Genomic DNA, 55,542 nt, shown 5'->3' with positions numbered 1-55,542 from the left:
CAGGCGATCTGGCCCCTCCCCAGCCGCGGGAGCAGCGCCACCAGCGCGGTGATGCCGACGACGAGCAGCGACGTCGCGACCGCCTGCGGCAGGTCCTGCCCGGCGGCGTAGACCAGCGCCGGGACGGCCAGGATCGACCCGCCGCCGCCGAGCAGGCCGACCAGCGCCCCGATGACCAGGCCGAGGACGATCGCGACGGTCACGACGTGGTGCTGCCGGACGCCCGGAGCACCTGCACCGCGTCGCGCAGGGTCACCGCGCGACCGCCGCGGTTGTAGGGCAGCCGGGACAGCGCCGCGCCCATGGCGCAGGTGTCGGTGACCGCGGCGGTGGTCAGCCCGGCGCCGACACCCCCGGCGAGGAAGCGGGCTCGGGGGAAGCGCAGGCTGGCCAGGATGCTGGTCACGACCAGACCACCGGCGACCAGGCGGACCTGGCGTTCCAGGGCCCAGCGGGCCCGGCCGCGGCCAGCGCGGTGGCGTGCTCGGTCACCAGCGGCAGCGGGATGTTGATCGAGCCGGGGATGTGCGCGGTCTCGTACTCGGCCGGGGTGCGCACGTCGACCAGGGTGGGTGCGGTGTCGCCGGTGAGCCGGTCGGTCAGCTCGGCGGGGGTGATCAGGGCGGTGGTGCGGGAGTTCACGGGGCTGTCGTCCTCTGGATCGTCGGTCAGGTGGTGGCGGGACGGGCGTGCAGGCCGGCGGCGGCCGCGCCGGTGTCCGGGTCGCCGTAGCCGCCGTCGACCAGCACCGGGCGGCGGCCGGCGCGGGCGAGCATCGAGGCGGCGATGGAGGCGCGGTAGCCGGAGCCGCAGTAGACCCACACGTCGCCGGCCGGGACCTCGTCGAGCCGGCCGGGCAGGTCGTGGATGGGGATGTGCAGCGAGCCGCGCACCCCGCCGCCGGCGCGCTCGTCGTCGCGGCGGGCGTCGAGGACCACCAGGTGGGGGTCGGTGCCGATCGCGTCGGCGAGGCCGGTGAAGTCGCTGACCGGGTAGGCGCCCAGGTCCCGGCCGGCGGCCAGGGCCTCGGGGCTGCCGATCGCGGCGCCGGCGAGCCGGTCGATGCCGATGCGGACCAGTTCGCGGCGGGCCGCGGCGACCTGCTCCCCGGTCTCCCCGAGCAGGGTGACCGGCGCGCCCCACGGGACCAGCCAGCCGACGTAGGTGACGAAGTTCGCGATGGCCAGCTCGAAGTTCAGCGCACCGGGCAGGTGTCCGGCGGCGAACGCGGTCCGGCTGCGCAGGTCGATCACCCATTCGCCGGAGGCCAGCCGGACGGCCAGCTCGTCGGGGTCGACCGGCCGCGGCATCGACAGGTCCACCGGCGCGGGGCCGGCGGCGTTCGCCGGACCCATGTGGGCGTACCAGGCCGGGATGGCGGTGAGGCCGGCGATGAGCTGGTCGACGAAGGTCCGCTCGTCCTGCGTGAGCGCCGGGTTGACCCGCGCCTGGTCGCCGACGGTGGACGAGTCGCCGCTGGTCGGGGTGGCAGCGCAGAACGAACCGAATCCGTGGCTCGGGAAGACCGGGGTGCCCGCGGGCAGCTCGTCGACCAGCCGGCGCACCGAGTGGTACTGGGCATGGGTGAGCTCGTCGGTGTGCTCGGGGCCGACCAGGTCGGTGCGGCCGGTCGAGCCGTAGAGCATCGAGCCGCCGGTGAACACCGCCTGGGTCTGCCCGTCGGCGTCGGTGAGCACGTAGCTGACGTGGTGGTGGGTGTGCCCGGGGGTGTGCATCACCCGCAGCCGCATCGGTCCCGCCTCGAGCACGTCGCCGTCGGCGGCCGGGACCCGCTCGTAGGCGACGGTGTCCCCGGCCGGGACGGCGTACCCGGCTCCGACGGTGCGGGCCAGCTCCAGCCCGCCGGTCAGGTAGTCGTTGTGGACGTGGGTCTCGGCCACGAGCGCGATGCGGACGCCCCGCTTCTCGGCGAGCGCGAGCACCCGGTCGATGTCGCGCTGCGGGTCGATGACCACGCCGACACCGTCGGCGCTGACCAGGTAGCTGCGGTCGCCGAGGCCGGTGGTCTCGATGATGTCGATCTGCATGAACGCTCCTCGGTACGGTACAGGGTACGGTACAGGGTAGGGGTATCTATCAGTGAAAATGGACGTCGGTCAGGCGGTCGGACGGCCCTCGGCGACCCACGCGGTCATGCCGCCGGCGAGGTCGGCCACCTCGTAGCCCTGGTCGGCGAGGAACCGCGCCGCCCGGGAGCTGCGCCCGCCGCTCCGGCAGACCGTGACGACCGGGCGGCCGCGGTCGAGCTCGGCGGCGCGGGCGGGCAGCTGCCCGAGCGGGATGTGGACGCTGCCGGCGATGCGGCCCTCGGTGAGCTCGGCGGCCTCGCGGACGTCGAGGACGACGGCGTCGGTGCGGTCGGCGACCTGGGCGGGGGTGAGCTGGGGTACCTCTGCGTTCACGGTGTGCTCCGAGCGTCGGTGGGAGGGTCAGGCCAGGGAGAGGAAGAGGCGCTCGAACTCGCGGAGGTCGATCTCGCGGGTCTCGGCGTCCTCGTTGGTCGAGCAGTAGCGCATCCCGGTGGAGACGACGGCGAACCCGGCCTTGCTCAGCGCCTTCGATGCCGCGGCCAGCTGGGTGACCACGGCGGAGCAGTCCCGGCCGTCCTCGATCATCTTCACGATGCCGCCGATCTGGCCCTCGACGCGCTTGAGGCGCTTGACGACGTCGGTCAGCTCGCCCTGCGGGATGTCCACGACCCGAGTATGGATACCCCAGGGGGTATCCGCAACCTGCGGGTCGGTGCCCACCCGCACACCTGCGGCGGCGGCACTCCGACCGCCGGTGGGATTCCGCGGAAAGTGCTGCTCAAGCAGTGGGTTCACCCGGTCGATGGAATGCAGGTCAGGTCGTCACCGAACGTGAGCGGAGCCACCAGCGTGTCCATCCCCAGCACGGGCGTCACCCGAGTCCTCGTCCTCGCCGACGCCCCGGTCCTGCGTCGCGGCCTCGTCGGCATGATCGACGAGACCGCCGGCATGCAGGCCGTCGGCGCCGCCGGGGAGACCCGACGCGCGGTGCCGCTGGCCGAGTCCGCCCGTCCCGACGCCGTGGTCGTCGAGCTCGGCTCCGGGCGCGGCGCCACGCTGAACGCAGTCCGCGACCTGCGCCGTCGCTTCCCGCGGACGGCGATCGTGGCGGTCGCCACCTCCGAGGACCCCGCCGTGGTCAACGAGGCGCTGGCCGCCGGCATCCGCGGCTACCTGCTGATGAACACCTCCGCCACCCTGCTGGGCTGGGCCGTCCTGGCCGCCCGCGCCGGGCGGATCGTCGTCGACCCGCAGATCCGCCGGGTCGAGGGCGGCGGCGCGCCGGTGGGCCGCGAGCTGACCCCCGAGGTCCCGCTGACCCGCCGCGAGTCCGACGTCCTCGACGAGCTGATCCTCGGCCAGTCGAACCGGAAGATCGGCGAGAACCTCTTCATCTCCGAGGACACCGTGAAGTCCCACGTCAAGGCGATCCTGCGCAAGCTGGGCGCCCGCGACCGGGCGCACGCGGTCTCGATGGTCCTGTCGGCCCGCAACGGCTGCACCTGCGGCGCGCACGCCCTGACCGCCGCTCCCGTCGAGGTCTGACCCGGAGCCCCGCCGATCGGGCCCGGCGGGGTTACCGTGCTGGGCATGGTCGGCGTCCTGGCGGCTGTGCTGCTGCTCCTGCTGCTGACCGGGATCGTCGTCTGGGCCGTCTCGGTGCCGCAGCCCGCGGGACGCGCGCTGCCCGCGCGCGAGCGGGTGTGGCGGGAGCGGGCCGTCGCCGCAGCCCGCTGGAGCGCCGCGCACGACGAGGTCGACGGCGTGACCCGGGTGCTGCTGCGCCGCAGCTGCCCCGGGCCCGACGGGCACCCGGAGGTGCTCGAGGAGCGGGTGTTCGACGAGATCCCGGCGGACGACCCGCTGTGGGAGGCGCGCTTCACCGAGGCGATGGCCGGCGCCCGGTTCCGCTGCTCCTACCTCAACAACGAGGAGGGGCAGGCGTAGCCGATCCGCCGGAGGGCAGGATGGGCGCCATGGGTCAGGTCGTCGCCACCACCGAAAGAGTCCTGCGGGCACCGGCGGACGTCGTGCGCGCCGCGCTCGCCGACTACGCCGTCACCCGGCCGCAGGTGCTCCCCGAGCAGTACAGCGAGTACCGCGTGGACGCCGGCGGGCAAGGCGCCGGCACCAAGGTGCACTGGCGGCTGCAGGCCACCTCGAAGCGGGTGCGCGAGCAGGACGTCGTCGTCACCGAGACCCCGGACGGGGCGCTCGTGGAGACCGACACCAACTCCAGCATGGTGACCACCTGGACCGTCGCGGCCGCCGACGCCGGGCTCAGCACGGTGCGGGCGCGCACCACCTGGACCGGCGCCACCGGCATCGGCGGCTTCTTCGAGCGCACCTTCGCCCCCAAGGGCCTGGCGCGCATGCAGGACGCGATGCTGACCCGGCTGGAGCAGGCGGTCACCACCGGCTGAGCAGCCGGTCCCGACCGGCGGTCAGGACGGCGGGCGGTCGTCCCCGGGCCACCCGTAGCCGGCCGCCCCGATCCGCCGGGAGAGCTCGTCGCGCACCTCGGCGTACTCCGCGGTCAGCGCGGCGAGCTCCGCCGGGTCGGCCCGCAGCCCGGCCCGGGCGATCTCCGCGGGGTCCAGCGCCGGCGCCGCCGGGGCGCGGTCGCCCCCGGTCGTGGGGGCGTGCGTGACGTACTGCTGCACGGCGGAGACGATCGATCGGCGCAGCCCGGCCGGGAGCCGCTCGGCCGAATCGGCCGACGAGGACAGCACCAGGGTCGCGTCGAGCAGCACCGCGACCGCCGGGGCGGTGCCGAGCTGCGCTGCCCGCGGGCGGTAGGCGTGCAGCAGCGGGTAGGCCCGGTGCTGCTGGGCCAGCGTCGTCAGGGTCGAGGACAGCGACGACAGGGACACGACCGCCGGGTAGGCCGTGCCGGGCACCGCCAGGCCGGCCGCCACCTCGGCGCCGGTGCTCCCGAAGCCGGTCACCTGCGAGGCGAAGCTGCGCTTGCCGACCACCGCGGAGATCACCGAGGTCAGGTAGGAGACCCCGAGGGTGATGAGCAGCATCCCGCTGAGCGCGGCGCCGACGGTGGCCAGCTGGGAGCCGGCCCCGGTCGGCTGGTAGCCGCCGTTGCCCAGCGTGACGACGCTGTACCCGGCGAAGTAGAACCGCTCCCAGGCCGTGGCCGGGGCGCCGCTCGAGGAGCCGACGACCGCCTCGTCGTCGCCGAAGAAGACCAGCGACCAGCCCAGCCAGAGCAGGGCGAACCACGCACTGACGGTCACCGCGATGACGATGACCCCCGGGCCACCCACGAAGCGCACCGGCGCCGCGTCCGCCACGGCCGGCCGCCGGGCCAGCCGCCACACGCCGTCGGTGATCAGCCGGGTGAGCGGGCCGGGCCCGCTGGCCACCGCCAGCGTCGTCCGCCCCTCGTCGACCACCGCGAAGGCCACGATCGCCAGGCCCAGGACGTCCCACCACCACCCGGTCACGCGATGCCCCGGCGGCGTGCGCGTGCGTGGCGGTGGGTGGTCCGGGCGAACGGCGTGCGGACGACGGTCGGCCTCCTCGGTCGGGGCGGCGGCGGATCCGCAGCTCGGCAGGGACGATGGCGGAGTGACCGTAGCGACCTCTCCCGTCGAGGGCCTCTCCGAGCTCGCCGGCCTGCTCGGCGACGGCGGCGCGCTCGTCCTCTCCGGCGCCGGGCTGTCCACCGATTCCGGCATCCCGGACTACCGGGGCGCCACCGGGTCGCTGCGCCGGCACACCCCGATGACCTACCAGACCTTCACCCGCGACCCCCGCGGCCGGCACCGCTACTGGGCGCGCAGCTTCGTGGGCTGGTGGCAGATCGCCGAGGCCCGGCCGAACGCCGGCCACCGGGCCGTCGCCGCCCTGCAGCAGGCCGGCGCGGTGGCGGCGGTGATCACCCAGAACGTCGACGGGCTGCACCAGGCCGGCGGAGCGCGCGACGTCCTGGAGCTGCACGGCGGGCTGGACCGCACCGTCTGCCTCGCCTGCGGCGACGTCGCCGCACGTGCCGCCCTCGACGTGCGGCTGCGGGCGGTCAACCCCGGCTTCCGGCCCGAGCCGACCGACGAGGTCAACCCCGACGGCGACGTCGAGCTGCCCGAGGAGGCGCTCGACGGGTTCGTGATGGTCGGCTGCCTGGCGTGCGGCGGCGGCCCGCTCAAGCCCGACGTCGTCTTCTTCGGGGAGACCGTGCCGCGGGACCGCGTCGACGCCTGCTTCGCGCTGGTCGACGACGCCCGGGCACTGCTGGTGCTCGGCTCGTCGTTGACCGTGATGAGCGGCTACCGGTTCGTCATCCACGCCGCCAAGCGCGGCATCCCGGTCGCCATCGTCAACTCCGGGCCGACCCGCGGCGATGGGAAGGCTTCGCTCAAGGTCGACGCCCCGCTGGGCGTCGTCCTGCCCGAGCTGACCCGCCGGCTGGCATGACCCGGGAGGTCGAGCGCACCGACGACGGCCGCTGGATCGTCGTCGACGGCCGGCGGTGGCGGACCGCCGACCCGGCCCTGCCGGACGACGTCCGCGCCCGGCTGCTGCACCACCTCGGGGTCGCCCGCTCCGCCGTCCGGACCAGCCGGGGCGACGACGACGCGGTGGCCGCTGCCCGGGCGCGCGTGCAGCTGGCCAAGACCGGCCTGGGCGAGCGCGGACCGGCCTGGTGGGACCAGGACGACGAGGCCCGGCAGGCCCGCTGGGAGGCGGCGCTGCGGGCGCTCGGCGGTTGACCCGGTCCCCGCAGGGGCAGGAACGCCCGCGATGCAGACCTTCGTGCCCGTGCCCGACTTCGAGGAGAGCGCGCGGCTGCTCGACTCCCCGCGCCTGGGCAAGCAGCGGGTGGAGACCCTCCAGATCCTCCGGGCGCTGGAGCTGCCCGACTACGGCTGGGCCAGCCACCCCGCCGTCACCATGTGGCGCGGCCGGACGGCGGCGCTGGTGAGCTACGGGCTGGCCATGGTGCGGGCCTGGCGCGAGCGCGGCTTCGCCGACAGCACCGAGACGCTGATCGGTGAGTTCGCGCCGGACGTCGTCGGGGTGCCGCAGGCCGAGCTGGCAGCCGCCGGCCTCCTTCCGTCCTGGATCGGCAACGAGGCGCTGCACCTCTCGCACCGCTCGAACCTGGTCGCCAAGGACCCCGACTTCTACCGCGGCCGGTTCACCGAGCGGTTCGGCCCCGAGCCCGACGACCTGCCCTACCTCTGGCCGGGCCCGGACGACCTGCCACCGGCCCCCGAGCCCGAGGGCGTGCGGGTGTGGGTGGTGCGGCCGCGGGCGCACGGCGAGCTGGGCGCCTGCCTGGCGGCCGGGGTCATCGGGCTCGGCACCCAGTCGGGCATCGACGTCGACGCGACCGGGCTGGATCCCGTCGAGCTCCGCGCCCTGGCCAGGGAGATCTCCGGCCGCCGCCCGGCCAAGGACCTGCGCCAGCTCTCGGCCTTCCTCGACGAGATGGCACCCGGCGACCCGGTGGGGTTGCCGATCGAGCACGGCGCCGGGCTGCTGGTCGGCGAGGTGGTGGGGGAGTACCGGTTCCAGGGCCGGGAGCTGCTGCCGCACCGGCGGACCGCCCGCTGGGACCGGGTGGTGCCGCGGGCGGCCGCCCGGCCACCCGCGACGCTCCAGGACCCGCGCGCGCTCTTCTCGGTCGTGCTCGACCCGGCGGTGCTCGGCTAACCCGGCAGCGGGACGTTCTGCAGCCGCACCTGGCCGCGCGCCACCAGCTTGCCGTCCTCGGCGCGGGTGAGCAGCACCTGCCACAGCTGCTGGGTCCGCCCCTGCTGGACCGGCTCGGCGACGACGTCGACCCGGCCGCTGGTCGTCGAGCGGATGAAGTCGGTGTTGTTGTTGACGCCGACGGAGAACTGCCCCTGCTCCCGCACCGCCGTGCTGGCGCCGATGCTGGCGGCGGACTCGACCACCGAGCAGTAGACGCCGCCGTGCACCACGCCCCACGGGGTGTGCTGGTCGGGGCCGAGGTCGACGTGCCCGGCCACGCGGGTGCCGCTGCGCTCGGTGACGGTGAACTTCATCGCCGCCACGAAGGGGCTGGCGACCGTGAGGTCCACCGGTTGCTGCTCGCTCACGCGTCCCACACCAGGCAGAAGGGGTGGCCCACCGGGTCGGCGTAGACCCGGAAGTCGCCACCGCCACCGGGCAGCTTCCGGGCGCCGATCGCGAGCGCCTTCGGCTCGGCCTCCTCGACGTCGGCGACCCGGATGTCGAGGTGGAACTGCTGGGGGCGCTCCGGGTCCGGCCAGGCGGGGGGCCGCAGGTCCGGCGCCTGCTGGAAGGCGATGCGGTACCCGGCGCCGGTGAGGACGACCCAGTCGTCGCCGGGCCCGCCCTTGCTCACCTCCATGCCCAGCAGGTCGGCGTAGAAGCCGGCGAGCGCGTACGGGTCGGGTGCGTCGATCACGACGGAGTGCAGCTGACCGATCATGGTCTCCATCCTGGCGCTCCGGGACGGCGGCGGACAGCCGGAGCCCGGACGGCGGGCGCAGCGATACCGCCACCCCGCGCTGCGCCGGTGGGCCCCGGTGGCCGAGGATCGAGCCGTGCCGTCCCTCCCCGCCGCCCGATGAACGCCCCCGTCCTCGGCTCGCTCGACTGGTTGCCGGCCGTCGAGCGGCCCGACCTGCTGGCCCCGCCGGTCGCCGCCGCACTGCCGGGGCTGCCCGGTGCCGCGTGGGTGGCCGAGATCGCCGAGGACCTCGCCGACACGGCGGCGTTCTCCGAGGCCTACGACGTGCCGCTGGCCGCCTCCGCCAACTGCGTCGTCGTCGCCTCGCGGCGCGGCGGGGAGACCACGCTGGCCGCCTGCGTGGTGCTGGCCACCACCCGCGCCGACGTCAACGGGCTGGTGCGCCGGCACCTCGGCGCGCGGAAGGCATCCTTCGCCCCCCAGGACGTCGCCGTGGCGGAGAGCGGCATGGCCTACGGCGGCATCACCCCGGTGGGCCTGCCCGCGGCCTGGCCGGTGCTGGTCGACCCCGCCGTCGCCGAGGCGGAGCTGGTGGTCGTCGGTTCGGGCACCCGGGGCGGCAAGCTCGCAGTGCCCGGGGCGCTGCTGGCCGCGCTCCCCGGCGCGGTGGTGCTGGCGGGGCTCGGCCAGCCACTGCCCGCCGCCCCGCCCCCCGCACCCGTGCTGCCGCCGCGCGAGCGGGCGCCCGACGAGAGCGACGTCGGCTGGGGTGAGCGCCCGTCCGACGTCTCCGACGACGACCGGCGCTACCTCGAGGACCGGCCGCCGCACTGGGGCAGCGACTGAGCCCGGTTCAGGGCGCCGGCGGGCGGGTCGGGGCCGCCGGTCCCAGGCCCTGCTGGGCGCGCAGCAGGTCGCGGATCTCGACGAGCATCTCGAGCTCCGTGGGGCCGACCGGGCCGGGCTCCTCGCCGCGCGCGCGGCGGTCGAACAGCCGGCGCACCGGCAGCACGACGACGAAGTAGAGGATCGCCGCGGTCAGGACGAAGGTGATCACCTGGCTGACGAAGGCGCCCCAGCTGAAGGTCTGACCGTCCACCTGCACGGTCCCGCCCAGCTCGCCCCCGCCACCGGCCAGGCCGATGAGCGGGGTGAGGAACGACTCGGCGAAGGCGTTGACCACGTCGGTGAACGCCGCGCCGATCACCACCGCGATGGCGAGATCGACGACGTTGCCGCGGAACAGGAACTCCTTGAAACCGGTGAGCACGCCGCCCATCCAAGCCGTCCGGTCCCGGATCCGCGCGACCGGTGGTCTCAGGGCGGCGGCAGGCTGACGGTGAGCGTGGCGCCGGCCGAGGCGGCGGCGAGCCGCGCCGCGGTGGCCTCGTCCACGGCCAGCACCAGCAGCCCGGCACCGGGGTCGCCCGCGTCCGCGGCGGGCGCGGCCAGGACGAGCGCGCCCCCGGCCACCCGGTCGGCGGAGCCCGGCTCGGTCCCGGTCGCGAGGACGTCGACCCGGTCGCCGGCGCGGACCAGCGCGGCGACCGTCAGGTCCGCCAGCCGCACGGGGGCCGCCACCTGCCCCGGTGGCAGCAGCGAGCTCAGCCCGGCGCCGACCAGCCGGGCGTCGCTGAGCGGCTCACCGCGGCGGACGTGCCCGGCGAGCACCCGGTGCACCAGCAGCCCGGGGGTGCCCACGACGCCGTCGGGCACCGCCCCCGGCGGCAGCCGGACCAGTGCGAGGTGATCGGGGGTCAGCGCGGTACCGGCGGCCAGGTCGGCCGCGGCGACCACGACGGGCACGGTGGCCGGTGCGGCTTCCCCGGCCGGGGCCGGCCCCGGCCGGAGGGCGAGCGCCAGCGCGAGGGCGGCGAGCAGGGCGGCCGCGGCCCGGCGGGCCACCAGCAGCGGGGAGCGGGGACGGCGCAGGCGCGGCATGCCCCGACCCTGCGCGCCGGGGACCCGCACGGGCCCCGGCCGCGGCGAACTGTGGAGAGCGGACGTCCCTGTGGACGACCCGCCGCCGTCAGTTGGCGGCCTTGGCCCCGCTGCCGGACGTCGTCGACGTGGTCGAGGAGCCGGTGGAGCTCGACGAGCCCTCCTTGCTCGACGAGCCCTCCTTGGCCGCCGCCGGCGTCGAGGTGCCGGTGGACGAGCCGTTGCCCGCGGTCTCCGACGCCGAGCTGCTCTTCCGGCTGTCGGTGCGGTAGAAGCCCGAGCCCTTGAAGACGACGCCGACCGAGCCGTAGACCTTGCGCACCGGGGCGCCGCACTCGGGGCACTCGGTCAGGGACGGGTCGCTGAAGGACTGCACGACCTCGAACTCGTGCTTGCCCTCGGCGTTGGTGCAGGCGTACTGGTACGTGGGCACGGTGGTGCTCTCCCTGGTCGTGCGGAGGTGGGCGCCGAGTTGGCACTCGCACCCGGCGACTGCCAATGATGCGCCATCCCCGCACCGCGCGTCCACGCGCGTGGCGGAGTGTCACCCCTGCGCCCGCGCGCGGCGGGCGTCCGCGCCGGGGTCGGGGCGATCAGTCGTCGTCGTGGCAGACCTCGACGTCGAGGCGGCCGCCGTCCTCGATCTCGGCCTCGAAGTCGAGCTCGATGCCGTCGCCGCGGAACTCGACCTCGATCTCGCGGTCCTCCTCCTCGACCGACTCGGTCTCCCAGCCGGCGGCCGGGGCCACCTGGCCCAGGACCAGGCGGTCACCGTTCCGGGTCACGGTGACCGTGCCGGCGTCGGCGACCGCGTAGCCGCCGTCGGCCGACTCGGGCAGGTCGGTGCAGGTGTCCGGAGCCGGCCGCGTCCCAGGGGTCTGCGGTGACCCGGAGTCCGTCGGCGGCTGCTGGGCGGCGCTGGACGACGGGGACGTGACGGTGGCCGTCGACGTGGAGGTGGACGTCGACGTGGCGGTCGAGGCACCGGCCGCGGTCTCGTCCGTCGGATCGCCTCCGCAGCCGGCGAGCGCCAGGACGGTCAGCGGTGCGAGCAGGGCGGGGGCGAGACGCATGAGGTGCCTTCCGGGTCGGGAGTCGGTGTCGTCCAGACCCTTCCCGTCGAGCATGAGGGAGCCGTGGCCTGCGCGTGAGAGTGCTCTCATGCCGGGAGGGAGGAGCACCGGGTCCGCGTCGCCGTGACGTGGCACGATCCCGGGGTGACCAGCGGATCCGCCGCAGATCAGCGGCTGCGCGACCTCGCGCGGCTGCGCCGGGTCCGGGACCGGATCGACCGGGAGTACGCCCAGCCGCTCGACGTCGAGGCGCTGGCGCGGGGCGCGCACATGTCGGCCGGGCACCTCAGCCGCGAGTTCCGGGCCGCCTTCGGCGAGTCCCCCTACGCGTACCTGATGACCCGTCGCATCGAGCGGGCGATGGCCCTGCTGCGGCGCGGCGACCTCAGCGTCACCGAGGTCTGCTTCGCGGTCGGCTGCTCGTCGCTGGGCACCTTCAGCACCCGTTTCGCCGAGCTGGTCGGCATGCCGCCCAGCGTCTACCGACGCCAGGAGGGCCGGGCGACGGCGGGGATGCCGGCGTGCGTGGCCAAGCGGGTGACCAGACCGGTCAGGAATCGAGAAGCGCCGGCTCCGGAGCCGTCCCTAGCGTGACGGCCATGGACATCACCATCCACTCGAGCTTCCTCCCGCACTCCGACCCGGAGGCCTCGCTGGCCTTCTACCGCGACGTCCTCGGCTTCGAGGTCCGCCTCGACGTCGGGTACGAGGGCCTGCGCTGGATCACGGTCGGCCCGCCCGGGCAGCCCGACACCGCGATCGTGCTGCACCCGCCGACCGCCGGCCCGGGCCTGACCGACGAGGACCAGCGCACCATCCTTGAGCTGATGGCCAAGGGCAGCTTCTTCGGCGTCAACCTGGCCACGACCGATCTCGACGGCACCTTCGCGAAGCTGGAGGGAGGCGGCGCCGAGGTCGTCCAGGAGCCGACCGACCAGCCCTACGGCCTCCGCGACTGCGCCTTCCGAGACCCGGCGGGCAACATGATCCGCATCCAGCAGCTGACCTGAGCGGCCCGGAGGCCTGATGAGCACCGACACGAGGACGGCTTCCCGGCCGACGGCGCCGCACCCCGCCGACGGCCACGACCTGATCCGCGTGCAGGGCGCGCGGGTGAACAACCTCCGGGACGTCAGCCTGGAGATCCCCAAGCGCCGGCTCACGGTGTTCACCGGGGTCTCCGGCTCGGGCAAGAGCTCGCTGGTCTTCGGCACCATCGCCGCGGAGTCGCAGCGGCTGATCAACGAGACCTACAGCACCTTCGTGCAGGGCTTCATGCCGACGCTGGCGCGACCCGAGGTCGACCTGCTCGACGGCCTGACGACGGCGATCATCGTCGACCAGGAGCGGATGGGCGCCAACCCGCGCTCCACGGTGGGCACGGCCACCGACGCCAACGCGATGCTGCGCATCCTGTTCAGCCGGCTGGGGAAGCCGCACATCGGCTCGCCCAACGCCTACTCGTTCAACATGCCCTCGGTGAGCGCCAGCGGGGCGATCACCGTCGAGCGCGGCGCGGGGAAGACGAAGGCGGAGAAGGTCACCTTCACCCGGCTCGGCGGCATGTGCCCCCGGTGCGAGGGCATGGGCTCGGTCAACGACTTCGACCTGTCGGCGCTCTACGACGAGTCGAAGTCGCTGAACGAGGGCGGCCTGATGGTCCCCGGCTACAGCATGGAGGGCTGGTACGGCCGCCTCTTCGAGGGCATCGGCCTCGATCTCGACAAGCCGATCGGCAAGTACACCAAGAAGGAGATGCGCACCCTCCTCCACGAGGAGCCGACCAAGATCAAGGTCGAGGGCGTCAACCTCACCTACGAGGGCGTGATCCCGAAGGTCCAGAAGTCGATGCTGTCCAAGGACGTCGACGCGCTGCAGCCGCACGTCCGGCGCTTCGTGGAGCGCGTGGTGACCTTCCAGACGTGCCCCGACTGCGGCGGCACCCGCCTCACGCAGGAGGCCCTCTCGTCGAAGATCGGCGGCAAGAACATCGCCGACCTCTGCGCGATGCAGATCAGCGACCTCGCGGTCTGGGTGCGGGAGCTGCGGGAGCCCTCCGTGACGCCGCTGCTTTCCGGGCTGCAGCACCTGCTCGACTCGTTCGCCGAGATCGGGCTGGGCTACCTCTCGCTGGACCGGCCGGCCGGCACCCTGTCCGGCGGCGAGGCGCAGCGCACCAAGATGATCCGCCACCTCGGGTCCTCGCTGACCGACGTCACCTACGTCTTCGACGAGCCGACGATCGGCCTGCACCCGCACGACATCGAGCGGATGAACGACCTGCTGCTGCGGCTGCGCGACAAGGGCAACACGGTGCTCGTCGTGGAGCACAAGCCGGAGACGATCGCGATCGCCGACCACGTCGTCGACCTCGGCCCCGGGGCCGGCACCGGTGGTGGCGAGGTGGTCTTCGAGGGCCCCGTCGAGGAGCTGCGGACCAGCGGCACGCTCACCGGCCGGCACCTCGACGACCGGGTCTCCGTCAAGCCGTCGGTGCGGACACCGTCGGGCGCGCTGGAGGTGCGCGGCGCCGGCACCCACAACCTGCGCGACGTCGACGTCGACATCCCGCTCGGGGTGCTCGTCGTCCTGACCGGGGTGGCCGGGTCGGGGAAGAGCTCGCTGGTGCAGGGCTCGGTCGCCGGCCGGGACGGCGTCGTGGTGGTCGACCAGGGCGCCATCCGCGGTTCGCGGCGGAGCAACCCGGCCACCTACACCGGCCTGCTCGACCCGATCCGCAAGGCGTTCGCCAAGGCCAACGGCGTGAAGCCGGCGCTGTTCAGCGCCAACTCCGAGGGCGCCTGCCCCACCTGCAACGGCGCCGGTGTCATCTACACCGACCTCGGCGTCATGGCCACGGTCGAGTCCCCCTGCGAGGAGTGCGAGGGGAAGCGGTTCCAGGCGGCCGTGCTGGAGTACCGGCTCGGCGGCCGGGACATCGCCGAGGTGCTCGCCATGCCGGTGGCCGAGGCGGCGGAGTTCTTCGGCGAGGGCGAGGCGCGCACGCCGGCCGCGCACGCGATCCTCGAGCGGCTCGCCGACGTGGGGCTGGGCTACCTCACCCTCGGGCAGCCGCTCACGACGCTGTCCGGCGGGGAGCGGCAGCGGATCAAGCTGGCCACCCAGATGGCGGAGAAGGGCGCCGTCTACGTCCTCGACGAACCCACGACCGGCCTGCACCTGGCCGACGTCGCGAACCTGCTGGGCCTGCTCGACCGGCTGGTCGACTCCGGCCGGTCGGTGATCGTCATCGAGCACCACCAGGCGGTCATGGCGCACGCCGACTGGATCATCGACCTCGGTCCCGGCGCGGGGCACGACGGCGGCCGGGTCGTCTTCGAGGGCCCGCCCGCCGACCTGGTGGCCGCCCGGTCCACGCTCACCGGCGAGCACCTCGCGGCCTACGTCGGCGCCTGACGCACGGGATCAGCGGCCGGTGCGCCCCCGGTAGCGCGCGGCCCGCCTGGCCGCCGCGGCACGCTTCCGCTCGGTCTCCCGCTGCTGGCGGCCGAGGCCGGCCCGGTCCCGGACCGCGGTGGCGGTGCCCGCCGGGTAGCCGGCCTTGACCACCCGGTTCTCGGTGGTCTCCGGCATGTAGGCCAACGAGAAGATGAGCCCCAGGAAGATCCCGCCACCGGCGACCGCCAGGCGCAGCGCCAGCGGGGCGGGCAGCAGGGTCACCACCAGCGCGATCGGCACCGCCAGCTGGACGAGCATCCGGGCGACGTGCCGCATCCACCAGGTGTCGGTGGTCGTGTCGTGCAGCACCCAGGCGCGGTGCCGCTCGGGGAGCCCGCCGCCGAGGGCGTACCAGACCCACCGGTGCGGCGCGGGCCGGACGACCGGCTCGGTGGGGCCAGGGCCTGCGGGGTGCGCCATGTCGGCTCGGTGCTCCAGCTCGGTGCGGATCGCACCTCGCGGTGCGCTGACGTCGATGGTGCCAGCCGTGGCGGCGCGGCATCGTGGGCCCTGGCTCACCACCGGTGGTCCTGGCTCACCGTCGGCGGTGAGCCAGGAGCACCGTTGATCAGGTGACCTGATCAACAGTGGGGTCAGCGGCCGAGGTTGCGGTAGCGGTGCAGCCGGGTGCGGTAGCGCTCGGTGTCGTCCCGGCCGAGCAGGCCGGCCAGCTCCTCGCCCAGCACCCGGCCGAGCCGCAGGCAGAACTCGGCCGGCTCGTCGGCGGCGTCGGGCCGCTCGGGCACCACCCGGTCGACGATCCCGGCCCGCCACAGGTCGGTGGCGCGCACCCCCTGGTCCGCCGCCATCTCGTCGGCCCGGTCGACGGTGCGGTGCACGATCGCCGAGGCGCCCTCGGGCGGGAGCGGGCCCAGCCAGCCGTTCGCGGCGGCCAGCACCCGGTCGGCCGGCACGAGCGCCAGCGCCCCGCCGCCGGTGCCCTGCCCGAGCAGCACCGCCAGCGTCGGCGCCTTGAGCACCACCAGGTCGTGCAGGCAGCGGGCGATCTCCCCGGCCAGACCGCCCTCCTCCGCCTCGCGGGACAGCGCCGCCCCCGGGGTGTCGATGAGCGTCACCAGCGGCAGCCGCAGCTGCTCGGCCAGGTGCATGCCGCGGCGGGCCTCCCGCAGCGCGGCCGGGCCCAACGGCGCCGTCATCGACTGCCCGCGCCGGTCCTGGCCCAGCACCACGCACGGGGCCCCGCCGAAGCGGGCCAGCGCCAGCAGCAGACCCGGGTCCTTCTCCCCGGCCCCGGTCCCCGACAGGCCGACGACGTCGGTGGCCGCGGTGCGCAGCAGCCGCCGCACCCCGGGCCGGTCCGCGCGCCGGGACGCCGTCACGACGTCCCAGGCGCTGCGCCCGTCCTCCGGGTCGTCGGCGTCGGTGCCGTCGTCGGGGGTGGGGCGCTCGGCGTCCCGGACGTCCTGGTGCCAGGTCTGCCGGGCGGAGAGCACCCGCAGGGCGCGGTCGGCGACCTCGGCGATCTCCTCGTGCGGGACGACGGCGTCGATCATGCCGTGCTCGGCGAGGTTCTCCGCGGTCTGCACGTCCGCGGGGAACGGCTCGCCGTAGAGCGCCTCGAACACCCGCGGGCCCAGGAAGCCGATCGAGGCCCCGGGCTCGGCGATGGTGACGTGCCCGAGCGAGCCCCAGGAGGCGAGCACGCCGCCGAAGGTGGGGTGGCGCAGGTAGACCAGGTAGGGCAGCCCGGCCTCCTTGTGCCGGGCGATGGCCGCGGTGATGCCGATCATCTGGAGGAAGGCGACGGTGCCCTCCTGCATCCGGGTGCCGCCGGACACCGGGGCCGCCAGCAGCGGCAGCCCCTCGTCGGTGGCCCGCTCCACGGCCGCGGTCAGCCGTTCCGCGGCGGCGACGCCGATGGAGCCGGCCAGGAAGCCGAACTCTCCGGCGACGACGGCGACGCGGCGGCCGCACAGCGTCCCCTCCCCGGTGATGATCGACTCGTCCTGCCGCGACTGCTCCGCCGCGCGGGCCAGCTCGGCGGCGTAGCCGGGGGTGACGTCGCGGGGTGGGACGGGGGAGTCCCAGGACCGCCACGACCCGGGGTCGAGGACCAGGTCGCGCAGGGCCCGGGCGTCGAGCCGGGCGGGTCGCTCGCTCACGGGGTCGAACCGTCCAGCCATGCGCGGATCGCGTCGCCGTCGGCGCCGAGCACCGGGGGAGCGGCGTGCTCCCGCCGGGTGGTCTCGGTCTCGCCGTCGGCACCGGGCGAGAAGAAGCGCAGCGGCGGCCCGGGCAGCTGCAGGGCGCCCAGCGTCGCGTGCTCGACGTCGACGAGCAGGCCCTGGGAGAGCGTCTGGTCCCACCCGTAGACCTCGTCGATGGTGCGCACCTTCCCCGCGGGGATGCCGGCGGCGTTCAGCCGGGCGAGCAGGTCCTCGGGAGGGATGTCGGCGAAGACGCCCTCCAGCAGCTCGATGACCTCCTGGCGGCGGTCCACCCGCTCCCCGTTGGTCGCCAGCCCCGGCGCCTCGGGGTCCAGGTCGAACTCCGCGCACAGCTTCCGCCACAGCGACTCGCTGCCGCAGGACAGCTGCACGCTGCCGTCCTTGCAGTGGAACAGGCCGTAGGGGGCGATCGAGGGGTGGTGGTTGCCCTGCGCGGCGCCGACCTTCCCGGCCACCGTCCACGCCGTCCCCTGGAAGGCGTGCACACCGACGATCGCGGCCAGCAGCGAGGTGCGCACCACCTGACCGCGGCCGGTCCGCTCCCGCTCCACGAGCGCGGCGACCACGCCGTAGGCGCCGTACATGCCGGCCAGCAGGTCGCCGATCGGGACGCCGACCCGCTGCGGGTCGTCGGGCCCCGAGCCGGTCAGCGACATCAGCCCGGCCTCGCCCTGGGCGATCTGGTCGTAGCCGGCCCGGCCGCCCTCGGGGCCGTCGTGGCCGAAGCCGCTGATGGCGAGGGTGACCAGCCGGGGGTTCAGCCCGGCGAGCACGTCGGTGCCGAAACCGAGCCGCGCCAGCGTGCCGGGACGGAAGTTCTCCAGCAGCACGTCCGCGCGCCGCAGCAGCTCGGTGAGGACCCTCTTGTCCGCCTCGTCGTTGAGGTCGAGGGTGATCGACTCCTTGTTCTTGTTCGTCGACAGGAAGTACGTCGACTCGCGGTCACCCTGCTCCGGCTGCACGAACGGCGGCCCCCAGCCGCGGGTGTCGTCCCCGCTACCGGGGCTCTCCACCTTGATGACGCGGGCGCCGAGATCGCCCAGCATCATCGCGGCGTGCGGCCCCGCCAGGGCGCGGGTGAGGTCGACGACGAGGACGCCGTCGAGAGGTCCGGGCATGGTGGGCTCCCTCGGTCCGTGGCCGCCGGTTCGCCGGAGGCGCTCGAAAAGTCTCTCAGCGCTGAGGTATCTCGCGCCAGGTGGGTCACAGCCACCCGGGGACGACGAAGACCAGCCACGACAGCAGCGGTCCGACGGCCACGACGATCGCGGCGTAGGCCAGGATCTGCTTGTAGAAGCGGTCGCGGTCGACGTCCTGCGCGTTGGCCAGGACGAGCGCCCCGTTCGTGGAGAACGGGCTCACGTCCACGATGGTCGAGGCGACCGACAGGGCGACCACGACGCCCACGGCGCTGATCTGGCCGGCCTCCAGGAACGGCACCGCGAGCAGGATGGCGACGCCGATGATCGCCGTCGACGAGGCGAAGGCCGACACCACCCCGCCGATGTAGGCCAGCAGCAGGGCGATGAGCAGCGGCACGCCGAGCCCGATGACGGCGTCGCCGACGTAGTCGATGGTGCCGGCCGCCTCCAGCACGGAGACGAACGTCAGCACGCCGGCGATCAGCAGGATCGTCGACCAGCTGATCTGGGTGACCGCGCCCTTGTGCTGCTGCGCGGAGAACAGCGCCAGGACGACGGCGACGGTGATCGCCACGAACCCGATGTCCAGGTCGAAGACCAGGGCCAGCACGGCGACGACGGCCAGCCCGATCAGCGTGAGGACCTGCTCGAACCGGACGGGTTCCGGGCGGTCGGGGTGGATGTGCTCGTCGTCGTCCCCGCCGACACCGGGCCCGGGCGCGGCCCCGTGGCCGCGGACCAGCGTGCCGTGGGCGTGCTCGCTGTGCGGGATCGGCTCCGCGGCCACCTTGCGGCCGATCAGCTTCCGGCCGCCCAGGACGAAGAACAGGACGAGCGCGATGGCGATGTTGAAGAACAGCGCCCCGAGGAACACCGCCAGCGGGCTGCTGGGCAGGCCCTCGTTGTCCACGATGGTGTTGACCGTGACGCCGTAGACGCTGATGGGGGAGAAGCCGCCGCCCTGGGCGCCGTGGATGACCATCATCCCCATCAGCAGCGGGCTGATCCCGTGCCGCGCGGCGAAGGTGAGCGCGATCGGCGCGATGATCGCCACCGCCGCCGGGGACAGCGCCCCGATGGCGGTGAGCACCGCCGTCACGAAGAACATCACCCAGGGGATGGCGGCCACGTGGCCGCCGACCAGCTTCACCGCACCGCGGACCAGCAGGTCGACGGTGCCGTTGTTCTGCGCGATGGCGAACAGGTACGTGACGCCGATCAGCGTCAGCACCAGCCCGGCGGGGAAGCCGCCGATGATGTCGTCGGTCGTCAGCCCGACCGACAGGGTGCCGACGACGAAGGCGGCGACGAACGCCAGCGCCCCCATGTTGATCGGTAGGAACGTGGCGATGGCGAAGATGACGACCAGCGCCAGGATGGTCACGATCTCGGGGGACACGGTCCCTCCCACGGCGTCGGGGTCTGCGGCGGGTCCACTGTGTCAGTGACCCGCCGGTAGCGCCTGCCATCCGCCGGACGGGGTCACCACGGCGGTCACCCGCGCGTCGTGCGGCTCGGTGGGCAGCCGGTCGACCAGCTCGTCGTCGAAGACGACGGCGACCAGCACCGCGCCCGGTCGGGCGTGCCGCAGGGCGCGGTCGTAGTACCCGCCGCCGCGGCCCAGCCGGGCCCCGTCGCGGGCGACCGCGACCGCCGGGACGACCACGGCACCGGCCGCGCCGATCGCCGCGCGGCCCAGCCGCGGCCCCGGGGGCTCCAGCAGGCCGAACCGGCCGGGCACGAGCTCGCCGGAGTGCTCCGCCCAGTCCAGCTCGCCGCCCCGCGCGGGCACGACCGGCAGCAGCACGCGGGCACCGGTCGCGGCGAGGGCCCCGGGGAGGTGGCCGGAGCCGGCCTCGGCCCCGTCCGGCACGAACGCCGCGATCACCGGCGTCCCCGCCAGCCGCGCGGCGAGGGTCGCGGCCACCGCGGCGGAGCCCCTCGCCCGCTCGTCGAGGCCACGGTCGCGCCGGCGGCGCAGCAGTGCGGCGCGGACCGCTGCCTTGGGGGTGCTCCCAGCGGGCCCGGCGCTCATCGGCGCAGGCTAGCTAGGCTGCCCGCATGTCGACGCCCAGCACCCGCCCGGCCCGCAAGGCGGTCATCCCCGTCGCCGGCATGGGGACCCGCTTCCTGCCCGCGACCAAGGCCGTGCCCAAGGAGCTGCTCCCGGTCGTGGACCGGCCGGCGTTGCAGTACATCGTCGAGGAGGCCGCGCGCGCCGGCCTGCCCGAGGTGCTCATGGTCACCGGCCGCGGCAAGGCCTCGATCGAGGACTACTTCGACCGCACCCCCGAGCTGGAGGCCGCCCTGGAGAAGAAGGGCGACCAGAGCCGGCTCGACGCGGTGCACGAGTCCTCCGACGTGGCGCAGGTGCACTTCGTCCGCCAGGGCGAGGCGAAGGGTCTGGGCCACGCCGTCCTGCAGGCCGCCGCGTTCGTCGGCGACGAGCCGTTCGCGGTGCTGCTGGGCGACGACATCATCGACGCCCGCGACCACCTGCTCGAGCAGATGCTCGCGGTGCAGGCCGAGCACGGCGGCTCGGTGATCGCGCTGCTCGACGTCGGCCGGGAGAACATCGACAAGTACGGCGCCGTGGCCGTCGAGCCCACCGCCGACGGCGGCGACGTGGTGGCGGTGACCGGTCTGGTGGAGAAGCCGCCCGTCGACGAGGCGCCCAGCAGCCTGGCGATCATCGGGCGCTACGTGCTGGCCCCGGAGATCTTCGAGGTGCTGCGGAAGACCGCGCCCGGCCGCGGCGGGGAGATCCAGCTGACCGACGCGCTGGCCACCCTCGTCGAGCGCGGCGAGCCGGTCCACGGCGTGGTCTTCGGCGGCCGGCGCTACGACACCGGCGACAAGCTGGACTACCTCAAGGCGGTCATCCGGCTGGCCGCCGAGCGCGACGACCTCGGCCCGGCGCTGCGCGGCTGGCTGCGCGACTTCGTCACCGAGCTGCCCGCCGAGGGCGCGTCGTCGTCCTGACCGGCGCCCGCGAGGGCACGATCGGACCGCGGCGGTACGCCGGCCCCGCCAGGGCCGGCGCTGCCGCACGGGCGGTGCCGGGAGACGGCACCGCGGGACGACGGTGGTGAGGATGTCCGGGCAGAGCGACGACGGCAACATCGGCGGCGGAGAACCCCGGGTGCACCGGGACACCGCCCAGGTCGACATGCCCATGGCACCTCCCCGGGTCACCGGGCCGCGGGACGGCGGGAGCTCGGCCGAGCCGGCCGGTGACGGCGTCCCCGCGCCGCGCGGGGTGACCGGCCCGGTGCCGCTGCCGGCCGACGGCCGCTCCGACGCCTCGCCGCAGGTGCGCACCGTCGAGCGGCACCTCGACGAGATCCTCGCCGCCGTGCCGCAGCCGGACCCGATCGAGCTGGCCGTGCTCGACGCGCAGGGGTTGCTCTGCGCCGAGGACGTCGTCAGCCAGCGGGCGCTGCCCGCCTTCGACCAGGCCGCGCTGGACGGCTACGCCGCCCGCGCGGAGGACGTCGCGGCCGCCTCCGTGGCCGCGCCGGTGGAGCTGGCCGTCGTCGGGGAGAGCGTGGCCGGGGCCGGTGCGCCGTCGTCGATCGGGCCGGGGCTGGCGCTGAAGGTCGCCGCCGGTGCGATGCTCCCCTCCGGCGCCGACGTCGTCGTCCCGGGGGTGTGGACCGACAACGGCGCGGCCCGGGTGGAGGTCCAGGCCGGGCCGCCGGCCGGCAGCTACGTCCGCCGCACCGGCGACGACGTCGCGCCGGGGGACCCCGCGGTGCACGTCGGGACCCCGATCGGCCCCGCCCAGATCAGCCTGCTGGCCGCCGTGGGGCGGGAGCGGGTGCTCGTCCGCCCCCGGCCGCGGGTGGTCGTGCTCAGCGCCGGCAGCGAGCTGGTGGACGTGAGCGCCGCCCCGGCGCCCGGTCAGGTGGTCGACGTCAACAGCTACGCGCTCGCCGCGGCGGCCCGGGACGCCGGGGCCGACGCCTACCGGTCGGGGCGCCTGCCCAGCGACCAGCGGCGCCTGACCGAGGTGCTGGAGAGCCAGCTGCTGCGCAGCGACCTGGTGCTCATCTCCGGCACCTTCGCCAGCGGCGGGTTCGACATGGTGCAGGAGGCGCTGGCCGGGCTCGGCCGGATGCGCTTCCGCCAGGTCGCGATGCACCCCGGCCCCGCGCAGGGCTTCGGCCGGCTCGGCCCGGACGAGGTGCCGGTCATCTGCGTGCCGGGGGAGCCGGTCGCCGCGCTGGTCGCCTTCGAGGTGTTCGTCCGGCCCGCCATCCGGCTGATGCTGGGCAAGCGCCAGCTGTTCCGCCGCACCGTGCAGGCCATCGCCGGGCAGCCGCTGCTCTCCCCGCTGGGGTACCGCCAGTACCTGCACGGCACCGTCATGCGGCACCCCGACGGCGGCTACGTCGTCGAGCCGGTGGGGGAGGCCACCGACGCGCTCCTAGCCCGCATGGCGCGCGCGAACTGCCTGATCGTCATCGACGAGGACGTCACCGAGGTGGCCGCCGGCGGTCTGGTCACCGTCATGCCGCTGCTGCTCGGCGGCTGACGCAGGCATCCGTGATCGATCCCGACCTGCACCCCGGCTGGCCCGCGATCCTGTCCTGGGGACCGGTCGAGCTGCACCCGCTGCGCCGGCGCGACGCGGTGGAGTGGAGCCGCGTCCGCTCGGCCAACGAGGACTGGCTGCGCCCCTGGGAGCCGACGGCCACCGTCGGCTGGCAGGCCCGGCACACGCCGGCGGCCTACCGGGCGATGCGGCGGATGATGGCCCGCCGGGCACGGCTGGGCACGTCGCTGCCGTTCGCCGTGCGGCACGAGGGCCGGCTGGTCGGCCAGGTGACGGTCGACAACGTCGTCCGGGGCGCGCTGCGCGCCGGGTACCTCGGCTACTGGATCGACCGGTCGGTGGCCGGCCGGGGCATCGCCTCGCTGGCCGTGGCGCTGGTGTGCGACCACGCCTTCGGGCCCGTCGGCCTGCACCGGTTGCAGGCCGACATCCGCCCGGAGAACCTGCCCAGCCAGCGGCTGGTGGAGCGGCTGGGCTTCCAGCAGGAGGGCCTGCTGCGGCGCTACCTGGACATCGACGGCGCCTGGCGCGACCACCTGGCGTACGCGCTGCTCGCCGACGACCTGCCGCGGGGTGTCCTCGACCGCTGGCAGGCCACGGCCCCGGGTCGACCCGTCGACTGATCGGCTCGTCGGCATAGCACGCAGCGTGACCGCCGCGAGGGTGGCCGACGGCGACACGCCGTCCCCCGTCACACCGGTCCCACAACACATCGGCGACACGCCCGCGCGCCTCCCGGATCCCACCTGCTGACCTGCATAACCTCGCCCGGCGAGTGACTGATGTGACAGGTGGTGTTCCTATGGGATCGGGCGTGCTCTTGGCCGCGCTGGTCGTGCTGTGGTTCGTCGTGCTGGTGCCCATGGTGGTGACCCGCGGTGACGCGCAGGACGGTCGTGCGGAGCTTGCCGACTCGGGTCGGACGTTGCAGCGCCGGCGGTCGGTGGACCCGGTGCGGCATGCCGAGACCGAGCGGGTGTCGATCGACCGCGACGTCCTGCGCACCACCGGTGAGCTGAAGGTGGATGTGCACGCGCTGCGCCGGCGGGCGCTGGGTGGCCTGGTGGCCCTCACGCTCGCCTCGCTGGCCGGGGCGTTGCTCCTCACCCCGTGGCTGTGGATCGCCCAGGCGGTCTTCACCGTCGCGACGGTCGGCTACGTGCTGGTGCTGCGGAAGGTGGCTCGTCGCGAGCGGCTCGCCGCCCGCCGCGCCGCCCGGTCCGCCGCGCGGCAGGCCGTGCGGGCCTCCGTCCGGCCCGCCGCCCGCCCGGCGCCCGTGCCGGCCGAGGTGCCGGCGCCCGTCCAGCGCACGGCGTCGCCCGAGACGCACGAGACGGTCGCGCAGGCGGCCCTGCCCGCGCTGCAGCACCCGAGCCTCCCGCTCGCCCCGGTGCGCACGCTCCGTCCGGGACGGGTCGTCGCCGCGCGCACGCCGGCGCCCGTCGGGTGGCAGAACAGCGCCGTCGTGGGCCTCGACGACGACGACATCGGTTTCGCCGACATCGACGAGTACCAGCCGCCGCGCGTGATCGGCGCCTGAGTGGTCGACACGGGCCTCCGGCCCTGCCCCGGTGGCAGGGCCGGAGGAGCCGGGCGGTAGTCTTCCTCCTGCACTTGGGGCTGTGGCGCAGACCGGTAGCGCACCTCGTTCGCATCGAGGGGGTCAGGGGTTCAAATCCCCTCAGCTCCACCCAGTACAGCGCCCGGCGCCGCCGGGGTCCCGTCCCTGGCGGCGCCGTCGTCGCGTCGGAGCGGGGGAACGCAGCGCCGCGACGGCTAGGCTGCCCGTCGGTGCGGGGCAGGGCGTCCCGCGGGAGGCGGTTCCATGGCTGAGACACCGGTGGGCGCCTCGTCCCCGGTGCGGCGCGCCCGCGGTCGGGCGAGCGACAGCGCCGCCACCCGTCAGCTCATCATCGACATCGCCGCCCGGGAGTTCAGCGAGCGCGGGTACATGGCCACGTCCCTGAACGACATCGTCGCCGGCACCGGGATGACGAAGGGTGCGCTCTACTGGCACTTCGAGTCCAAGGAGAGCGTCGCGGTCGCCGTCGTCCACCAGATGTTCGAGACCTGGCCGGTCATGCTCCGCGGGGTCATCGACTCCCACGACGACGCCCTGTCCGCCCTGGTCGCCGTCACCTACGTGGCCGGTGAGCAGTTCGCGAGGGACCCGGTCGTCCGGGCCTCCAAGCGGCTGATGTCCGAGCTCCCGCCGGACGCCCTGGCCAAGCTGCCGCAGCCCTACGTCGGCTGGCAGCACGCGCTCGCCCAGCTGATCACCCAGGGGCAGCAGCGGGGGCAGATCAACGCCGCGGCCGACCCGGTGGGCACCGCCCAGGTGATCGTGGCCAGCTTCTTCGGCATGCAGCAGGTGTCCCAGGAGCTGAGCGCCCGGCGGGACCTCGCCGGCCGGCTGGACTCCTTCTGGGCCCTGGTCCTGCCGCAGCTGCAGCCCGCCTCCCCGGCCTGACCTCCTCGGCCTGACGTCCGCGGGCGGGGCGAACGCCCGCGGGCGACGACGTCCTCGCCCTGCCCGACCGGTACCGCGCACGGCACGTCCGCGGCCGCCGCCCCCGGCACCGGCTCCGGCCCGCCCGCCTCCGGCGGCAGGCGGGTCACGGGCGTGCGCGCGGGATCGCGCCGGCCCTTGCGAACCTGTCGAGAGAGGTGTCGCCATGACCGAGAACCACCACGCGGACACGTCGGAGGGGCGGGCGCTCACCCGGCCCGCGGTCAGCGCGACCCTGCACTGCCTCGCGGGCTGCGCCATCGGCGAGGTGCTCGGCATGGTGATCGGCACCGCGCTGGGCTGGTCCGACGGCGCCACGATCGCGCTCGCGGTCTCACTGGCGTTCGTCTTCGGCTACTCGCTGACCATCGCGCCGGTGCTGCGCTCGGGCCTGCCGCTGCGCGCGGCGGTGAGGGTGGCGCTGGCTGCCGACACCGTCTCCATCGTCGTCATGGAGGTGGTGGACAACGGGATCATGCTGGCGATCCCGGGCGCGATGGACGCCGGGCTCGCGTCACCGCTGTTCTGGGGCTCGCTCGCCGTCGCCCTCGCGGTCGCCTTCGTGGTGACGGTGCCGGTCAACCGGGCGATGATCGGCCGCGGCAGGGGGCACGCCGTCGTCCACGAGTACCACTCCTGAGCTCCCTGGTCAGAACCAGGACGGGAACCACATGCGCTGCAGCCACTCGGCGTGCGAGAGGGGCTGCCCGGTGAGCACCGGCCAGAAGAAGACGAAGGTGGCCGCCACGACGGCGACGTACCCGCAGGCGACGGCCAGCCCCGCGCGCCGGCGCCACCCGCCGCTGCCGGGCCGCCCGACCACGTCCTGCAGCACCAGGGCGACCGCGAGCACGAAGAACGGCAGCGCCGGCGCCATGTAGAAGATGAACATGGTCCGGTCGAGGTTCACGAACCAGGTGAGCCAGCCCGCGGCGATCCCGACGGCGACGGGAAGGGCGGCCGGGTCCCGCCGGGCGGCGATCCGCCAGAGCAGCCAGAGCATCGCGGGCGCGAAGGCCAGCCAGAGGACCGGCGTCCCGACCATGAGGATGTAGCGCACCACCTGCTCGCCCTGGGAGTCGACGATGCCCTGCGGGTTCCACAGCAGGATCGGCCGGCCGTTGACCAGCCACGACCAGGGGCCGGACTCCCAGGGGTGCGGGCTGGAGAGCCCGTTGTGGAACCGGAGCCACTCGGCGTGCTGGTGCCACAGCGACCGCAGCGCGTCCGGCACCCACGGGTAGGCGGTGTCGGGATTCTGCTGCGCCCACGCCCTGCCCTGCGACGTCTCGCCCAGGAACCAGCCGGTGAACGAGGCGAGGTAGGTGAGCACCGGGACGGCGGCCAGCGCCCAGAGCGCACCTGGCAGCCCGCGGCGGGCCGCCGTCCGGGTGGGTCGCCGCACCCCGGCGTCCCGCCAGGCCGCCCGCTCCCAGAACAGCGACAGCACGGCGAAGAAGGCCAGGAACCAGACCCCGCTCCACTTGACCGCGCAGGCGCAGCCGAAGAGGACGCCGGCCGCGATCCGCCAGCCGCGCGGACCGAGCCGGAAACCGCCGCCCGCGACCTCGCCGGCCGCTCGCACCCGGGCCCGCACGACGTCGCGGTCGACCACCAGGCAGGCCACCGCGCCGAGGACGAACACCTGCAGGAAGACGTCGAGCAGGCCGACCCTGGAGATCGTGAACGCGAACCCGTCGACGAGCAGGAGCACCCCGGCGAGCAGGCCGACCAGCGTGGAACCGGTCAGCCGGCGCCCCAGCCGGAACAGCACGACGACGGCGATCGAGCCGGCCACCGCCGAGGGGAGGCGCCAGCCGAACGAGTCGTAGCCGAACAGGCCCTCGCCGGCCGCGATCAGCCACTTGCCCAGCGGTGGGTGGACGATGAACGTGTAGCCGCGGTTGTACTCGTGCCCCCAGGTGAGCAGCTCCTCCGCCTGGGGCGGGTAGTACGCCTCGTCGAACAGCAGTTCGCGGGGGTAGGCGAGCCCCCAGAGCCGGGTGGCCAGGGCCAGCGCGCCCAGGACGGCGGCGATGATCCACGCCGTCCGGCGGTCGTCGGGCAGCGCGACGACGTCGCGGCGGGGCCGGGGCGGCGGCAGGCGGCGCACCCGCGGCGCCGCCGGGTGCGGGGCCCCGTGCGGGTCCTCGTCCGCCCGCTCGGGTGCCAGCACCGCCATGCGGTCAGGGTAGGTGGCGCACCCGGCCGCCCGGTCGTGACAGGCTCGTCGGCGTGAGCGGACGGCTGGTGCTGGGTGGGGCGCCCCTCGGGCAGCCCGGTGACGTCGGCCCGCGGCTCCGGGCGGCGATGGCCACGGCCGACGTCCTCGCCTGCGAGGACACCCGGCGGCTGCACCGGCTGGCCGCCGACCTCGAGGTCACCTTCACCGGTCGGGTGGTCACCTTCCACGAGTCGGTGGAGCGCGCCCGGCTGCCCGGGCTCCTGGCGGCCCTGACCGAGGGGCGGACGGTCCTGCTCCTCACCGACGCCGGGATGCCCTCGGTCTCCGACCCGGGCTACACGCTCGTGCGGGCCGCCATCGACGCCGGCGTCGTCGTCACCTCCGTGCCGGGGCCGTCGGCGGTGACCACCGCGCTGGCGGTCTCGGGCCTGCCGGTGGACCGGTTCTGCTTCGAGGGCTTCCTGCCGCGGAAGGGCGGTGAGCGGCGGTCGCGGTTCGCGTCGCTGGCCGACGAGCGCCGCACGATGGTGTTCTTCGAGTCCCCGCACCGGCTGGCCGACGCGCTGACCGACGCCGCGGCCGTGCTCGGGGACGACCGGCCGGCCGCCGTCTGCCGCGAGCTGACCAAGACCCACGAGGAGGTCCGGCGCGGCGGGCTGGCCGAGCTGGCCGCCTGGGCCGCCGACGGGGTGCGCGGCGAGATCACCCTCGTCGTCGCCGGCGCACCCGAGCGGGCCGTGGAGCTCACGCCGGCCGAGCTCGCGGCCGAGGTCGCAGCGGAGGAGGCGGCGGGCGCCACCCGCAAGGACGCCATCCGGGCGGTCGTGGAACGCACCGGCCTCCCGCGCCGCACCGTCTACGACGCCGTCGTCGCCGCCAAGTCCTAGCCCCGTCACAGGCATAGGAGGCTTTGCCTGCGTATTCGGCCCTGATCCGCAGGCAAGGCTTCCTATGCCTGCGAAGTCTCAGCTCACCTGCAGCTGTGCGAGGCGAGCGCGGTAGACCGCGAGCACTTTCGCGCGCACGCCCTCGGGATCGCGCAGGACGTCCGCGTACGTGAAGCGGAGGACGACCCAGCCGAGCGCGGCGAGCTCCCGGTCGCGGGCCAGGTCCTTGCGGCGGTCCGCCGGTGAGGTGTGGTGCCGGGCGCCGTCCAGCTCCACCGCCAGTTTCACCTCTGGCCATGCCCGGTCGAGCTTGATCCGACGGGCCGGCAGCTGCACCGGGTACTGGCCGACGCTCGGCGGCAGCGAACGGTGCCGGAAGACGGTGAGGACGCCGTGGGCCTCGAGTTCGCTCCTGCAGCCGTCGGCGATGAGATCGATGGTCTGCCGCAGGCCGCGCCGGCCCGCGACATTGGGGCGCTCCGCCAGTGCCTCGTCGAGATGTCGCGCGGTGACCAGGCCGCGATTGCTGAGGTCCAAGGCGAGCGGACGGCGCTCCACGGTCGGCAGCAAGGGCCACGAGTCGATGACGGTCCGGGGCAGTGTCGTGATGCGGAGATCGCGCCGCTGCACGCACTGCGCGGACTCCGGCTCGAAGCGCAGCCGGCGGTGCACGAGCAGGTCGGGTGCTCCGGCTCTCTTGACGCTCTGGTCCACCGTCACGTGAAGTGGCCGCTCCAGCGGGCGCAGCCCCCACACGGCGAGTGCGGTCGTGTGGCTCAGTGCCGCAACCGGCCCGGCGTGCAGGAGCGCCGCCCGCAGCGTCAGCGCGTCGTCCTCGACGCAGTTCCGCAGCCGGTAGACCCTGGGGAAGACCCGCACGAGGTAGCCGCGGCCGACATGGCTGTCGAGCACCTGGCGCGGTACCCGCTCGAGCAACTGCCGGCGCGTGGCCAGCCCGCCGTGGTCGCCCACTGTGTCGACGATTGCCTTCCGCCAATCCATGAGGGCAGCCTCGTCGGCACGCCCACTCGGTTGGAGCCGGCGCAGCGATCTGTGGACAACTCATGGGTGAGCCGCGGAAGAGGCTTCAGGCGGGCATAGGAAGCTATGCCTACGGATTCGGCTGCGAAACCGTAGGCAAAGCCTCCTATGCCTGGGGCGGGGGTGGAGAGGGCCGCGAGGGCCGGACGGGCTAGAGCCAGCCGTTGCGCTTGAAGCCGCGGTAGAGCAGCACGATGGCCGTGAGGATCACCAGCAGCACAGCCGGGTAGCCCCACGGCTCGTCGAGCTCGGGCATGTACGTGAAGTTCATCCCGTAGATCCCGGCGATGGCGGTGGGGACGGCGATGATGCCGGCGTAGGCCGAGATCTTGCGCATGTCCTCGTTGTCGGCCATCTGGGTCCGGGCCAGCGACGCCTGCAGAATCGAGGTGAGCAGCTCGTCGAGTCCGGCCACCTGGTCGCGCACCCGGATGGCGTGGTCGAGGACGTCCCGGAAGTACGAGCGCATCGCATCGGGGACGACGTCGACGGGCCGCTCGGCCAGCTTCTGCAGCGGGACCTCCAGCGGGGACACCGCGCGCCGCAGCGACATCAGCTGCCGCTTGAGCTGGTAGAGCCGGCCGACGTCGTCGGTGCGCTGGGGGCTGAACACGGAGGCCTCCAGCTCCTCGACGTCCTGCTCGACCGCGGCGGCGACATCGACGAAGGAGTCCACCACCAGGTCGGCGACGGCGTAGAGCACGGCGGCGGGGCCGAGGCACAGCAGCTCGCGCTGCTCCTCCAGCCGCTGCCGGAGCTCGGCCAGCCCGCCGTGGTCGCCGTGCCGGACCGTGATGACGTAGTTCGGCCCGAGGAAGACCATCACCTCGCCGGTGTCCACGACCTCGCTGGTCGCGGTGAGCTCCTCGTGCTCGATGTACGTCGCGGTCTTGAGGACCATGAACAGGGCGTCGTCGTAGCGCTCCAGCTTCGGCCGCTGGTGGGCGTAGACGGCGTCCTCGACCGCGAGCGGGTGCAGGTCGTACTCCCCGGCGATCGCCCCCAGCTCGTGCTCGTCCGGCGCGTAGAGGCCCAGCCACACGAACCCGCCGAGCTCCTCGGCGACCGGCAGCGCGTCCTCCGCGGCCACCGGCTCCTGGCGCCGGCCGTCGACGTAGACGGCGCAGTCGATGACGGCCGCCGTCTCGGGGCGGCGGGTCGGCATCCGCTGCTGCTGCCCGGCCGGGCGGGGGCGCAGGGTCGGTGGCGATCCCGGCGGCACCTGGGAGGGCAGCTGGAGCGGTGCGGCCGGCAGGTCGTCGCTGGTGCTCACGGCGGGTCCGCCCTCCTCCCCGGCTGGTCGTTCGTGCGGTGTGCAGCGTAGGCGTGCCGGGCCGCCTGCCCGTGCGGCCGTCCTGCCCCGCAGGGGTGAGTCCGGCCGGCGCGGCGTCCAGCGGCCCGCGCGGCGCGCCGACCTGAGCGGGGACAGCCCCCACCGGTCAGGGAGAGCAGCTTCGTGGCGAGCACCGTCCTCGACACCCTCGGGTCCCCGTACGCACGCTCGGCGGGACCCGTGGCGTCCCAGCGCTCCGGCGGCGCGCGCCGCCGGGTGCCGGTCAGCGTGCTCGGCGCCGGCCTGCTCGCCGTCGGAGAGGCCACCGGTCTGCTGGCCACGGGCCTGACCCGGGTCGACGCCGTCCTGGCCGCACCGGTGCGGCCGGCCGGCTGGCTGGTCGTCCTCGGGCTGGTCGTGCTGGCCGGCTGGATCGTCCTGACCGCCGGTGCGGGCGCGGCGCTGATCGACGGCTCCGGCCGCACGCTCGTGGTGGTCACCTCCTCCGCCGAGCTCGGCGTGCTCTCGATGCTGGGCGTCGTCGCGGTCGTGGTGCCGGTACCGGAGGCGCTCACCGGTGGCGTCCCGCTGCCGCTGCTGTTCGCGGCGGCGCTCGCGGTGCCGGCCGGCAAGCTGCTCCTCGCCGGCACTCCGTCGGCGCGGCAGTGGGTGCTGCAGGGCCCGCGGGTGCGGGCGCGGCGGCCCGACCCGGTGACCCTGCACCGCTCGCTGTGCACGGTCACCCTCGGGCTCATCGCCCTGGCGCTCGGCGGCCTCGCCCTCCTCGGCCCGGTCGACACCGACCCGTCCGGCCCGGCCACGAACGTCGTCTCGCAGCGCTGAGGCCCGCGCCGGCAGCCCGGCCGGGCGACCGGCTGGACCCCGCCGCCTAGGCTCAGCGGCGTGAGTGATCGGCACATCCTGACCGCAGTCGCCTGGCCCTATGCGAACGGGCCGCGGCACATCGGCCACGTCTCCGGGTTCGGCGTCCCCTCCGACGTCTTCAGCCGGTACCACCGGATGGCCGGGGACGAGGTCCTCATGGTCAGCGGCACCGACGAGCACGGCACCCCGATCACCGTCGCCGCCGACGCCGAGGGGATCACGCCCCGGCAGATCGCCGACCGGAACAACCGGGTCATCGTCGGGGACCTGCAGTCCCTCGGGCTCAGCTACGACCTGTTCACGAGGACGACGACGGCCAACCACGCGCAGATCAGCCAGGAGATCTTCCTCGGCCTGCTCAAGAACGGCTACGTCTTCCCGAAGACGACGCTCGGCGCGATCAGCCCGTCGACCGGCCGCACCCTGCCCGACCGCTACATCGAGGGCACCTGCCCGATCTGCGGCTACGACGGTGCGCGCGGCGACCAGTGCGACAACTGCGGCAACCAGCTCGACCCGATCGACCTGGTCAACCCGGTCAGCAAGATCAGCGGTGAGACGCCGAAGTTCGTCGAGGAGGAGCACTACTTCCTCGACCTGCCCGCGTTCACCCGGGCGCTGGGCGACTGGCTGGGCACCCGGAAGAGCTGGCGCCCGAACGTCCTCAACTTCAGCGTCAACCTGCTCACCGACCTCAAGCCGCGCAGCTACACCCGCGACATCGACTGGGGCGTCCCGGTGCCGCTGGACGGCTGGCGCGACCGCCCCGACAAGCGCATCTACGTCTGGTTCGACGCCGTGGTCGGGTACCTGTCCGCGTCCATCGAGTGGGCCCGCCGGTCGGGGGACCCGGACGCGTGGCGCCGGTGGTGGCAGTCGCCGGACTCCGACGCCTACTACTTCATGGGCAAGGACAACATCGTCTTCCACTCCGAGATCTGGCCGGCCCAGCTGCTCGGCTACAACGGCGAGGGCGACAAGGGCGGGACGCCGGGCTCCTACGGCCGGCTGAACCTGCCCACCGAGGTCGTCTCCAGCGAGTTCCTGACCATGGAGGGACGCAAGTTCTCCTCCTCCCGCAACGTGGTCATCTACGTGCGGGACTTCCTCGCCCGGTACGACGCCGACGCGCTGCGCTACTTCATCGCCGTCGCCGGCCCGGAGAACCAGGACACCGACTTCACCTGGGCGGAGTTCCTGCGCCGCAACAACGACGAGCTGGTCGCCGGCTGGGGCAACCTGGTCAACCGGAGCGTCTCGATGGCGGCGAAGAACGTCGGCGCCGTCCCGACGCCCGGCGACCTGACCGACGACGACCGCGCGCTGCTGGCCACCACGTCGGGCGCGTTCGCCCCCGTGGGCGAGCTGCTCTCGCGCAACCGGCAGAAGGCCGCGATCACCGAGGCCATGCGGGTCGTCGGCGAGGCGAACAAGTACCTGTCGGACCAGGCGCCGTGGAAGCTCAAGGAGGACCCGGCCCGCCGGGACACCGTCCTGCACACCGCGCTCCAGGCGATCAAGGACTGCAACGCCCTCCTGACGCCGTTCCTCCCGCACTCCTCGCAGCAGGTGCACGAGCTGCTCGGCGGGACCGGCACCTGGTCGGTCGCGCCGCGGGTCGAGGAGGTCACCGACCTCGACGAGGGCTCGCCGTACCCGATCATCACCGGCTCCTACGAGCAGGGGCAGGCGGTCTGGGCCTCCACGCCGCTCCCGGCCCCCGGGACGCCGCTGGCCCCGCCGAAGCCGATCTTCACCAAGCTGGACCCGTCGATCGTCGACGAGGAGCTCCGGCGCCTGGAGGAGGGCGGGGAATGAGTCGCTCGGCCTCGTCCCGCGCGAACCGGCGGGGCGAGCCGCCGCCGTCGCCGGAGCCGCTCCCGGCCCCGGCGCTGGACAGCCACACGCACCTGGACATCGTCCTGGGGGAGCGGCCGGCCGGCGACGAGCACGGCGAGTGGGCGTCGGACGACGACGTCGACGCCGAGATCGCAGCCGCCGCCGCGGTGAACGTGACCCGGCTGGTGCAGGTCGGTGTCGACGTCGCATCGTCCCGGTGGTCGGCGGAGCTGGCGGCCCGGCACCCCAACGTGCTCGCCGCCGTCGCGCTGCACCCCAACGAGGCCGGCGGGGGCGGGGCGTCCGACGCGGCGCTGGCCGAGATCGACCGGTTGGCCGCGCTGCCGCGGGTGCGGGCGGTGGGGGAGACCGGCCTGGACCGGTACCGCACCGGCCCGGAGGGCTGGCCGGCCCAGGAGGCGTCGTTCCGCGCGCACATCCGGATCGCCAAGGAGCGCGGCGTCGCGCTGGTGATCCACGACCGGGACGCGCACGAGCAGATCCTGCGGGTGCTCGAGGACGAGGGCGCTCCCGAGCACACCGTCTTCCACTGCTTCTCCGGCGACGCCGTGTTCGCCAAGGCGTGCGTCGAACGGGGGTACGTGCTCTCCTTCGCCGGCACGCTGACCTTCGGCAACGCCGGTTACCTGCGCGAGGCGGCCGCGCTGACCCCGGTGGACCAGCTGCTGGTGGAGACCGACTCCCCGTTCCTCACCCCTGCGCCGTTCCGGGGCCGCCCGAACGCCTCGCGGCTGGTGCCGCACACGGTCCGGGCGCTCGCAGAGGTCACCGGCACGGAACTGGTCGAGCTCTGCCACACCCTCACCGCCACCGCCGAACGCGTCTTCGGTCCCTGGGAGCAGCAGCCCGCCCCTCGCTGAGGAGAGTTTCCGCCTCCCGGGCGACCGGCTGGAACGGGGTCGCACCACACGGGCGGAGAACCGATGCACACTTGACCCGTGGGTCGTCTCATCGCGGTCGTGGTCTTCGTCGCTCTGCTCGTGCCGGGCGTGCTGCTGGCCCGCGCCTGGAAGCTGGCGGCGGATCGCCGGGCGGTCGCCGGCGGAGGGGTGGAACTGGCCGAGCCGACCCCCGAGGGGCTGGCGGCGCTGCGGCGGCAGGCGGCGCACGGACGCCGGTGGCGCGGGCTGGGCCTGCTCCTCGGCCTGGCCGGGATCGTGGCCAGCGTGGTGCTCCTCGCGGAGGCATCGGTCTTCCTGTGGCTCCCCCTGCTCGCGATGGGTCTGCTGGCGGGCGTGCTGCTGGCCGAGGTGACGCGCCCCCGCCCGCGCTGGACGCTGACCTCCCCGCCGCGCCGCCCGCGGCAGGGCGAGCAGATCTCCGCCTGGCTGGTCTGGACGATGCGCCTGGTGGTCGCCGCAGAGCTGGCGACCGCCGGGTGGCTGTGGTCCGACGGCGAGCTGGGGAGCACCACCGCCTGGGCGGTCGTGGTCGTGCCGCTGGTGGCCTGGCTGCTGGCCGAGGGGGCGCTGCTCCGGGCGCTGGTCCGGCCGATGCCGGCCCAGGGCGCAGACGTGCCGATCGACGAGGCGCTGCGGACCTGGACGGCGCACCTGGTGACCGCTGCGGCCAGCGTGACGGCGCTGCTCCCGTTCGGCACCCTGCTGCTGCGCGCCGGGCTGGACCTGGGGGAGCGGGTCCGCGGGGACTTCGACGTGCTGCCGGTGGCCCTCGTGGCCGGCGGCTTCTCCGCGCTGGCGGCCGGCCTGGCCGTGACCGTCTTCCTGTTCAGCTGGCTCCGGCCGGTGCGCTCGAGCGCCCCCGCGCTGGCGGGCTGAGACCGCGCGTCCGGCGCCCGCGCAGCCGGTGTCCTTGATCACCCCCGGTCGGGTGACGGCACATCCGTACCACCCGTCCCACCCGGCACGGCCGTCACGAGGGGTACCGGCGCGCCCACGGTGAGCGGCTGCGAGGTCTGCTTCACTCGTCGTGCACCGTAGCCACGCGACGAGTGTTCGTTATCGTGTCGTGATCGACAGCCGGGGTGGAGAACGACCCGGGTGGCGCCCACTGCCCCGGCTCCCCGGGCGGCCGCCGTCCGAGCCGGGATCACGGTCGGGCCGCTCCCTGCGGCCCAGCCGATCTCCTGCCCGGGCTCTGTGACCCCTGGAAGTGTCGTGCGCCGCTCCCTGCAGTTCAGCCTCTTCGCCCTCGTCCTCCTCGGACTCGTGGGCGGGACGCTGGCCTTCTTCCTCGCCCAGAAGTCCGTCGTGCTGACCATCGACGGGCAGGCCCGCGAGGTCGGCACCTACGCCGACACCGTGGGCGACGTGCTGGAGGAGGAGGGCCTCACCCTCGCCGCCCAGGACGTCGTCCTGCCGGCCGCGGACCAGCGGGTGAGCGACGGCTCCACCGTCGTCCTCAACCGGGCCCGGCCGCTCGAGCTCACCATCGACGGCGTCTCCCGCCAGGTGCAGGTGACCGCGCTGTCGGTCGAGGAGGCGCTCGACCAGCTCGGCCTCCGGGCCGAGGGTCTGGTGCTCTCCGCCAGCCGCAGCGACCGCCTGCCGCTCGAGGGCATGCAGCTGACGATCACCACGCCCAAGGACATCGTGCTCGTGGCCGACGGCGCCGAGCGCGTGGTCACCACGACGGCCGCGACCGCCGGCGACCTCCTCGCCGAGCAGGGCATCGCGCTGAGCGACACCGACCGCACCAGCCTCAAGCCCACCCAGGCGCTGCTGAACCGGATGCGCCTGCAGGTGTACCGGGTGCAGGTCTCCGACGTCACCGAGGTCACCCCGGTCGCGCACGGCCGGGTGGAGGCCGAGGACGCCGCGGCCTTCCAGGGCGACGAGACGGTCACCCGGCCGGGCGTCGACGGCGAGCAGTCGACCACCTACCGGGTGACCGTGGTCGACGGGCAGGAGACCGGCCGCGAGCAGCTGTCCACCAGCGTCACCCGGGCGCCGGTCGACGAGCTCGTGACGGTCGGCACCAAGGCCCGCCCCACGAACCGCCCCTCCGCCGACGGCCTGAACTGGGCCGCCCTCGCCGCCTGCGAGTCCGGCGGCCGGCCGACCGCGGTCAGCGGGACCGGCAAGTACCACGGGCTGTACCAGTTCTCCACGGCCACCTGGCAGGGCGTGGGCGGTTCCGGGCTGCCGTCGGCCGCCTCGCCCGACGAGCAGACCTACCGGGCGCAGCTGCTGTACCAGCGCTCCGGTGCCGGTCAGTGGCCGCACTGCGGACCCCGCCTGTTCAGCTGATCCCGCTGAGCACCGAACCCGAGCAGACCAGCGGGCTGCTGGGCCCGGCCGCGATCCGCGACCTGGCCCAGCAGCTCGAGCTGCGTCCCACCAAGAGCCTGGGGCAGAACTTCCTGCACGACGCGAACACGATCCGGCGGATCGTGCGCACCGCCGGCGTCCGGCCCGACGACGTCGTGCTCGAGGTGGGCCCAGGCCTCGGCTCGCTGACCCTGGGCCTGCTGCCCGCGGCGGCGCACGTGACGGCGGTGGAGATCGATCCGCGGCTGGCCGCGCTGCTGCCGCGGACCGTCGCCGCCCGCCGCCCCGACCTCGCCGACCGGCTGACCGTCGTCGAGGGCGACGCCCTACGCGTCACCGAGCTGCCCGGGCGGCCGCCGACGGCGCTCGTGGCGAACCTGCCCTACAACGTCGCCGTCCCGGTGCTGCTCACCCTGCTGGAGCTGCTGCCCACCCTGGACCGGGCCATGATCCTGGTCCAGGCCGAGGTGGCCGAGCGGCTCGCCGCGGCCCCCGGGACGCCCGCCTACGGCGTCCCGTCGGTCAAGGCCGCCTGGTACGGCGAGGTGCGCCGCGCCGGAAACGTCGGCCGCCGGGTCTTCTGGCCCGAGCCCAACGTCGACTCCGGCCTTGTCGAGCTGGTCCGGCGTCCGCCGCCGCCGGGGGACCGGCGGGCGACCTTCGCCGTGGTGGACGCCGCCTTCGGGATGCGTCGCAAGGGCCTGCGGGCGGCGCTCGCCCGCTGGGCGGGGAGCCCGGCCGCGGCCGAGGTGCGGCTGCGCGCGGCCGGCATCGACCCCTCGGCCCGCGGTGAGCAGCTCTCGGTCACCGACTTCGCCCGCCTGGCCGCCACCGACCCGGTGCAGCCGTGAGCGACGGCGCGGCCGGGGACGCCGTCGTCGTCCGGGCGCCGGCGAAGCTGAACGTCCACCTCGGCGTGGGCCCGCCGCGCGAGGACGGCTTCCACGGCCTGGCCACGGTCTACTTCGCCGTGTCGCTGCACGACACGGTCACGGCCCGGCCCGGCGAGGGCCTGACCCTGCGGCTGACCGGCGAGGGCACCGGCGTGGCGGGCGGGCCCGGGCAGGTGCCCGCCGACCGCACCAACCTGGTCTGGCGGGCCGCCGAGCTGCTGGCCGGCGCCGCCGGCGTGCGCCCGGACGCCGAGCTGCACGTCGCGAAGAGCATCCCGGTGGCCGCCGGCCTGGCCGGTGGGAGCGCGGACGCCGCGGCGACGCTGGTGGCCCTCGACGCGCTGTGGGGTACCCGGGCCGCGCGGGAGGACCTGCTGGGGCTGGCCGCCCGGCTCGGCAGCGACGTGCCGTTCGGGCTCGTCGGCGGGGTCGCCCTCGGCACCGGCCGCGGTGAGCAGGTGACGCCGGTGCTGGCCGCCGGCCGGTGGCACTGGGTGCTGGGCATCGCCGGGGAGGGGCTGTCGACGCCGGCCGTCTACGGCGAGCTCGACCGGCTGCGGGCCGGGGGCCGGGTGCCCGACGTCGCCGAGCCGACCCCGGCCGGGCCGGTCCTCGCCGCCCTGCGCTCGGGCACGGCCGCCGACCTCGCGACGGCGCTCTCCAACGACCTGCAGCCCGCCGCGCTGAGCCTGCGGCCGGACCTGCGCCGGGCCCTGCGTGCGGCGCAGGACGCCGGCGCCCTGGCCGCGCTGGTGAGCGGGTCGGGCCCCACGGTGGCGGCCCTGGCGCCCGACGAGCAGGGCGCCGTCCGGCTGGCCGCCGAGCTCGCCGGGGTGGGCGTCTTCCGCACCGTGCGGGCGGTCACCGGGCCGGTGCCCGGCGCCCGCGTGCTCCCCTGACCGGGCGGCCCTCCGGGCCCGGCTACGGGTGCGGGTCGAGGCGGGACAGCCCGTTGTAGGCCAGGTTGACCAGCTGGGCGGCCACCTCGTGCTTGCCCGGGGAGCGCGTCTCCAGCCACCACTGACCGACCAGCGCCACCATGCCTACCAGCGCCTGGCTGTAGAGCGGGGCCAGCTCCGGCCGGTAGCCGCGGGCGGCGAACTCCCGGGCCAGGACGTGCTCCACCTGGTGGGCGAGGTCGCCGATCAGCGACCCGAACGAGCCGCCGCCGCTGGTCACCGGTGCGTCGCGGGTGAGCACCCGGAAGCCGTCGGTGTCCGCCTCGATGTAGTCGAGGAGGACCAGGGCGGCGCGCTCGAGCAGCTCACGGGGCTGGCCGGGTGCCGAGAGGGCGGTGCCGAACCGGTCGACCAGGCGGTGCATCTCCCGGTCGACGACGTCGGCGTGCAGCCCCTCCTTGCCGCCGAAGTGCTCGTAGACGACGGGCTTGCTCACCTCGGCGTGCGCGGCGATCTCCTCGACGGAGGTGGCGTCGAACCCCTTGAGGGCGAACAGCTCGCGGCCCACGTCGAGCAGCTGGCTGCGCCGCTCGGGACCGGTCATGCGGACCCGGCCCCGCCGTGGACGGGACCCGGCCGGGGACGCCGCGCTCCGCGTGCTCACGGGGCCATCGTGCCCGGAAGACGGCTCCGCCCGGGCACCCGGGAGATACCGGGGGGCCCGGGCGGAGGAGACGCCGGGGAGGGGACCGTCAGCTGGTCGCCGCAGCGGGGACGCGACGCTTGGCCGCGAGCCGCACCGGGTCGGGCCACTTCACGTTCCACGCCCAGCCGAGCTTCTCGAAGACCCAGATGGTGCGGGCGCTGATGTCGATCTGACCGCGCAGCACACCGTGCCGGGCGCAGGTCGGGTCGGCGTGGTGCAGGTTGTGCCACGACTCGCCCGCGCTGAGGATCGCCAGCGGCCAGAAGTTCGTCGCCCGGTCGCGGCCGGGGGAGACGAACGGGCGGTCGCCGACGACGTGGCAGACCGAGTTGATCGACCACGTGACGTGGTGCAGCAGCCCGATGCGGACCAGGCCCGCCCAGAAGAAGGCCGTCCAGGCGCCCGCCCAGCTCGCCGTCACCAGACCGCCGATGACGGCCGGGAGGAAGAGGCTGATCGCCGCCCACACCGTGAACAGCCGGTCGGTGGTGACCAGCGCGGAGTCCTTCATCAGGTCGGGGGCGTAGCGCTCCTGGCTGGTCTTGCGCCGCTCGAACAGCCAGCCGAGGTGGGCGTGGAACATGCCCTTGAGCAGGGCGCGGGCGTCGGTGCCGTAGCGCCACGGCGAGTGCGGGTCGCCGTCGCGGTCGGAGAAGGCGTGGTGCCGCCGGTGGTCGGCCACCCACTGCACGACCGGGCCCTGCACGGCCATCGAGCCCGCGACGGCCAGCAGCAGCCGCAGGGGGCGCTTGGCCTTGAAGGAGCCGTGCGTGAAGTACCGGTGGTAGCCCACGGTCACGCCGAGCAGCGTGAAGAAGTAGAAGCCGACGGCGAGCCCGACGTCGAGCCAGGACAGCCCCCAGCCCCACACGGCCGGGACGATCGCCGCGATCGCCAGGAACGGCACGACCACGAAGGCGTAGAGCGTCACGATCTCGAGGACGCTCTTGCGCCGGCCGATCGCGTTGGCCGGCAACCCGGCGTGCGGTTCTGCGGCGCGCGGTGGCGCCAAGGGCCGGGTACGAGCAGGAGCGGACAAGGGGCCTCCGGGGCGACCGAGGTGGGATGCGGCCGGCGCGGCTCTGGCCCGGCTCCGTAGCCGTAACCTACGGGACCGTAGGGAAGCCGGCGACCGGAGCGGCGGAGCGGCCGCCCCCCGGGGCAGATGCCCGCTCCGGCCCTCGGGCCCTAGGCTCGCTCCGGGCGCCGGTGCACCGGCGCCCCCGGGCCGGCAGCGGCACCGGTGTGGGGGATGGGGTAATCGGCAGCCCGCCGGCCTTTGGTGCCGTGCAGTCTCGGTTCGAGTCCGAGTCCCCCAGCCAGCCAGCCGTCCGTCGTCGCCGACCGAGGAGATCCGTGACCCACGTGCAGCCCGCTGCCACCCCCGCACCCGTTCCGCCCGTGGCCGCCGTCGTGGTCCTGGCCGCCGGGCAGGGCACGCGCATGCGCTCGTCGCGCCCCAAGGTGCTGCACGCCCTCGGGGGGCGCAGCATGCTCGGCCACGTGCTCGCGGCCGCCGCGCCGCTGCGCGCCGGCGCGACCGTCGTCGTCGTGGGCTCCGGTCGGGACCAGGTGGAGCAGCACCTGGCGCAGGTCGCGCCCGCCGCGCTGCCCGTCCTCCAGGAGGAGCAGCTCGGCTCGGGCCACGCCGCCGCCGTCGCGCTGGCCGCCGTGCCCGACCTCGAGGGCGCCGTCCTCATCGTCAACGGGGACTCCCCGCTGCTGACGGCCCGGACGCTCCAGGCTCTCGTGGCGGCGCACGACGCGGCCGGCAGCGTCTTCACCGTCCTGACCGCCGAGGTCGACGACCCGACCGGGCTCGGCCGGATCGTCCGGGACGGGCGCGGTGCGCCGCAGGCCATCGTCGAGGAGCGCGACGCCACGGCGGAGCAGCGGGCGATCCGCGAGGTCAACGCGGGCGTCTACGTCGCCGACGCCGGCACGCTACGACGGGTGCTGGCCGGGCTCGGCTCGTCGAACGCGCAGGGCGAGCAGTACCTGACCGACGCGCTCGCCCCGCTGGTCGCCGGCGGTGCGCCCACGGCCGCGGTGCGCGCCGACGACCCGGACGACGTCCTCGGCTGCAACGACCGCCGGGAGCTCGCCGCCCGCCGGCGGACCCTCAACGACCGGGTGCTCGACGAGCTGATGCGCAGCGGGGTCACCGTCGTCGACCCGGCGACCACCTGGGTCGACGTCACGGTCTCGGTGGGCCCCGACGCCGTCCTGAAGCCCGGCACCCAGCTCGAAGGGGCGACCTCGGTCGGTGCGGCCGCGCAGGTGGGACCGGACACGACGCTGGTCGACACCGAGGTGGGAGAGGGTGCCTCCGTCGTCCGGTCGCACTGCCTCGGCGCGGTCATCGGGCCGGAGTCCGTCGTCGGCCCGTTCAGCTACCTGCGCCCGGGCACGCGGCTGGCAGGCCGCGCCAAGGTCGGCGCCTTCGTGGAGACCAAGAACGTGGAGGTGGGGGAGGGGTCGAAGGTGCCGCACCTGTCCTACGTCGGCGACGCCACCATCGGCCGGGGCGCGAACATCGGCGCGGCCACCGTCTTCGTCAACTACGACGGCGTGGCCAAGCACCGGACGACCATCGGCGACCACGTGCGGGTCGGCTCCGACACCATGCTCGTGGCGCCGGTCACGGTGGGGGACGGCGCCTACACCGCCGCCGGGTCGGTCATCACCTCCGACGTCCCCCCGGGCGCCATGGCCGTCGCTCGGGCACCCCAGCGGAATGTGGCAGGCTGGGTGCGTCGCCGACGGTCCGGAACGCCCGCTGCGGAGGCCGCGGCAGCGGCCGAGAGCCGGACCGAGGCACCCCGGGAGGACCGGTCCGAGTCCTCCCGTGCGGACTCCGACAGCTAGGGACAGCGAGCCGATGAGTGCCATCCGGCAGGCGAACAGCAAGAGCATGATGCTCTTCTCCGGTCGGGCCTACCCGGCGCTGACCGACGAGATCGCCGGTCACCTGGGCGTGACGCCCACCCCCACGGCCTCCTACGAGTTCGCCAACGGCGAGCTCTTCGTGCGGTTCGAGGAGTCGGTGCGCGGCTGCGACGCCTTCGTGGTGCAGAGCCACACCGCCCCGATCAACACCTGGCTCATGGAGCAGCTGATCATGGTGGACGCGCTCAAGCGCGCGTCGGCCAAGCGGATCACCGTCGTGGCGCCGTTCTTCCCCTACGCCCGGCAGGACAAGAAGCACCGCGGCCGCGAGCCCATCTCCGCCCGCCTGGTCGCCGACATGTTCAAGACCGCGGGCGCCGACCGGCTGATGACCGTGGACCTGCACACCGCCCAGATCCAGGGCTTCTTCGACGGCCCCGTCGACCACCTCTTCGCCCTCGACCTGCTGGTCAAGCACGTGTGCGAGCGCTGGGGCGACCGCGACATCACCGTCGTCTCGCCCGACTCCGGCCGGGTCCGGGTCTCCGAGCGCTGGAGCGACAAGCTCGGCGGCACCCCGCTGGCCTTCATCCACAAGACCCGCGACCCGCTGGTCGCCAACGAGGTCGTCGCCAACCGCGTGGTCGGCGAGGTCGAGGGCCGGGTCTGCATCCTGGTCGACGACATGATCGACACCGGCGGCACGATCGTGAAGGCCGCCGAGACGCTCTTCGACGCCGGTGCCGCGGACGTGATCGTCACGGCCACGCACGGCGTGCTGTCGGGCGCCGCGGTCGAGCGGCTGTCCAACAGCAAGGTCAGCGAGGTCATCGTGACCAACACGCTGCCGATCGAGCCGGAGCGCCACTTCGACAAGCTCACCGTCCTCTCGATCGCCCCGCTGCTGGCGCGCGCGATCAAGGAGGTCTTCGAGGACGGCTCGGTCACCAGCCTGTTCGACGGGGCCAGCTGAGCCGCTGACCCGCCAGGGCGCCGGGGGCGCACGGCGCCCTGGGAGGATGGCCGGCGTGCCAGCCCGCTCCCGACTCGGTGACGCCCAGGTCGCCGCCGTGGCCCGCTACTCCTTCGGCCTGGCCGCGGCGGTGCCCGACCTGCCTCCCGGCGACGACTTCGAGGACGCCCAGGGCGTGCCGGTGGCCGTCCGCGAGGGCGACGGGCTGGTGGTGGCCGAGCTCCCGCGGTGGCGCTCACCCGCCACGGTCGCGCGGCGGCTGGCCGAGCGCGGGTGGACGGCCCCGGCGGCCTGGGTCGGCCGGCCTCCCGCCGACCCGGCGGAGCTGCCCGCGCAGGTGCTCGCGCTGCTGCCGGTGGCCGGGACCCCGGCCGACTCCGCCTCGGTCTCCGCCGGCGCCGCCGCGTGGGCCGGCGTCCGCGAGGCCGGGCGCGAGGTCGAGCTGGTGCTCGTGCCGGTGACCGCCGCCTCCCCGGAGGTGGCCTGGGCCGACCTGGCCGCGCGGTACGGCGGCACCCTCCTGGGCGACCGGGTCGACCCGGAGCCGGCCCGGACGGGCGGCACGGTGCTGTTCTTCACCGGCCTGTCCGGGGCGGGCAAGTCGACGATCGCCGGGCGGGTGGTGGAGCTGCTGCTCGAGGCCGGCTCCACCGTCACGCTGCTCGACGGCGACGAGGTCCGCTCCCACCTGTCGGCGGGGCTCGGCTTCTCGCAGCAGGACCGCGACACCAACGTGCGGCGGATCGGCTGGGTGGCCGCGCAGGTCGCCAAGCACGGCGGGATCGCCGTCTGCGCGCCGATCGCCCCGTACGCCGCCGTGCGGGCCGACGTCCGGCGCGAGGTGGCGGCCCAGGCCGGGCGGGACAGCTTCGTGCTGGTGCACGTCGCCACCCCGCTGGCCGAGTGCGAGGCCCGGGACCGCAAGGGGCTCTACGCGAAGGCGCGCCGTGGGGAGATCCCGGCGTTCACCGGCATCAGCGATCCCTACGAGGTGCCCACCGACGCCGAGATCACCGTCGACACCACGGGCAGGGACGTCGAGGCGTGCGCCCGCCTGGTGCTCGACGCGGTCCTGGCCCGCCGGAGGCAGGGGCGCGACCGGCACCCCGGCTCGCTGGGGTAACCTGTCTCCCGTTGCCCGGCGAGGGAGACGGTCCGCCCGTACTCCGTGATCGACGTGCGTGTGCCCCGTGGGGTGTGCTGCGCCCGGTCGCCGGACCGCAGACCGATCCACTCTTCTGAGGAGCACACCACCGTGGCCGACTTCCGCCTCGACGCCGAGACCCGCACCGAGTTCGGCAAGGGCAGCGCCCGCCGCACCCGCCGTGCCGGCCGCGTCCCGGCCGTTCTCTACGGGCACGGCCAGGACGTCGTCCACCTGTCCCTGCCGGCCCGCGAGTTCGCCGCGGCGCTGCGCAACGGCGGTTCCAACGTCCTGCTGACCATCACCCTGGACGGCAAGGACCAGCTGGCGCTGACCAAGGCCGTGCAGCGCGACCCGCTGACCCGCCAGCACGAGCACGTCGACCTGCTGCTCGTCCGCCGCGGCGAGAAGACCACCGTCGACGTGCCGATCGTGATCGTCGGGCAGCCCGCGCCCGACTCCATCCCGAACCACCAGCTCAACACCGTCTCGGTCGAGGCCGACGCCACCCGCCTGCCCGAGAGCATCGAGGTCGACGTCACCGGTCGCGAGGCCGGTCAGGGCATCACCGCCGGCGACCTCGTGCTGCCCGCCGGGTCGACGCTGATCACCGACCCGGAGGCGCTGGTCATCGGCTTCCTGGGTGCACCCACCGCCGAGGCGCTGGAGGCCGAGCTGGCCGAGGCCGAGGCCGAGGCCGGCATCGAGCGCGAGGAGTCCGACGAGGCGGCCGAGGGTGCCGGCGAGGGCGACGTCGTGCCCGAGCCGCAGGACCAGGGCAGCGGCGAGTCGATGGACTCGGCCGAGAAGTCCGCCGACAACGGCTGAGGCATCCGCTGACCGAGAGCACGGCCCGCAGGGGCGCCGGCACCGCCGGCGCCCCTGCGGCGTCCCCGGTCCCCGAGGGCCCGTTCCTCGTGGTCGGTCTGGGCAACCCGGGCCCCGGCTACGCCGGCAACCGGCACAACGTCGGCGCGATGGTCGTCGACGAGCTGGCCCGGCGCGCCGGGATCCGGCTCACCCCCGGCAAGGGCGCCCGTGCCCGGGCGGTCTCCGGTGAGGGACGGCTGGCCGGACGGCGGGTCGTGCTCGCCGTGCCGTCGACCTACATGAACGAGTCCGGCAGCCCGGTCCGTGGCCTGCTGGACTACCACAAGCTGCCGCCCGAGCAGCTCGTCGTCGTCCACGACGAGCTCGACATCCCCTTCTCGGCCGTGCGGCTCAAGCGCGGCGGCGGCGAAGGCGGCCACAACGGCCTGCGGTCGATCACCCGCTCGTCCGGCACGAAGGACTACCTGCGCGTGCGGGTGGGCATCGGCCGGCCGCCCGGCCGGCAGGATCCGGCCGACTTCGTCCTCAAGGACTTCTCGGCCACCGAGCGCAAGGAGCTGGACCTGCTGATCGTCGAGGCGGCCGACGCCGCCGAGGCGCTCCTCGCCGGCGGCCTCGAGGCCGCGCAGAACCAGGTCCACCCCCGGAGCTGACCGATCCCCTCCGCCAGAACGGCGGCCGGTGCACCCGTTCGGCCCGATCGGGTGAAGCGGCACCATTCGCGTTGACCCTTTCGATGACTCTCTGTGAGTGTTGGTCGCAATCAACACCCACGCGCACGAGAAGTGGCTGCTCAGCCGTTCGTGATCCACCGCCGAGTGCGGGTCCGATCACGGTGAGTGAGATCGTTCGGGGGAACGCATGCTGTTGGAACGCCACCAGGCGAGCACCGGGGCCGACGTCCTGTCCGGTGCGTCCGGGAGGTCGAACCCGGCGTCCAGGCCGCTCGCGCGTCGTCCGGCGCCCGCCTGGGTGCGGTACTACACCGCCGCGCTGATCGCGACGGAGACCGTGCTCGCCGGCGTCGCCGGAGCCGCCGTCCTCGTGCCCCGCGCGGACCAGATCGCGATCGGTACGCCGCTGCTGTGGGCGGCGGTGGTCCTCCTGGTCGCCTGGCCGCCGCTGCTCGGGGCCACCGGCGCCTACTCCGAGCGGGTGTACGGCACCGGCAGCGACGAGTACCGGCGGGTGGGCCGGGCCGGCTTCCTCCTCCTCGCCTCCGCCAGCTTCATCTCCTACGTCACCGCCCTGGAACTCAGCCGGGCCCTCGTCCTCGTCGCCATCCCCGCGCTGACCGGCGCCACCCTGCTCGTCCGGTTCCTGGCCCGTGCCCGCCTGCGCGGGCTCCGGGCGGCCGGGCGATGCACCAAGCGGGTCGTCGTGGTGGGTCGTGGTGGAGCGGCTCTCGAGCTGGTGACCCGGCTGCAGCGCGAGCGGTACGCCGGTCTGGAGGTCGTGGCGGCCGCGGTGACCCCGGCCGACCGGGTCCGGGTGGCCGGCCTGGCCGGCGTGCCGGTCGGTGGCCTCGACGACGTGCTGGCCCTCGCGGCGGCGCACGACGCGGACACCATCGCGGTCACCTCGGCCAGCGAGACCGCCGCGCAGTACCTGCGGCAGCTGTCCTGGCAGCTCGAGGGCACCGGCATCGAGCTCCTGGTGGCCCCCGGGCTCATCGAGGTGGCCGGTCCCCGGCTGCACATCCGCCCCTTCGAGGGGCTGCCCCTGCTCGCGGTCGAGCAGCCCTCCTTCGAGGGCTGGCGCCGGGTGGTCAAGGGTGGGCTGGACCGGGTCGTCGCGGGCGTCGCGCTGCTGCTGCTCGCGCCGGTCCTGGCGCTGATCGCCGCCGCTGTCGCCTGCACCAGCCCCGGGCCGGTGCTGTTCCGGCAGGAGCGCGTCGGCCTCAACGGGAAGCCGTTCACGATGCTCAAGTTCCGCAGCATGGTGGTGGACGCCGACCGCCAGCTGGAGCAGTTGCGGAAGGACAACATCTCGGACGGCCTGCTGTTCAAGATGCGGACCGACCCCCGGGTGACCCCGGTCGGCCGGCTGCTGCGCCGCCTGTCGCTGGACGAGCTGCCCCAGCTGCTCAACGTGCTCGGCGGGTCCATGTCGCTGGTCGGTCCGCGGCCGCCGCTGCCCGACGAGGTGGCGCGCTACGACACGTCGGTCAGCCGACGGCTGCTGGTCAAGCCGGGCCTGACCGGTCTGTGGCAGATCTCCGGCCGCAGCGACCTGTCGTGGGAGGAGTCCGTCCGGCTGGACCTGCGGTACGTGGAGAACTGGTCGCTCGCCCTCGACCTGCTCATCCTCTGGAAGACCGGACGGGCCGTGCTCTCCAGCTCCGGGGCCTACTGACCCACCTCGTCCGGGCGTCACTCGCACGGGTCACGCGCTCCCGCCGAAAGGCCTCGTCAGCCGTCTCTTCGCCGAAGCTCCTGGTGAGAGAGGCGTCGAGGCGGCGTCCACCGGGTCGGTGGAGCCGCACGCGCCGGGACACGGACGGAGGGGCCATGCGGATCGCCATGGTCGGCACGCGCGGCGTGCCCGCTCGCTACGGTGGGTTCGAGACCGCCGTGGAGGAGGTCGGCCGTCGGCTGGCCGATCGCGGCCACGAGGTGGTGGTGTACTGCCGGACCACCCCGGGCCAGGACGAGCGGCCGGCCCGGCACCTGGGCATGGACCTGGTCCACCTCCCGGCGGCCCGCACGCGGGCGCTGGAGACGCTGACCCACTCGGCGCTCTCGGTGGCCCACCTCGTGGCCCACCGCAGCGACGCCGCCTTCGTGTTCAACGCCGCCAACGCGCCGTTGCTGCCGGCCCTGCGTGCGTTCGGCATCCCGGTCGCCACGCACGTCGACGGGCTGGAGTGGAAGCGGGCCAAGTGGGGCCCGGTCGGGCAGCGCTACTACCGGGCCGCGGAGGCCCTGGCCGTGCGGTGGTCGGACGCCCTCATCGCCGACGCGCAGGGGATCGCCGACTACTACCGGACGGAGTTCGGGGCGCCGACGAGCCTGCTCACCTACGGCGCCCCGCTGGTCCGGCCCGGTGCCGACCGGCTCGCCGAGCTGGGGCTCACGCCCGGCGGTTACCACCTGGTGGTCGCCCGCTTCGAGCCGGAGAACCACGTCGACGTGATCGTCGACGGCTACCGGCGCAGCGGGGCCCGCAAGCCGCTGGTCGTGGTCGGCTCGGCGCCGTACGCCGACGACTACACCCGGCACGTGCACGCGCTCGCCGACGACCGGGTGCGCTTCCTCGGCGGTGTCTGGGACCAGCAGCAGCTTGACCAGCTCTACGCCTCCGCCTTCACCTACCTGCACGGGCACTCGGTCGGCGGTACCAACCCCTCGCTGCTGCGGGCGCTCGGCGCCGGCGCGGCCGTCCTGGCCTTCGACGTCGACTTCAACCGCGAGGTGGCCGCGGACGCCGGGCGCTACTTCGCGGACGCGGCCGACGTCGCGCGGCTGGTCGACGAGGCGGAGGCCGCTCCCGCGACGGTGCGCGCCGCCGGGCGCCGCGCCACCGGTCTGGCCGAGCGGTACGACTGGGACGACGTGGCATCGGGGTACGAGCAGCTGGCGCGCCGGCTGAGCGACCGCGACGTCCCGGCGCGCCGGCCCAGCGGCCGCCGGTCCGGGACGTGGTCGCCGCGCGGCCGACGGGCTCCCCGTCCGGCGGCGGTCCCGGGCGTCGTCATCCCCTTGCCGACGTCCGCTCCGGAGTCGGTGCCGCAGCTACGGGCGGGGCAGCAGTGACCGCGACCGTCGACCACCGACCGGACGGCACGCCGCCCGAGGCGCTGCGCGTGGTCCTGCGGCGGCTGTCCTCGGCGCAGAAGGGCGCCGTCGGCGCACCGGCCTACTCCCGGTTCGTCAACCGCCCGTTCGGCCGCCTGCTGGCCGCGCTCGCCTACCGGGCCGGGCTCACGCCGAACGCGGTCACCGGGATCAGCGCCGTCTTCACCGCCACGGGCATCGCCCTGCTCGCGCTCGTCCGGCCGTCGGTCCCGCTGGGCCTCGTCGTCGCCGCCTGCCTGGTGCTGGGCTACGCCCTCGACTCCGCCGACGGCCAGGTGGCCCGGCTCCGCGGCGGCGGTTCGCCGGCGGGGGAGTGGCTGGACCACATGGTCGACGCCGCGAAGGCGACGGGTCTGCACCTCGGGTTGGTGATCGGCCTGTACCGGTTCGACGTCGTCGAGACCTGGGTGCTGCTGGTGCCGCTCGGCTACTGCCTGGTCGACGCGGTGACCTACTTCGCCACGATGCTCAACGAGGCCCTGCGCGCCCAGCACGGTGTCGCCACCCGCGCGCAGCCCACGGCCCAGCGGGCCGGTGTGGCGCGTTCCCTGCTGACGCTGCCGACCGACTACGGCCTGCTGGCCTGCCTGTTCGTCGGCTACGGGCTCCCGTGGCTGTTCGTCCCCGCGTACGCGGTGCTGTTCCTGGCGGCGGCCGGATTCCTGGCCCTCGCCTCGGTCAAGTGGTTCCACGAGATGAAGAGGCTGCCCCGATGAGCGTTTCCCCTCCGGCACCCACCGCCCGGCGCCGGCTGGTCCTCGGTGGCGGGCTGGTGGCCCTCCTGGCCGCGGTCCTGCTCGTCGTCCTCGTCGTCCGCGAGCCCGGGGGCGGCGGCAGTGCGGGCGAGCCGGGGGCGTCGGCCGCGCCCACGTCCCTGGCCCCACCGGTGGAGCTGGCTCCGGCGCCGGTGACGCCGGAGCCCACCGGTCCGACGAGCGTGGTCGACGAGCTCCCGCCGAGCCTGGAGCCCGTGGCCCTCGACCAGCAGGCCGCGGTGGGCAACGGCATCACCGCCGAGGTGGAGTCCCTGGAGGCCATCGAGGGCACCGGTCAGGGCCCCGGCAACATCGCCGGTCCGGCGCTGCGGGTGACCGTCCGCATCACCAACGGCACCGGCGAGCCGGTGTCCCTGGACGGCGTCGCCGTCGACCTCGCCCACGGCACCGAGCTGGCCCCGGCGTCCCCGCTGGACGACCCCTCGGTCGCACCGTTCAGCGGCATGCTGCAGCCGGACGAGAGCGAGCTCGGGGTCTACGTGTTCAGCGTCCCCGCCGGTGACCGTGACCTGATCAGCCTGTCGGTCGGGTACCAGGCCGGAGCACCCTTCCTGGTCTTCACCGGTCCCGGGCGCTGACCGTGCCGTCGTCCACCGGCGGACGGCGGCCGGGAGGCGCGGCCCGCGGGAGTAGCCGGCGCGTGCTGGTCGTCCACCCCGGTGCGGAGCTGTACGGCGCCGACCGGGTGCTGCTGGACTCCGCGACCGCCCTGGCCACCCGGTTCGACGTCACGGTGGTGCTGCCCGGTCCGGGCCCGCTGGTCGGCGAGCTGGCGGCCCGCGGGCTGCGCGTGGTCCTGTGCCGGATGCCGGTGCTGCGGAACGCCGCGATGCGGCCCCGTGGTGCGGTCCGGCTGCTCGCCGATGCGCTGCTCGGTGCCCTGCCCGCGCTCCGGTTGATCCGCCGGTACGGCGGCGCCGGGGTGTACGTCAACACCCTCACCCTGCCGTCGTGGCCGCTCCTGGCCCGGCTGGCCGGCAGCCCCTCGCTGTGCCACGTGCACGAGGCGGAGGAGTCCGCGCCCCGGATGCTGCGCCGGGGGATGGCGCTCTGCCCCCTGCTGGCCGACCGGGTGGTGGCCAACAGCCGCTTCACCCTCGACGTCCTCGCCGACGTGGCGCCGCGCGTCCGGCGGCGCGCCGCGGTCGTCTACAACGCCGTCCGGGGCCCGGCCGGGACCGTGCCGGCCCGGTCGGCGCCGGAGAGGCCGCTCCGCCTGCTCTACGTCGGGCGGCTGTCCCCCCGGAAGGGGCCGCAGGTGGCGCTGGCGGTGGTCCGGGAACTGCTGCGCCGCGGGGTCGACGTGCAGCTGGAGCTGGTCGGGTCGGTGTTCGAGGGCTACGAGTGGTTCGAGACCGAGCTCAGGCGCACGGCCGCGACGCCGGAGCTGGCCGAGCGGGTGCGCTTCGCCGGCTTCCGGTCCGACGTCTGGCCGCACCTGGCCGACGCGGACGTGGTGCTCGTCCCGTCGGTGGGTGAGGAGTCCTTCGGGCTCACGACCGTCGAGGCGGTCCTGGCCGCGCGCCCGCTCGTCGTCTCCGACACCAGCGGGCTGCGGGAGGCGGCGGCGGGCTACACCGCGGTGCAGGCCGTCCCGCCCGGCCGGGTGACCGAGTGGGCCGATGCCGTGGAGCGGGTCGTCGCCGACTGGGACGGCTTCCGGCAGGCGGCCCTGGACGACGCGCGCACGGCCCGCGCCCGGCACGCCGGGGAGCGGTACCAGGACGAGCTGGTCGACCAGGTGCGGTCGCTCGTCGGAACGGCACGGGGCGGAGGAGGACGACGGTGACCGGGCGAGCCGGCGGTGACGCGACGGGCAGGACCGTCACCCCGCCGATCTTCATGTACCACTCGATCAGCCCCTCCACGGAGCCCGATCCGCACCGCCTGCGCGTGCACCCCGACCGGCTCGACCGGCACCTGCGGCTGCTCGGCCGGCTCGGCCTCCGGGGGGTGTCCCTGGCCGAGCTGCTGCACGCCGCGGAGCGCGGGGAGTCCCGTGGGCTGGTGGGCCTCACCTTCGACGACGGGTACACCGACTTCCTGGAGCACGCCGTGCCGGTGCTGCAGCGGCACGGCATGACCGGCACCGTCTACGTGGTGGCCGGGCGCATCGCCGGTCGCAACGAGTGGGACGAGGGGCCGCAGCTGCCGATCATGGACGCGGCGCAGGTGCGCGCCGTCGCCGCCGCCGGCCACGAGGTGGGCAGCCACACCATGACCCACCCGCGGCTGGCCGGAGCCGACCCCGGGGCGCTCGACGCCGAGGTGCGGGAGAGCCGCCGGGTCCTCGAGGACGTGCTGCAGGCGGAGGTCGCGGGCTTCTGCTACCCCTACGGCAGTTTCGACGCCGCGGCGGCCGACGCGGTCCGCGCGGCCGGGTACGACCACGCCTGCGTCACCGGCGACTACGACCCGGGCGACCGGTTCACGTTGCCCCGCTGCTACGTCAGCCCCGGCGATACCGCCGCGCACCTGCTCGCGCGCATGGCGCGGCACCACCTGAGGCTGCTCCGGCGTCGCTAGCCCCACCCCGTCCGAGCCGCAGGCGGTCGTCCTCGGAGTCGTTACCTGCGGCACCGGCTCGCAGACCCGGACGCCGGCGGGGCGAGTCCTCCCGCGCGTGGTCGCGGCGGTCCTCGGCACCACGGAGTAGCGCGGGGCTCCCCCGTTAGGGGGAGGCTGCGATGGATCGCTCGGGCGGCCCGGTGACGGGCGGTCCAGGAACGCGCCCCGCCGCCGGGGTCGGCACGTCGCGCCGCAGGCTCGCCGATGGGTGGACACGCCGAGCCACCGTTGCCCCGTGACTGCACTCGATCACTTTGAGTCACAGGAAAGCCAGCGACCGGTGCGGCGACGCCCTCCCACCTGGGGTGATGCACCTGATCGAGTGACGGGTGAATGCCTGGCACCTTCATGATCGTCACGCTTAGTGTTCGCCGCGTCCGGGGGGATCACGTGGGTCCCACGGCTGAGCACGTGGGGGAAGCATGACGGCACGGCGGTCGGGAACGACCCGGCGGTGGATCGCGGGCGGATTGAGCCTCCTGCTTATGGGCGGAACCTTCGGGTTCCTGGCCCCGGCGGCGTCGGCCGACTCCGCGCCCCTGGACCCGACGAACCCGGCCACGCCGGTGACCGTCACCGCCGACGGGCTGCCCACCGTGCAGATCGACGGTGTCGCGTGGTCGCAGGTCGTGGTCGGGAACACCGTCTACGTCGCGGGGCGGTTCAGCACTGCCCGGCCGGCCGGGGCGCCCGCCGGCACGCGGGAGACCGTCCGCAACAACCTGCTCGCCTACGACATCCGCACCGGCGAGCTCATCACCTCCTTCACGCCGGACCTCAACGGCCAGGCGCTGACGGTCGCCGCCTCGCCGGACGGCCGCCGCATCTACGTCGGGGGCGACTTCAACCGCGCCAACGGGGAGGTCCGCAACCGGATCGCCGCCTACGACACCGCCACCGGTCAGCTGGTCCCCGACTTCAAGCCCAGCGTCAGCGGGCAGATCCGGGCGATCGCGGCCACGGACTCGACCGTCTACTTCGGCGGCAACATCTCCGCCGTCGGCTCGGTGAGCCGCACCCGCCTCGCCGCGGTGTCCGCCGCCACCGGCGCGCTGCTCCCGTGGGCCCCCGTCCCTGGTGCCTCGGCCACGAACGGCAGCAACGAGGTGCTCGCCCTGGTGGTCACCGGAGGTGGCTCCCAGGTCGTCGCCGGTGGCCGGTTCGCCAGTCTCAACGGGCAGGCGGCCACGGGCGTCGGTGCCCTCGACGCGGTCTCGGGGGCGACGAAGCCGTTCGCGGTGAACAAGCTGGTGACCAACCAGGGCACCGGCTCGGCGATCTGGGGCCTGTCCACCGACGGCGCGACCGTCTACGGCAGCGCCTACGACTTCAGGGGCACCGGCAACCTCGAGGGCACCTTCGCCGCGGCCGCCGACGGCGGCGAGCTGCGCTTCGTCGCCCACTGCTACGGCGACAACTACTCCAGCTTCGCGACCGGCGAGGCGCTCTACATCGCCTCGCACATGCACAACTGCAGCTCCATCGGCGGCTGGCCGGACTCGGCCCCCTCCCAGATCTGGAAGCACGCGACGGCGTTCAGCCTGACGCAGCACACCACCGTCAACGGGACGAGCCGCAACGCCAACTTCCAGGGCAAGCCGGCGCCGGCGCTGCAGAACTGGTACCCGGTCCTCACGCAGGGCAGCATCACCGGGCAGTACCAGGCGGGCTGGAGCGTCACGGGCAACGACCAGTACGTCGTCTACGCCGGCGAGTTCCCCCGCGTCAACGGCGTCGGCCAGCAGGGCCTGGTCCGCTTCGCCTTCCCGTCCCAGGCGCCGAACAAGGTCGGCCCGGTGGCGACCGGCATGGAGCCCACCCTCACGACGGTCGGGGCCGGCGCGGTGCGCGTCTCGTGGAAGACGACCAGCGACGCGGACAACGAGAACCTGACCTACCGCCTCTACCGCGACGACTCGGCCACCCCGGTCCACACCGTCACGCGCGCGTCCTCGTGGTGGAACCTGCCGACCATCACCGTCGGCGACACCGGCCTGGCCGCGGGTTCGCACCGGTACCGGGTGACCGCGACCGATCCCATGGGGAATGTCGCCACCTCCGGCTGGACGCCGGTCGACGTGCCGACCGGCGGCCCGGCGCGGCCCTACGCCGACGTGGTCCGGGCCGACGGCGCCATCAGCCACTGGTCGCTGGGGGAGACCGCCGGGTCCACCGCGTTCAACCTGGGCGGCACCGCGGACCTGACGCTGGGCAGCTCGGTCGCCAAGGACGCGGCCGGCGCGCTGGCCGGTGACGCCGACCGGGCCTTCACCTTCAGCGACAGCACCTCTTCCTACGCCTCCACGAGCACCGCCACGGCGGGCCCGCAGACGTTCACGGCGGAGGCGTGGTTCAAGACCTCCTCGCGCACCGGCGGGCGGATCCTCGGCTTCAGCAGCGCGACCACCGCTGTCAGCGACAGCTACGACCGGCTGGTCTACCTGGACACCAGCGGCCGGGTGAACTTCGGCGTCTACCCGGGCGCCATGCGCGTCGTCACCAGTCCGACCGCGTACAACGACGGCACGTGGCACCACGTCGCTGCCACGCTGGGCGACAAGGGCATGGTGCTGTACGTCGACGGCAAGCAGGTCGCCGCACGCGCCGACACCACGTCGGCGCAGGTGTTCAACGGCTACTGGCGCATCGGCTACGACAACGTCTGGTCCGGTGCCCGCACCTTCACCGGGTCCATCGACGAGGTCGCGATCTACCCGACGGCCCTGCCGGCCGACCGGGTCGCCGCCCACGTCGCCGTGGGTCGCAGCGGTACGGCGACGAACATCGCGCCGACCGCGGACTTCACCTCGACGGTGAACCACCTCGACGCGTCCCTCGACGCGAGCGGTTCGAGCGACACCGACGGCACCATCGCCTCGTACGCCTGGGACTTCGGCGATGGCAGCACGGGCAGCGGCGTGACGGCGACCCACTCCTACGCGTCCGCCGGCACCTACCAGGTGACCGTCACCGTCACGGACGACGACGGTGCGACCGCGCGCCGGACGGGGAGCGTGACCGTCACCGCGCCGCCGCCGAACGCCGCGCCGACGGCCGAGTTCACCGTCGCCGGGGCGGGGCGCAGCGCTTCCTTCGACGCCTCCGGCTCGGCGGATGCAGACGGCACCGTGGTCTCGTACGCCTGGGACTTCGGTGACGGGGGCACCGGCACCGGTGTCCGCGCCACCCACGAGTACGCGAAGGACGGCACGTACACGGCGCGCCTGACGGTGACCGACGACGACGGAGCGAGCACCACCGTCGAGCGCGGCGTGACCGTCACCTCCTCGGTGCTGGCGGCCGACTCCTTCGACCGGTCGGTGACCGGTGGGCTGGGGACGGCGGACGCGGGTGGGCCGTGGACC

59 protein-coding genes and 2 tRNA genes (1 of these 61 cut by a window edge) are annotated in these 55,542 nt (G+C 74.6%); 38 read left to right on the top strand and 23 right to left on the bottom strand.

Annotated features, from left to right (window positions below; all coding sequences use genetic code 11):
* The 6 genes from O2W17_RS06435 to O2W17_RS06410 form a co-directional block, all read right to left on the bottom strand.
* Window positions 1–203, bottom strand: partial view of a sulfite exporter TauE/SafE family protein gene (locus O2W17_RS06435; RefSeq protein WP_269191572.1) — the 5' portion only. 571 nt of this gene lie to the left of the window's left edge; the window shows 203 of its 774 coding nt (coding positions 1–203); the start codon lies at window positions 201–203; its stop codon lies beyond the left edge, outside the window.
* Window positions 200–406 (bottom strand): hypothetical protein, encoded by a 207-nt coding sequence (locus O2W17_RS06430; protein WP_269191571.1) that lies wholly within the window; start codon window positions 404–406, stop codon window positions 200–202. The genes O2W17_RS06435 and O2W17_RS06430 overlap by 4 nt, the downstream gene beginning before the upstream one ends.
* Complete coding sequence (locus tag O2W17_RS06425) at window positions 403–642, bottom strand: rhodanese-like domain-containing protein (protein ID WP_269191570.1); 240 nt, start codon at window positions 640–642, stop codon at window positions 403–405. Before O2W17_RS06425 ends, O2W17_RS06430 begins: the two co-directional genes overlap by 4 nt.
* A gap of 26 nt (window positions 643–668) precedes the next feature.
* Window positions 669–2,048, bottom strand: a complete 1,380-nt coding sequence (locus tag O2W17_RS06420; RefSeq protein WP_269191569.1) for an MBL fold metallo-hydrolase — start codon at window positions 2,046–2,048, stop codon at window positions 669–671.
* A gap of 69 nt (window positions 2,049–2,117) precedes the next feature.
* Window positions 2,118–2,423, bottom strand: a complete 306-nt coding sequence (locus O2W17_RS06415; protein ID WP_269191568.1) for a rhodanese-like domain-containing protein — start codon at window positions 2,421–2,423, stop codon at window positions 2,118–2,120.
* Window positions 2,424–2,450: 27 nt separating this feature from the next.
* Window positions 2,451–2,717, bottom strand: coding sequence for a metal-sensitive transcriptional regulator (locus O2W17_RS06410; protein ID WP_269191567.1), 267 nt, complete (start codon window positions 2,715–2,717; stop codon window positions 2,451–2,453).
* 183 nt (window positions 2,718–2,900) lie between these two features.
* On the opposite strand from O2W17_RS06410, the gene O2W17_RS06405 reads away from it, so the two are divergent.
* Genes O2W17_RS06405 through O2W17_RS06395 form a run of 3 tightly spaced genes read left to right on the top strand, consistent with a single transcriptional unit; the run spans window position 2,901 to window position 4,474 of the window.
* Complete coding sequence (locus O2W17_RS06405; RefSeq protein WP_269191566.1) at window positions 2,901–3,596, top strand: LuxR C-terminal-related transcriptional regulator; 696 nt, start codon at window positions 2,901–2,903, stop codon at window positions 3,594–3,596.
* A 45-nt stretch (window positions 3,597–3,641) separates the two neighbouring features.
* Window positions 3,642–3,998, top strand: a complete 357-nt coding sequence (locus O2W17_RS06400) for a hypothetical protein (RefSeq protein ID WP_269191565.1) — start codon at window positions 3,642–3,644, stop codon at window positions 3,996–3,998.
* Between the two features lie 29 nt (window positions 3,999–4,027).
* Window positions 4,028–4,474, top strand: coding sequence for an SRPBCC family protein (locus tag O2W17_RS06395; RefSeq protein ID WP_269191564.1), 447 nt, complete (start codon window positions 4,028–4,030; stop codon window positions 4,472–4,474).
* Window positions 4,475–4,495: 21 nt separating this feature from the next.
* Here the strand turns inward: O2W17_RS06395 and O2W17_RS06390 are convergent, their stop codons facing one another.
* Window positions 4,496–5,509 carry an ion channel gene (locus tag O2W17_RS06390; protein WP_269191563.1) on the bottom strand — a complete coding sequence of 338 codons (1,014 nt, stop codon included), beginning with the start codon at window positions 5,507–5,509 and terminating at the stop codon, window positions 4,496–4,498.
* 124 nt (window positions 5,510–5,633) lie between these two features.
* On the opposite strand from O2W17_RS06390, the gene O2W17_RS06385 reads away from it, so the two are divergent.
* From O2W17_RS06385 to O2W17_RS06375, 3 genes are read left to right on the top strand one after another with little or no spacing between them, the layout of a single operon-like run.
* A complete protein-coding gene (locus tag O2W17_RS06385) occupies window positions 5,634–6,479 on the top strand; it encodes an NAD-dependent protein deacetylase (RefSeq protein WP_269191562.1) in 846 nt (281 codons plus the stop codon).
* Window positions 6,476–6,775 (top strand): biopolymer transporter Tol, encoded by a 300-nt coding sequence (locus O2W17_RS06380; protein WP_269191561.1) that lies wholly within the window; start codon window positions 6,476–6,478, stop codon window positions 6,773–6,775. Before O2W17_RS06385 ends, O2W17_RS06380 begins: the two co-directional genes overlap by 4 nt.
* A gap of 31 nt (window positions 6,776–6,806) precedes the next feature.
* Window positions 6,807–7,721 (top strand): MSMEG_6728 family protein, encoded by a 915-nt coding sequence (locus tag O2W17_RS06375; RefSeq protein WP_269191560.1) that lies wholly within the window; start codon window positions 6,807–6,809, stop codon window positions 7,719–7,721.
* Here the strand turns inward: O2W17_RS06375 and O2W17_RS06370 are convergent.
* Both O2W17_RS06370 and O2W17_RS06365 read right to left on the bottom strand, forming a co-directional pair.
* A complete protein-coding gene (locus tag O2W17_RS06370) occupies window positions 7,718–8,131 on the bottom strand; it encodes a PaaI family thioesterase (protein ID WP_269191559.1) in 414 nt (137 codons plus the stop codon). The two genes, O2W17_RS06375 and O2W17_RS06370, sit on opposite strands and share 4 nt — an antisense overlap.
* The gene (locus tag O2W17_RS06365; RefSeq protein ID WP_269191558.1) at window positions 8,128–8,487 is read right to left on the bottom strand and encodes a VOC family protein; all 360 of its coding nucleotides are present in this window, start codon (window positions 8,485–8,487) and stop codon (window positions 8,128–8,130) included. Before O2W17_RS06365 ends, O2W17_RS06370 begins: the two co-directional genes overlap by 4 nt.
* A 138-nt stretch (window positions 8,488–8,625) precedes the next feature.
* On the opposite strand from O2W17_RS06365, the gene O2W17_RS06360 reads away from it, so the two are divergent.
* Window positions 8,626–9,315 carry a YbaK/EbsC family protein gene (locus O2W17_RS06360; protein WP_269191557.1) on the top strand — a complete coding sequence of 230 codons (690 nt, stop codon included), beginning with the start codon at window positions 8,626–8,628 and terminating at the stop codon, window positions 9,313–9,315.
* A 7-nt stretch (window positions 9,316–9,322) separates the two neighbouring features.
* Here the strand turns inward: O2W17_RS06360 and mscL are convergent, their stop codons facing one another.
* The 4 genes from mscL to O2W17_RS06340 form a co-directional block, all read right to left on the bottom strand.
* A complete protein-coding gene (mscL, locus tag O2W17_RS06355; protein ID WP_269191556.1) occupies window positions 9,323–9,739 on the bottom strand; it encodes a large conductance mechanosensitive channel protein MscL in 417 nt (138 codons plus the stop codon).
* 47 nt (window positions 9,740–9,786) lie between these two features.
* The gene (cpaB, locus tag O2W17_RS06350; RefSeq protein ID WP_269191555.1) at window positions 9,787–10,410 is read right to left on the bottom strand and encodes a Flp pilus assembly protein CpaB; all 624 of its coding nucleotides are present in this window, start codon (window positions 10,408–10,410) and stop codon (window positions 9,787–9,789) included.
* Between the two features lie 88 nt (window positions 10,411–10,498).
* On the bottom strand, window positions 10,499–10,843 hold the full coding sequence (locus tag O2W17_RS06345; protein WP_269191554.1) for an FmdB family zinc ribbon protein: 345 nt from the start codon (window positions 10,841–10,843) through the stop codon (window positions 10,499–10,501).
* A 160-nt stretch (window positions 10,844–11,003) separates the two neighbouring features.
* Window positions 11,004–11,483, bottom strand: coding sequence for a hypothetical protein (locus O2W17_RS06340; RefSeq protein WP_269191553.1), 480 nt, complete (start codon window positions 11,481–11,483; stop codon window positions 11,004–11,006).
* Between the two features lie 144 nt (window positions 11,484–11,627).
* On the opposite strand from O2W17_RS06340, the gene O2W17_RS06335 reads away from it, so the two are divergent.
* The 3 genes from O2W17_RS06335 to O2W17_RS06325 are packed head-to-tail and all read left to right on the top strand — an operon-like array spanning window position 11,628 to window position 14,900.
* The gene (locus O2W17_RS06335) at window positions 11,628–12,077 is read left to right on the top strand and encodes a helix-turn-helix transcriptional regulator (protein WP_269191552.1); all 450 of its coding nucleotides are present in this window, start codon (window positions 11,628–11,630) and stop codon (window positions 12,075–12,077) included.
* 5 nt (window positions 12,078–12,082) lie between these two features.
* On the top strand, window positions 12,083–12,493 hold the full coding sequence (locus O2W17_RS06330; RefSeq protein ID WP_269191551.1) for a VOC family protein: 411 nt from the start codon (window positions 12,083–12,085) through the stop codon (window positions 12,491–12,493).
* A gap of 16 nt (window positions 12,494–12,509) precedes the next feature.
* Complete coding sequence (locus O2W17_RS06325; RefSeq protein ID WP_269191550.1) at window positions 12,510–14,900, top strand: excinuclease ABC subunit UvrA; 2,391 nt, start codon at window positions 12,510–12,512, stop codon at window positions 14,898–14,900.
* A gap of 9 nt (window positions 14,901–14,909) precedes the next feature.
* Here O2W17_RS06325 and O2W17_RS06320 read toward each other — a convergent pair whose 3' ends face one another.
* The 5 genes from O2W17_RS06320 to O2W17_RS06300 form a co-directional block, all read right to left on the bottom strand.
* Window positions 14,910–15,362, bottom strand: a complete 453-nt coding sequence (locus O2W17_RS06320; protein ID WP_269191549.1) for a DUF5313 family protein — start codon at window positions 15,360–15,362, stop codon at window positions 14,910–14,912.
* A 173-nt stretch (window positions 15,363–15,535) separates the two neighbouring features.
* Complete coding sequence (locus O2W17_RS06315; protein WP_269191548.1) at window positions 15,536–17,065, bottom strand: carboxyl transferase domain-containing protein; 1,530 nt, start codon at window positions 17,063–17,065, stop codon at window positions 15,536–15,538.
* A complete protein-coding gene (locus O2W17_RS06310; protein WP_269191547.1) occupies window positions 17,062–18,249 on the bottom strand; it encodes a CaiB/BaiF CoA transferase family protein in 1,188 nt (395 codons plus the stop codon). The genes O2W17_RS06315 and O2W17_RS06310 overlap by 4 nt, the downstream gene beginning before the upstream one ends.
* Window positions 18,250–18,334: 85 nt before the next feature.
* Entirely contained in the window at window positions 18,335–19,672 is a 1,338-nt protein-coding gene (locus tag O2W17_RS06305; RefSeq protein WP_269191546.1) for an SLC13 family permease, read from the bottom strand.
* Between the two features lie 42 nt (window positions 19,673–19,714).
* Complete coding sequence (locus O2W17_RS06300) at window positions 19,715–20,308, bottom strand: 5-formyltetrahydrofolate cyclo-ligase (RefSeq protein ID WP_269191545.1); 594 nt, start codon at window positions 20,306–20,308, stop codon at window positions 19,715–19,717.
* 26 nt (window positions 20,309–20,334) lie between these two features.
* Here O2W17_RS06300 and galU point away from each other — a divergent pair, with 26 nt between their 5' ends.
* The 7 genes from galU to O2W17_RS06265 all read left to right on the top strand — a co-directional run bounded on the left by galU (window position 20,335) and on the right by O2W17_RS06265 (window position 25,980).
* A complete protein-coding gene (gene galU, locus O2W17_RS06295; protein WP_269191544.1) occupies window positions 20,335–21,255 on the top strand; it encodes a UTP--glucose-1-phosphate uridylyltransferase GalU in 921 nt (306 codons plus the stop codon).
* Window positions 21,256–21,367: 112 nt separating this feature from the next.
* Window positions 21,368–22,810: a molybdotransferase-like divisome protein Glp gene (glp, locus tag O2W17_RS06290; RefSeq protein ID WP_269191543.1), complete on the top strand. Its 1,443-nt coding sequence runs from the start codon at window positions 21,368–21,370 to the stop codon at window positions 22,808–22,810.
* Between the two features lie 11 nt (window positions 22,811–22,821).
* Window positions 22,822–23,454, top strand: coding sequence for a GNAT family N-acetyltransferase (locus O2W17_RS06285; RefSeq protein WP_269191542.1), 633 nt, complete (start codon window positions 22,822–22,824; stop codon window positions 23,452–23,454).
* Window positions 23,455–23,645: 191 nt separating this feature from the next.
* On the top strand, window positions 23,646–24,371 hold the full coding sequence (locus O2W17_RS06280; RefSeq protein ID WP_269191541.1) for a hypothetical protein: 726 nt from the start codon (window positions 23,646–23,648) through the stop codon (window positions 24,369–24,371).
* 76 nt (window positions 24,372–24,447) lie between these two features.
* Window positions 24,448–24,521, top strand: a tRNA-Ala gene (locus O2W17_RS06275).
* Window positions 24,522–24,656: 135 nt separating this feature from the next.
* Window positions 24,657–25,301: a ScbR family autoregulator-binding transcription factor gene (locus O2W17_RS06270; protein ID WP_269191540.1), complete on the top strand. Its 645-nt coding sequence runs from the start codon at window positions 24,657–24,659 to the stop codon at window positions 25,299–25,301.
* Window positions 25,302–25,506: 205 nt separating this feature from the next.
* Window positions 25,507–25,980 carry a DUF4396 domain-containing protein gene (locus O2W17_RS06265; protein WP_269191539.1) on the top strand — a complete coding sequence of 158 codons (474 nt, stop codon included), beginning with the start codon at window positions 25,507–25,509 and terminating at the stop codon, window positions 25,978–25,980.
* A gap of 9 nt (window positions 25,981–25,989) precedes the next feature.
* Here the strand turns inward: O2W17_RS06265 and O2W17_RS06260 are convergent, their stop codons facing one another.
* Window positions 25,990–27,522, bottom strand: a complete 1,533-nt coding sequence (locus O2W17_RS06260; RefSeq protein ID WP_269191538.1) for a dolichyl-phosphate-mannose--protein mannosyltransferase — start codon at window positions 27,520–27,522, stop codon at window positions 25,990–25,992.
* Between the two features lie 53 nt (window positions 27,523–27,575).
* Between O2W17_RS06260 and rsmI the strand changes: the two genes are divergently transcribed.
* A complete protein-coding gene (gene rsmI / locus O2W17_RS06255; RefSeq protein WP_269191537.1) occupies window positions 27,576–28,412 on the top strand; it encodes a 16S rRNA (cytidine(1402)-2'-O)-methyltransferase in 837 nt (278 codons plus the stop codon).
* Between the two features lie 78 nt (window positions 28,413–28,490).
* On the opposite strand, the gene O2W17_RS06250 is transcribed toward rsmI, so the two are convergent.
* Both O2W17_RS06250 and O2W17_RS06245 read right to left on the bottom strand, forming a co-directional pair.
* The gene (locus O2W17_RS06250; RefSeq protein ID WP_269191536.1) at window positions 28,491–29,414 is read right to left on the bottom strand and encodes a DUF559 domain-containing protein; all 924 of its coding nucleotides are present in this window, start codon (window positions 29,412–29,414) and stop codon (window positions 28,491–28,493) included.
* Window positions 29,415–29,604: 190 nt separating this feature from the next.
* Window positions 29,605–30,726: a magnesium and cobalt transport protein CorA gene (locus O2W17_RS06245; protein WP_269191535.1), complete on the bottom strand. Its 1,122-nt coding sequence runs from the start codon at window positions 30,724–30,726 to the stop codon at window positions 29,605–29,607.
* 183 nt (window positions 30,727–30,909) lie between these two features.
* Here O2W17_RS06245 and O2W17_RS06240 point away from each other — a divergent pair, with 183 nt between their 5' ends.
* The 7 genes from O2W17_RS06240 (at window position 30,910) to O2W17_RS06210 (ending at window position 38,493) form a co-directional block, all read left to right on the top strand.
* Window positions 30,910–31,569 (top strand): hypothetical protein, encoded by a 660-nt coding sequence (locus O2W17_RS06240; RefSeq protein WP_269191534.1) that lies wholly within the window; start codon window positions 30,910–30,912, stop codon window positions 31,567–31,569.
* A gap of 60 nt (window positions 31,570–31,629) precedes the next feature.
* The gene (metG, locus tag O2W17_RS06235) at window positions 31,630–33,429 is read left to right on the top strand and encodes a methionine--tRNA ligase (RefSeq protein ID WP_269191533.1); all 1,800 of its coding nucleotides are present in this window, start codon (window positions 31,630–31,632) and stop codon (window positions 33,427–33,429) included.
* Window positions 33,426–34,331 carry a TatD family hydrolase gene (locus O2W17_RS06230; protein ID WP_269191532.1) on the top strand — a complete coding sequence of 302 codons (906 nt, stop codon included), beginning with the start codon at window positions 33,426–33,428 and terminating at the stop codon, window positions 34,329–34,331. Before metG ends, O2W17_RS06230 begins: the two co-directional genes overlap by 4 nt.
* 78 nt (window positions 34,332–34,409) lie before the next feature.
* Window positions 34,410–35,249: a hypothetical protein gene (locus O2W17_RS06225; RefSeq protein ID WP_269191531.1), complete on the top strand. Its 840-nt coding sequence runs from the start codon at window positions 34,410–34,412 to the stop codon at window positions 35,247–35,249.
* A gap of 339 nt (window positions 35,250–35,588) precedes the next feature.
* Complete coding sequence (locus O2W17_RS06220; RefSeq protein WP_269191530.1) at window positions 35,589–36,680, top strand: resuscitation-promoting factor; 1,092 nt, start codon at window positions 35,589–35,591, stop codon at window positions 36,678–36,680.
* Entirely contained in the window at window positions 36,647–37,552 is a 906-nt protein-coding gene (rsmA, locus tag O2W17_RS06215; RefSeq protein WP_269191529.1) for a 16S rRNA (adenine(1518)-N(6)/adenine(1519)-N(6))-dimethyltransferase RsmA, read from the top strand. Before O2W17_RS06220 ends, rsmA begins: the two co-directional genes overlap by 34 nt.
* Window positions 37,549–38,493: a 4-(cytidine 5'-diphospho)-2-C-methyl-D-erythritol kinase gene (locus O2W17_RS06210; RefSeq protein ID WP_269191528.1), complete on the top strand. Its 945-nt coding sequence runs from the start codon at window positions 37,549–37,551 to the stop codon at window positions 38,491–38,493. Before rsmA ends, O2W17_RS06210 begins: the two co-directional genes overlap by 4 nt.
* 22 nt (window positions 38,494–38,515) lie before the next feature.
* Here O2W17_RS06210 and O2W17_RS06205 read toward each other — a convergent pair whose 3' ends face one another.
* Window positions 38,516–39,157 (bottom strand): TetR/AcrR family transcriptional regulator, encoded by a 642-nt coding sequence (locus O2W17_RS06205; RefSeq protein ID WP_269191527.1) that lies wholly within the window; start codon window positions 39,155–39,157, stop codon window positions 38,516–38,518.
* Between the two features lie 88 nt (window positions 39,158–39,245).
* On the bottom strand, window positions 39,246–40,175 hold the full coding sequence (locus O2W17_RS06200; RefSeq protein WP_269191526.1) for an acyl-CoA desaturase: 930 nt from the start codon (window positions 40,173–40,175) through the stop codon (window positions 39,246–39,248).
* A 270-nt stretch (window positions 40,176–40,445) separates the two neighbouring features.
* Here O2W17_RS06200 and O2W17_RS06195 point away from each other — a divergent pair.
* The 13 genes from O2W17_RS06195 to O2W17_RS06135 all read left to right on the top strand — a co-directional run.
* Window positions 40,446–40,521 (top strand) — tRNA-Gln (locus O2W17_RS06195).
* A gap of 34 nt (window positions 40,522–40,555) precedes the next feature.
* Window positions 40,556–42,067 carry a bifunctional UDP-N-acetylglucosamine diphosphorylase/glucosamine-1-phosphate N-acetyltransferase GlmU gene (gene glmU, locus O2W17_RS06190; RefSeq protein ID WP_269191525.1) on the top strand — a complete coding sequence of 504 codons (1,512 nt, stop codon included), beginning with the start codon at window positions 40,556–40,558 and terminating at the stop codon, window positions 42,065–42,067.
* A 13-nt stretch (window positions 42,068–42,080) separates the two neighbouring features.
* The gene (locus O2W17_RS06185) at window positions 42,081–43,061 is read left to right on the top strand and encodes a ribose-phosphate diphosphokinase (protein WP_269191524.1); all 981 of its coding nucleotides are present in this window, start codon (window positions 42,081–42,083) and stop codon (window positions 43,059–43,061) included.
* A gap of 55 nt (window positions 43,062–43,116) precedes the next feature.
* Window positions 43,117–44,184, top strand: a complete 1,068-nt coding sequence (gene cysC / locus O2W17_RS06180; protein ID WP_269191523.1) for an adenylyl-sulfate kinase — start codon at window positions 43,117–43,119, stop codon at window positions 44,182–44,184.
* A 132-nt stretch (window positions 44,185–44,316) separates the two neighbouring features.
* Entirely contained in the window at window positions 44,317–45,033 is a 717-nt protein-coding gene (locus tag O2W17_RS06175; RefSeq protein WP_269191522.1) for a 50S ribosomal protein L25/general stress protein Ctc, read from the top strand.
* 89 nt (window positions 45,034–45,122) lie between these two features.
* Window positions 45,123–45,689, top strand: coding sequence for an aminoacyl-tRNA hydrolase (gene pth / locus O2W17_RS06170; protein WP_269191521.1), 567 nt, complete (start codon window positions 45,123–45,125; stop codon window positions 45,687–45,689).
* Between the two features lie 208 nt (window positions 45,690–45,897).
* Window positions 45,898–47,391: a sugar transferase gene (locus O2W17_RS06165; protein ID WP_269191520.1), complete on the top strand. Its 1,494-nt coding sequence runs from the start codon at window positions 45,898–45,900 to the stop codon at window positions 47,389–47,391.
* A gap of 155 nt (window positions 47,392–47,546) precedes the next feature.
* Window positions 47,547–48,791 carry a DUF1972 domain-containing protein gene (locus O2W17_RS06160; protein WP_269191519.1) on the top strand — a complete coding sequence of 415 codons (1,245 nt, stop codon included), beginning with the start codon at window positions 47,547–47,549 and terminating at the stop codon, window positions 48,789–48,791.
* On the top strand, window positions 48,788–49,549 hold the full coding sequence (locus O2W17_RS06155; protein ID WP_269191518.1) for a CDP-alcohol phosphatidyltransferase family protein: 762 nt from the start codon (window positions 48,788–48,790) through the stop codon (window positions 49,547–49,549). Before O2W17_RS06160 ends, O2W17_RS06155 begins: the two co-directional genes overlap by 4 nt.
* On the top strand, window positions 49,546–50,187 hold the full coding sequence (locus O2W17_RS06150; RefSeq protein WP_269191517.1) for a hypothetical protein: 642 nt from the start codon (window positions 49,546–49,548) through the stop codon (window positions 50,185–50,187). The genes O2W17_RS06155 and O2W17_RS06150 overlap by 4 nt, the downstream gene beginning before the upstream one ends.
* Window positions 50,188–50,249: 62 nt before the next feature.
* Window positions 50,250–51,398 carry a glycosyltransferase family 4 protein gene (locus O2W17_RS06145; protein WP_269191516.1) on the top strand — a complete coding sequence of 383 codons (1,149 nt, stop codon included), beginning with the start codon at window positions 50,250–50,252 and terminating at the stop codon, window positions 51,396–51,398.
* Window positions 51,395–52,135, top strand: coding sequence for a polysaccharide deacetylase family protein (locus tag O2W17_RS06140; RefSeq protein WP_269191515.1), 741 nt, complete (start codon window positions 51,395–51,397; stop codon window positions 52,133–52,135). Before O2W17_RS06145 ends, O2W17_RS06140 begins: the two co-directional genes overlap by 4 nt.
* A 527-nt stretch (window positions 52,136–52,662) precedes the next feature.
* Window positions 52,663–55,542 (top strand): PKD domain-containing protein (locus O2W17_RS06135; RefSeq protein ID WP_269191514.1); only part of this gene is annotated, 2,880 nt, incomplete at its 3' end.

It is taken from the genome of Blastococcus sp. VKM Ac-2987 (assembly GCF_026967805.1).
Lineage (GTDB): Bacteria > Actinomycetota > Actinomycetes > Mycobacteriales > Geodermatophilaceae > Blastococcus.
The sequence above is the reverse complement of the archived record's forward strand: the minus strand, read 5'-3'. Positions and strand labels throughout refer to the sequence as shown.

Coding starts and splice junctions, on each gene's coding strand:
- O2W17_RS06420 (WP_269191569.1), bottom strand. CDS start 2,048: ATGCAGATCGACATCATCGAGACCACCGGCCTCGGCGACCGCAGCTAC.
- O2W17_RS06400 (WP_269191565.1), top strand. CDS start 3,642: ATGGTCGGCGTCCTGGCGGCTGTGCTGCTGCTCCTGCTGCTGACCGGG.
- O2W17_RS06395 (WP_269191564.1), top strand. CDS start 4,028: ATGGGTCAGGTCGTCGCCACCACCGAAAGAGTCCTGCGGGCACCGGCG.
- O2W17_RS06380 (WP_269191561.1), top strand. CDS start 6,476: ATGACCCGGGAGGTCGAGCGCACCGACGACGGCCGCTGGATCGTCGTC.
- O2W17_RS06375 (WP_269191560.1), top strand. CDS start 6,807: ATGCAGACCTTCGTGCCCGTGCCCGACTTCGAGGAGAGCGCGCGGCTG.
- O2W17_RS06365 (WP_269191558.1), bottom strand. CDS start 8,487: ATGATCGGTCAGCTGCACTCCGTCGTGATCGACGCACCCGACCCGTAC.
- O2W17_RS06360 (WP_269191557.1), top strand. CDS start 8,626: ATGAACGCCCCCGTCCTCGGCTCGCTCGACTGGTTGCCGGCCGTCGAG.
- cpaB (WP_269191555.1), bottom strand. CDS start 10,410: ATGCCGCGCCTGCGCCGTCCCCGCTCCCCGCTGCTGGTGGCCCGCCGG.
- O2W17_RS06340 (WP_269191553.1), bottom strand. CDS start 11,483: ATGCGTCTCGCCCCCGCCCTGCTCGCACCGCTGACCGTCCTGGCGCTC.
- O2W17_RS06330 (WP_269191551.1), top strand. CDS start 12,083: ATGGACATCACCATCCACTCGAGCTTCCTCCCGCACTCCGACCCGGAG.
- O2W17_RS06325 (WP_269191550.1), top strand. CDS start 12,510: ATGAGCACCGACACGAGGACGGCTTCCCGGCCGACGGCGCCGCACCCC.
- O2W17_RS06320 (WP_269191549.1), bottom strand. CDS start 15,362: ATGGCGCACCCCGCAGGCCCTGGCCCCACCGAGCCGGTCGTCCGGCCC.
- O2W17_RS06310 (WP_269191547.1), bottom strand. CDS start 18,249: ATGCCCGGACCTCTCGACGGCGTCCTCGTCGTCGACCTCACCCGCGCC.
- O2W17_RS06300 (WP_269191545.1), bottom strand. CDS start 20,308: ATGAGCGCCGGGCCCGCTGGGAGCACCCCCAAGGCAGCGGTCCGCGCC.
- galU (WP_269191544.1), top strand. CDS start 20,335: ATGTCGACGCCCAGCACCCGCCCGGCCCGCAAGGCGGTCATCCCCGTC.
- glp (WP_269191543.1), top strand. CDS start 21,368: ATGTCCGGGCAGAGCGACGACGGCAACATCGGCGGCGGAGAACCCCGG.
- O2W17_RS06270 (WP_269191540.1), top strand. CDS start 24,657: ATGGCTGAGACACCGGTGGGCGCCTCGTCCCCGGTGCGGCGCGCCCGC.
- O2W17_RS06265 (WP_269191539.1), top strand. CDS start 25,507: ATGACCGAGAACCACCACGCGGACACGTCGGAGGGGCGGGCGCTCACC.
- O2W17_RS06260 (WP_269191538.1), bottom strand. CDS start 27,522: ATGGCGGTGCTGGCACCCGAGCGGGCGGACGAGGACCCGCACGGGGCC.
- O2W17_RS06250 (WP_269191536.1), bottom strand. CDS start 29,414: ATGGATTGGCGGAAGGCAATCGTCGACACAGTGGGCGACCACGGCGGG.
- O2W17_RS06230 (WP_269191532.1), top strand. CDS start 33,426: ATGAGTCGCTCGGCCTCGTCCCGCGCGAACCGGCGGGGCGAGCCGCCG.
- O2W17_RS06185 (WP_269191524.1), top strand. CDS start 42,081: ATGAGTGCCATCCGGCAGGCGAACAGCAAGAGCATGATGCTCTTCTCC.
- O2W17_RS06165 (WP_269191520.1), top strand. CDS start 45,898: ATGCTGTTGGAACGCCACCAGGCGAGCACCGGGGCCGACGTCCTGTCC.
- O2W17_RS06160 (WP_269191519.1), top strand. CDS start 47,547: ATGCGGATCGCCATGGTCGGCACGCGCGGCGTGCCCGCTCGCTACGGT.
- O2W17_RS06150 (WP_269191517.1), top strand. CDS start 49,546: ATGAGCGTTTCCCCTCCGGCACCCACCGCCCGGCGCCGGCTGGTCCTC.